The sequence below is a fragment of the Acetobacteraceae bacterium genome (assembly GCA_039613835.1).
In the GTDB taxonomy this organism is placed as follows: Bacteria; Pseudomonadota; Alphaproteobacteria; order Acetobacterales; family Acetobacteraceae; genus Sorlinia.
This window is the reverse complement of sequence record CP154827.1, coordinates 686,897-742,674: the sequence shown is the minus strand read 5'-3', so window position 1 is coordinate 742,674 and position 55,778 is coordinate 686,897. Positions and strand designations below refer to the sequence as shown.

General features: G+C 56.0%; 66 protein-coding genes, 1 tRNA gene and 9 pseudogenes (2 of these 76 running past the window's edge). 36 read left to right on the top strand and 40 right to left on the bottom strand.

What is annotated here, in order from left to right:
* From AAYR33_04205 to AAYR33_04185, 5 genes and pseudogenes are all read left to right on the top strand, one after another.
* Positions 1-295: the 3' portion of a fibronectin type III-like domain-contianing protein gene (locus AAYR33_04205; protein XAO72378.1), read on the top strand. The gene continues 179 nt to the left of window position 1, outside the view; 295 of the gene's 474 nt are visible here — the last part of the coding sequence; the start codon falls outside the window, past its left edge; it ends in the stop codon at positions 293-295.
* Positions 296-330: 35 nt separating this feature from the next.
* On the top strand, positions 331-798 hold the full coding sequence (locus tag AAYR33_04200) for a hypothetical protein (GenBank protein ID XAO72110.1): 468 nt from the start codon (positions 331-333) through the stop codon (positions 796-798).
* Positions 799-822: 24 nt separating this feature from the next.
* Positions 823-1,707, top strand: a pseudogene (locus tag AAYR33_04195) (carbohydrate porin).
* Between the two features lie 582 nt (positions 1,708-2,289).
* The gene (locus AAYR33_04190; protein XAO72109.1) at positions 2,290-2,883 is read left to right on the top strand and encodes a peroxidase family protein; all 594 of its coding nucleotides are present in this window, start codon (positions 2,290-2,292) and stop codon (positions 2,881-2,883) included.
* Between the two features lie 167 nt (positions 2,884-3,050).
* Positions 3,051-4,160 carry a peroxidase family protein gene (locus AAYR33_04185; protein XAO72377.1) on the top strand — a complete coding sequence of 370 codons (1,110 nt, stop codon included), beginning with the start codon at positions 3,051-3,053 and terminating at the stop codon, positions 4,158-4,160.
* Here the strand turns inward: AAYR33_04185 and AAYR33_04180 are convergent.
* The 7 genes and pseudogenes from AAYR33_04180 to hisB all read right to left on the bottom strand — a co-directional run bounded on the left by AAYR33_04180 (position 4,123) and on the right by hisB (position 7,901).
* A tRNA-Glu gene (locus AAYR33_04180) sits at positions 4,123-4,195 on the bottom strand. The two genes, AAYR33_04185 and AAYR33_04180, sit on opposite strands and share 38 nt — an antisense overlap.
* A gap of 45 nt (positions 4,196-4,240) precedes the next feature.
* Positions 4,241-4,615: an HIT domain-containing protein gene (locus AAYR33_04175; GenBank protein XAO72108.1), complete on the bottom strand. Its 375-nt coding sequence runs from the start codon at positions 4,613-4,615 to the stop codon at positions 4,241-4,243.
* Between the two features lie 35 nt (positions 4,616-4,650).
* Entirely contained in the window at positions 4,651-5,025 is a 375-nt protein-coding gene (locus AAYR33_04170; GenBank protein XAO72376.1) for a phosphoribosyl-ATP diphosphatase, read from the bottom strand.
* A gap of 128 nt (positions 5,026-5,153) precedes the next feature.
* A pseudogene (hisF, locus tag AAYR33_04165) lies at positions 5,154-5,934 on the bottom strand (imidazole glycerol phosphate synthase subunit HisF).
* Positions 5,927-6,508 (bottom strand): annotated as a pseudogene (locus AAYR33_04160) (HisA/HisF-related TIM barrel protein). The pseudogenes hisF and AAYR33_04160 overlap by 8 nt, the downstream one beginning before the upstream one ends.
* 50 nt (positions 6,509-6,558) lie before the next feature.
* A pseudogene (gene hisH, locus AAYR33_04155) lies at positions 6,559-7,221 on the bottom strand (imidazole glycerol phosphate synthase subunit HisH).
* 83 nt (positions 7,222-7,304) lie between these two features.
* Entirely contained in the window at positions 7,305-7,901 is a 597-nt protein-coding gene (gene hisB / locus AAYR33_04150; protein ID XAO72107.1) for an imidazoleglycerol-phosphate dehydratase HisB, read from the bottom strand.
* Positions 7,902-8,008: 107 nt separating this feature from the next.
* Between hisB and AAYR33_04145 the strand changes: the two genes are divergently transcribed.
* Both AAYR33_04145 and ubiM read left to right on the top strand, forming a co-directional pair.
* A complete protein-coding gene (locus tag AAYR33_04145; protein ID XAO72106.1) occupies positions 8,009-8,608 on the top strand; it encodes a nitroreductase in 600 nt (199 codons plus the stop codon).
* Positions 8,605-9,813, top strand: a complete 1,209-nt coding sequence (ubiM, locus tag AAYR33_04140; protein XAO72105.1) for a 5-demethoxyubiquinol-8 5-hydroxylase UbiM — start codon at positions 8,605-8,607, stop codon at positions 9,811-9,813. The genes AAYR33_04145 and ubiM overlap by 4 nt, the downstream gene beginning before the upstream one ends.
* 123 nt (positions 9,814-9,936) lie before the next feature.
* Here the strand turns inward: ubiM and AAYR33_04135 are convergent, their stop codons facing one another.
* Genes AAYR33_04135 through AAYR33_04120 form a run of 4 tightly spaced genes read right to left on the bottom strand, consistent with a single transcriptional unit; the run spans position 9,937 to position 11,698 of the window.
* A complete protein-coding gene (locus tag AAYR33_04135) occupies positions 9,937-10,356 on the bottom strand; it encodes a mechanosensitive ion channel domain-containing protein (GenBank protein ID XAO72104.1) in 420 nt (139 codons plus the stop codon).
* Between the two features lie 54 nt (positions 10,357-10,410).
* Complete coding sequence (locus tag AAYR33_04130; protein XAO72103.1) at positions 10,411-10,836, bottom strand: hypothetical protein; 426 nt, start codon at positions 10,834-10,836, stop codon at positions 10,411-10,413.
* The gene (locus tag AAYR33_04125; protein ID XAO72102.1) at positions 10,833-11,423 is read right to left on the bottom strand and encodes a hypothetical protein; all 591 of its coding nucleotides are present in this window, start codon (positions 11,421-11,423) and stop codon (positions 10,833-10,835) included. The genes AAYR33_04130 and AAYR33_04125 overlap by 4 nt, the downstream gene beginning before the upstream one ends.
* Positions 11,420-11,698 carry a hypothetical protein gene (locus tag AAYR33_04120; protein XAO72101.1) on the bottom strand — a complete coding sequence of 93 codons (279 nt, stop codon included), beginning with the start codon at positions 11,696-11,698 and terminating at the stop codon, positions 11,420-11,422. Before AAYR33_04120 ends, AAYR33_04125 begins: the two co-directional genes overlap by 4 nt.
* Before the next feature lie 108 nt (positions 11,699-11,806).
* Here AAYR33_04120 and AAYR33_04115 point away from each other — a divergent pair, with 108 nt between their 5' ends.
* Positions 11,807-12,055 (top strand): hypothetical protein, encoded by a 249-nt coding sequence (locus AAYR33_04115; GenBank protein XAO72100.1) that lies wholly within the window; start codon positions 11,807-11,809, stop codon positions 12,053-12,055.
* A 39-nt stretch (positions 12,056-12,094) separates the two neighbouring features.
* Here the strand turns inward: AAYR33_04115 and AAYR33_04110 are convergent, their stop codons facing one another.
* Positions 12,095-13,183 (bottom strand): quinone-dependent dihydroorotate dehydrogenase, encoded by a 1,089-nt coding sequence (locus tag AAYR33_04110; GenBank protein XAO72099.1) that lies wholly within the window; start codon positions 13,181-13,183, stop codon positions 12,095-12,097.
* Positions 13,184-13,257: 74 nt separating this feature from the next.
* On the opposite strand from AAYR33_04110, the gene AAYR33_04105 reads away from it, so the two are divergent.
* The 12 genes and pseudogenes from AAYR33_04105 to AAYR33_04050 all read left to right on the top strand — a co-directional run bounded on the left by AAYR33_04105 (position 13,258) and on the right by AAYR33_04050 (position 24,137).
* A complete protein-coding gene (locus AAYR33_04105) occupies positions 13,258-13,527 on the top strand; it encodes a hypothetical protein (protein ID XAO72098.1) in 270 nt (89 codons plus the stop codon).
* Between the two features lie 170 nt (positions 13,528-13,697).
* Positions 13,698-14,033 carry an SMR family transporter gene (locus AAYR33_04100; protein ID XAO72375.1) on the top strand — a complete coding sequence of 112 codons (336 nt, stop codon included), beginning with the start codon at positions 13,698-13,700 and terminating at the stop codon, positions 14,031-14,033.
* 42 nt (positions 14,034-14,075) lie between these two features.
* Entirely contained in the window at positions 14,076-14,480 is a 405-nt protein-coding gene (locus tag AAYR33_04095) for a hypothetical protein (GenBank protein XAO72097.1), read from the top strand.
* A 3-nt stretch (positions 14,481-14,483) separates the two neighbouring features.
* Entirely contained in the window at positions 14,484-15,077 is a 594-nt protein-coding gene (locus AAYR33_04090; GenBank protein XAO72096.1) for a CvpA family protein, read from the top strand.
* An 8-nt stretch (positions 15,078-15,085) separates the two neighbouring features.
* Complete coding sequence (purF, locus tag AAYR33_04085) at positions 15,086-16,504, top strand: amidophosphoribosyltransferase (protein XAO72374.1); 1,419 nt, start codon at positions 15,086-15,088, stop codon at positions 16,502-16,504.
* Between the two features lie 346 nt (positions 16,505-16,850).
* The gene (locus AAYR33_04080) at positions 16,851-17,435 is read left to right on the top strand and encodes a biotin/lipoyl-binding protein (protein ID XAO72095.1); all 585 of its coding nucleotides are present in this window, start codon (positions 16,851-16,853) and stop codon (positions 17,433-17,435) included.
* Positions 17,318-18,019, top strand: coding sequence for an efflux RND transporter periplasmic adaptor subunit (locus tag AAYR33_04075; protein XAO72373.1), 702 nt, complete (start codon positions 17,318-17,320; stop codon positions 18,017-18,019). The genes AAYR33_04080 and AAYR33_04075 overlap by 118 nt, the downstream gene beginning before the upstream one ends.
* A gap of 8 nt (positions 18,020-18,027) precedes the next feature.
* Positions 18,028-21,098 (top strand): annotated as a pseudogene (locus AAYR33_04070) (efflux RND transporter permease subunit).
* Positions 21,099-21,111: 13 nt separating this feature from the next.
* On the top strand, positions 21,112-21,300 hold the full coding sequence (locus tag AAYR33_04065) for a hypothetical protein (GenBank protein ID XAO72094.1): 189 nt from the start codon (positions 21,112-21,114) through the stop codon (positions 21,298-21,300).
* 31 nt (positions 21,301-21,331) lie between these two features.
* Entirely contained in the window at positions 21,332-22,591 is a 1,260-nt protein-coding gene (locus AAYR33_04060) for an efflux transporter outer membrane subunit (GenBank protein ID XAO72093.1), read from the top strand.
* A 25-nt stretch (positions 22,592-22,616) separates the two neighbouring features.
* On the top strand, positions 22,617-22,982 hold the full coding sequence (locus AAYR33_04055) for a hypothetical protein (GenBank protein ID XAO72092.1): 366 nt from the start codon (positions 22,617-22,619) through the stop codon (positions 22,980-22,982).
* A 99-nt stretch (positions 22,983-23,081) separates the two neighbouring features.
* Positions 23,082-24,137 (top strand): NAD(P)-dependent alcohol dehydrogenase, encoded by a 1,056-nt coding sequence (locus AAYR33_04050; protein ID XAO72091.1) that lies wholly within the window; start codon positions 23,082-23,084, stop codon positions 24,135-24,137.
* A gap of 3 nt (positions 24,138-24,140) precedes the next feature.
* Here the strand turns inward: AAYR33_04050 and AAYR33_04045 are convergent, their stop codons facing one another.
* Positions 24,141-24,983, bottom strand: a complete 843-nt coding sequence (locus AAYR33_04045) for a DeoR/GlpR family DNA-binding transcription regulator (protein ID XAO72090.1) — start codon at positions 24,981-24,983, stop codon at positions 24,141-24,143.
* A gap of 194 nt (positions 24,984-25,177) precedes the next feature.
* Between AAYR33_04045 and AAYR33_04040 the strand changes: the two genes are divergently transcribed.
* From AAYR33_04040 to AAYR33_04020, 5 genes are all read left to right on the top strand, one after another.
* Complete coding sequence (locus tag AAYR33_04040) at positions 25,178-25,975, top strand: triose-phosphate isomerase (GenBank protein XAO72089.1); 798 nt, start codon at positions 25,178-25,180, stop codon at positions 25,973-25,975.
* A 61-nt stretch (positions 25,976-26,036) separates the two neighbouring features.
* The gene (locus AAYR33_04035; GenBank protein XAO72088.1) at positions 26,037-26,498 is read left to right on the top strand and encodes an RpiB/LacA/LacB family sugar-phosphate isomerase; all 462 of its coding nucleotides are present in this window, start codon (positions 26,037-26,039) and stop codon (positions 26,496-26,498) included.
* Positions 26,499-26,652: 154 nt separating this feature from the next.
* On the top strand, positions 26,653-27,636 hold the full coding sequence (locus AAYR33_04030; protein ID XAO72087.1) for a dihydroxyacetone kinase subunit DhaK: 984 nt from the start codon (positions 26,653-26,655) through the stop codon (positions 27,634-27,636).
* Between the two features lie 126 nt (positions 27,637-27,762).
* A complete protein-coding gene (locus tag AAYR33_04025) occupies positions 27,763-28,053 on the top strand; it encodes a DAK2 domain-containing protein (protein XAO72086.1) in 291 nt (96 codons plus the stop codon).
* Between the two features lie 65 nt (positions 28,054-28,118).
* Positions 28,119-28,310: a DAK2 domain-containing protein gene (locus AAYR33_04020; protein ID XAO72372.1), complete on the top strand. Its 192-nt coding sequence runs from the start codon at positions 28,119-28,121 to the stop codon at positions 28,308-28,310.
* On the opposite strand, the gene AAYR33_04015 is transcribed toward AAYR33_04020, so the two are convergent.
* The 18 genes and pseudogenes from AAYR33_04015 to wrbA all read right to left on the bottom strand — a co-directional run bounded on the left by AAYR33_04015 (position 28,268) and on the right by wrbA (position 42,390).
* Positions 28,268-28,798, bottom strand: coding sequence for a DUF934 domain-containing protein (locus AAYR33_04015; GenBank protein XAO72085.1), 531 nt, complete (start codon positions 28,796-28,798; stop codon positions 28,268-28,270). The genes AAYR33_04020 and AAYR33_04015 overlap by 43 nt on opposite strands.
* A 40-nt stretch (positions 28,799-28,838) precedes the next feature.
* A pseudogene (locus AAYR33_04010) lies at positions 28,839-30,017 on the bottom strand (nitrite/sulfite reductase).
* Entirely contained in the window at positions 30,014-30,331 is a 318-nt protein-coding gene (locus tag AAYR33_04005) for a DUF2849 domain-containing protein (protein ID XAO72084.1), read from the bottom strand. The pseudogene AAYR33_04010 and the gene AAYR33_04005 overlap by 4 nt, the downstream one beginning before the upstream one ends.
* Positions 30,332-30,402: 71 nt before the next feature.
* A complete protein-coding gene (locus AAYR33_04000) occupies positions 30,403-31,206 on the bottom strand; it encodes an endonuclease/exonuclease/phosphatase family protein (GenBank protein XAO72083.1) in 804 nt (267 codons plus the stop codon).
* A gap of 79 nt (positions 31,207-31,285) precedes the next feature.
* Positions 31,286-31,960 carry a carbonic anhydrase gene (locus tag AAYR33_03995; GenBank protein XAO72082.1) on the bottom strand — a complete coding sequence of 225 codons (675 nt, stop codon included), beginning with the start codon at positions 31,958-31,960 and terminating at the stop codon, positions 31,286-31,288.
* Between the two features lie 132 nt (positions 31,961-32,092).
* Complete coding sequence (alaS, locus tag AAYR33_03990; GenBank protein XAO72081.1) at positions 32,093-34,747, bottom strand: alanine--tRNA ligase; 2,655 nt, start codon at positions 34,745-34,747, stop codon at positions 32,093-32,095.
* Between the two features lie 135 nt (positions 34,748-34,882).
* Entirely contained in the window at positions 34,883-35,350 is a 468-nt protein-coding gene (locus tag AAYR33_03985; protein XAO72080.1) for a GtrA family protein, read from the bottom strand.
* A 34-nt stretch (positions 35,351-35,384) separates the two neighbouring features.
* Positions 35,385-35,939, bottom strand: a complete 555-nt coding sequence (gene pnuC, locus AAYR33_03980) for a nicotinamide riboside transporter PnuC (GenBank protein XAO72079.1) — start codon at positions 35,937-35,939, stop codon at positions 35,385-35,387.
* On the bottom strand, positions 35,936-36,448 hold the full coding sequence (locus AAYR33_03975; GenBank protein ID XAO72078.1) for a phosphotransferase: 513 nt from the start codon (positions 36,446-36,448) through the stop codon (positions 35,936-35,938). The genes pnuC and AAYR33_03975 overlap by 4 nt, the downstream gene beginning before the upstream one ends.
* Positions 36,435-37,025 (bottom strand): phosphotransferase, encoded by a 591-nt coding sequence (locus tag AAYR33_03970; protein XAO72077.1) that lies wholly within the window; start codon positions 37,023-37,025, stop codon positions 36,435-36,437. Before AAYR33_03970 ends, AAYR33_03975 begins: the two co-directional genes overlap by 14 nt.
* A 64-nt stretch (positions 37,026-37,089) precedes the next feature.
* The gene (locus AAYR33_03965; protein XAO72076.1) at positions 37,090-38,202 is read right to left on the bottom strand and encodes a TonB-dependent receptor; all 1,113 of its coding nucleotides are present in this window, start codon (positions 38,200-38,202) and stop codon (positions 37,090-37,092) included.
* A gap of 573 nt (positions 38,203-38,775) precedes the next feature.
* Positions 38,776-39,237, bottom strand: a complete 462-nt coding sequence (locus tag AAYR33_03960; GenBank protein ID XAO72371.1) for a TonB-dependent receptor plug domain-containing protein — start codon at positions 39,235-39,237, stop codon at positions 38,776-38,778.
* The gene (locus AAYR33_03955; GenBank protein XAO72075.1) at positions 39,237-39,419 is read right to left on the bottom strand and encodes a hypothetical protein; all 183 of its coding nucleotides are present in this window, start codon (positions 39,417-39,419) and stop codon (positions 39,237-39,239) included. The genes AAYR33_03960 and AAYR33_03955 overlap by 1 nt, the downstream gene beginning before the upstream one ends.
* Before the next feature lie 149 nt (positions 39,420-39,568).
* Positions 39,569-39,985 carry an MFS transporter gene (locus AAYR33_03950; GenBank protein XAO72074.1) on the bottom strand — a complete coding sequence of 139 codons (417 nt, stop codon included), beginning with the start codon at positions 39,983-39,985 and terminating at the stop codon, positions 39,569-39,571.
* 42 nt (positions 39,986-40,027) lie between these two features.
* Positions 40,028-40,399, bottom strand: coding sequence for a hypothetical protein (locus AAYR33_03945; GenBank protein XAO72073.1), 372 nt, complete (start codon positions 40,397-40,399; stop codon positions 40,028-40,030).
* Positions 40,396-40,722 (bottom strand): hypothetical protein, encoded by a 327-nt coding sequence (locus tag AAYR33_03940; protein ID XAO72072.1) that lies wholly within the window; start codon positions 40,720-40,722, stop codon positions 40,396-40,398. Before AAYR33_03940 ends, AAYR33_03945 begins: the two co-directional genes overlap by 4 nt.
* Positions 40,723-40,878: 156 nt before the next feature.
* Positions 40,879-41,688 (bottom strand): NAD kinase, encoded by an 810-nt coding sequence (locus AAYR33_03935; GenBank protein XAO72071.1) that lies wholly within the window; start codon positions 41,686-41,688, stop codon positions 40,879-40,881.
* A gap of 104 nt (positions 41,689-41,792) precedes the next feature.
* A pseudogene (gene wrbA, locus AAYR33_03930) lies at positions 41,793-42,390 on the bottom strand (NAD(P)H:quinone oxidoreductase).
* A 528-nt stretch (positions 42,391-42,918) separates the two neighbouring features.
* Here wrbA and AAYR33_03925 point away from each other — a divergent pair.
* The 4 genes and pseudogenes from AAYR33_03925 to AAYR33_03910 all read left to right on the top strand — a co-directional run bounded on the left by AAYR33_03925 (position 42,919) and on the right by AAYR33_03910 (position 47,026).
* Positions 42,919-44,034 (top strand): annotated as a pseudogene (locus AAYR33_03925) (homoserine O-acetyltransferase).
* Positions 44,024-44,623 (top strand): methionine biosynthesis protein MetW, encoded by a 600-nt coding sequence (metW, locus tag AAYR33_03920; GenBank protein ID XAO72070.1) that lies wholly within the window; start codon positions 44,024-44,026, stop codon positions 44,621-44,623. Before AAYR33_03925 ends, metW begins: the two are co-directional and overlap by 11 nt.
* Before the next feature lie 291 nt (positions 44,624-44,914).
* Positions 44,915-46,102: pseudogene (locus AAYR33_03915) on the top strand (DEAD/DEAH box helicase).
* A 297-nt stretch (positions 46,103-46,399) separates the two neighbouring features.
* Positions 46,400-47,026, top strand: a complete 627-nt coding sequence (locus tag AAYR33_03910) for a glutathione binding-like protein (protein ID XAO72069.1) — start codon at positions 46,400-46,402, stop codon at positions 47,024-47,026.
* Between the two features lie 33 nt (positions 47,027-47,059).
* On the opposite strand, the gene AAYR33_03905 is transcribed toward AAYR33_03910, so the two are convergent.
* The 9 genes from AAYR33_03905 to AAYR33_03865 all read right to left on the bottom strand — a co-directional run bounded on the left by AAYR33_03905 (position 47,060) and on the right by AAYR33_03865 (position 51,798).
* Positions 47,060-47,401 (bottom strand): SDR family oxidoreductase, encoded by a 342-nt coding sequence (locus AAYR33_03905; GenBank protein XAO72068.1) that lies wholly within the window; start codon positions 47,399-47,401, stop codon positions 47,060-47,062.
* Entirely contained in the window at positions 47,346-47,759 is a 414-nt protein-coding gene (locus AAYR33_03900; GenBank protein ID XAO72067.1) for an SDR family NAD(P)-dependent oxidoreductase, read from the bottom strand. Before AAYR33_03900 ends, AAYR33_03905 begins: the two co-directional genes overlap by 56 nt.
* A gap of 148 nt (positions 47,760-47,907) precedes the next feature.
* Positions 47,908-49,536, bottom strand: a complete 1,629-nt coding sequence (locus tag AAYR33_03895; protein XAO72066.1) for an FGGY-family carbohydrate kinase — start codon at positions 49,534-49,536, stop codon at positions 47,908-47,910.
* Between the two features lie 156 nt (positions 49,537-49,692).
* The gene (locus AAYR33_03890; GenBank protein XAO72065.1) at positions 49,693-49,863 is read right to left on the bottom strand and encodes a hypothetical protein; all 171 of its coding nucleotides are present in this window, start codon (positions 49,861-49,863) and stop codon (positions 49,693-49,695) included.
* A gap of 124 nt (positions 49,864-49,987) precedes the next feature.
* Positions 49,988-50,197, bottom strand: coding sequence for a hypothetical protein (locus AAYR33_03885; GenBank protein XAO72064.1), 210 nt, complete (start codon positions 50,195-50,197; stop codon positions 49,988-49,990).
* Positions 50,149-50,490 (bottom strand): TonB-dependent receptor, encoded by a 342-nt coding sequence (locus tag AAYR33_03880; protein ID XAO72063.1) that lies wholly within the window; start codon positions 50,488-50,490, stop codon positions 50,149-50,151. The genes AAYR33_03885 and AAYR33_03880 overlap by 49 nt, the downstream gene beginning before the upstream one ends.
* Complete coding sequence (locus AAYR33_03875; GenBank protein ID XAO72062.1) at positions 50,477-51,229, bottom strand: TonB-dependent receptor; 753 nt, start codon at positions 51,227-51,229, stop codon at positions 50,477-50,479. Before AAYR33_03875 ends, AAYR33_03880 begins: the two co-directional genes overlap by 14 nt.
* A gap of 13 nt (positions 51,230-51,242) precedes the next feature.
* On the bottom strand, positions 51,243-51,554 hold the full coding sequence (locus AAYR33_03870) for a hypothetical protein (protein XAO72061.1): 312 nt from the start codon (positions 51,552-51,554) through the stop codon (positions 51,243-51,245).
* Entirely contained in the window at positions 51,493-51,798 is a 306-nt protein-coding gene (locus AAYR33_03865) for a hypothetical protein (GenBank protein XAO72060.1), read from the bottom strand. Before AAYR33_03865 ends, AAYR33_03870 begins: the two co-directional genes overlap by 62 nt.
* Before the next feature lie 21 nt (positions 51,799-51,819).
* Between AAYR33_03865 and AAYR33_03860 the strand changes: the two genes are divergently transcribed.
* The 7 genes from AAYR33_03860 to purH all read left to right on the top strand — a co-directional run.
* Positions 51,820-52,236, top strand: a complete 417-nt coding sequence (locus AAYR33_03860; protein XAO72059.1) for a hypothetical protein — start codon at positions 51,820-51,822, stop codon at positions 52,234-52,236.
* A 6-nt stretch (positions 52,237-52,242) separates the two neighbouring features.
* Positions 52,243-52,851 (top strand): hypothetical protein, encoded by a 609-nt coding sequence (locus AAYR33_03855; GenBank protein ID XAO72058.1) that lies wholly within the window; start codon positions 52,243-52,245, stop codon positions 52,849-52,851.
* A gap of 9 nt (positions 52,852-52,860) precedes the next feature.
* Positions 52,861-53,061: a hypothetical protein gene (locus AAYR33_03850; protein XAO72057.1), complete on the top strand. Its 201-nt coding sequence runs from the start codon at positions 52,861-52,863 to the stop codon at positions 53,059-53,061.
* A gap of 104 nt (positions 53,062-53,165) precedes the next feature.
* Positions 53,166-53,951 (top strand): HlyD family secretion protein, encoded by a 786-nt coding sequence (locus AAYR33_03845; protein XAO72056.1) that lies wholly within the window; start codon positions 53,166-53,168, stop codon positions 53,949-53,951.
* A gap of 103 nt (positions 53,952-54,054) precedes the next feature.
* Positions 54,055-55,068, top strand: a complete 1,014-nt coding sequence (locus AAYR33_03840) for an efflux transporter outer membrane subunit (GenBank protein ID XAO72055.1) — start codon at positions 54,055-54,057, stop codon at positions 55,066-55,068.
* Positions 55,059-55,421: a TolC family protein gene (locus tag AAYR33_03835; protein ID XAO72054.1), complete on the top strand. Its 363-nt coding sequence runs from the start codon at positions 55,059-55,061 to the stop codon at positions 55,419-55,421. The genes AAYR33_03840 and AAYR33_03835 overlap by 10 nt, the downstream gene beginning before the upstream one ends.
* A gap of 95 nt (positions 55,422-55,516) precedes the next feature.
* Positions 55,517-55,778, top strand: the 5' portion of a protein-coding gene (gene purH, locus AAYR33_03830; protein ID XAO72053.1) for a bifunctional phosphoribosylaminoimidazolecarboxamide formyltransferase/IMP cyclohydrolase. Its footprint extends 1,319 nt past the window's final position; 262 of the gene's 1,581 nt are visible here — the first part of the coding sequence; its start codon is at positions 55,517-55,519; its stop codon lies beyond the right edge, outside the window.

The window sequence follows — 55,778 nt, the reverse complement described above, 5'->3', positions numbered from 1 at the left end:
AATTGACCCGTCAGAAAATGGCCTCGTTGCTCATACCAAGGTGACGAATACGGGCAAGCGCGCGGGTGCCGATGTCGTGCAGATCTACGTCAATCTGCCCGATGGATCTCCCGAGGGTCTTGCCGGATATTTGCGGGTTCAACTCGCGCCCGGTGAGTCGAAGGATATCGCCATCCCGCTTTCCTCCTACGCACCCAATGTTTCGACACCGCGTCGAAACATTGGGTGCGTAAGGCTGGTGCGTATCGCTTCCGCGTTGCCACAAATAGTTTTGACAATGCGGGCCCGTCTCTGACGTCTGAGCTTGCGCAGAAATAAAGAAACAGAAAAATGAAAACAGAAATCGCGCAGCGCCCGGAAGCTGCGTCGGTGAGAGTGGCGATGCTTGCATCGCTCCTCATCGCCTGTGTCCCTGTGCCCGCACGGGCACAGCTGACGAACCTTAACGGCGTTTCCAACGCCACCATTGAAAGCCGGAAAACGTTACCGGGGCCGGAATGTCAACGTTACGACCCGATGATCACACAAGGATCTGAGTCACCCATTATCACGACCTGTGACACGCTGGCGCCTGGCCAGTTCGGGCTGAGGAAATTCCTTGGAGATCGCGGATTTTTATTTGAAGGATTTTACACGGCTTCCATGATTTATGACGTGTTGGGACATCAGCATCGGCCCCAGCTCTATAATGGTCAGCGGTCGAATTTCAGCAGTAATCTCTGGCTGAATATGACGTATGATCTTGAGCGGGTCGGCCTCAATCCCGGCTCCCAACTGACTGTCTCCATGAATAGTTGACAAAGTACTTATACGGGCGCCGGCATCCGCGCCACCTCACTCAGCCAGGCGACCGTTCTGCAGAAGTTTTTTGATGGGCACGTGTCGGTACTTTACGGTTACTACGCGATGCTCGGCCAATTTTACGGGATGTTTTTAGGCACGAGCACCGCATCCTCGGCTTTGGGGCCGTTAAGCATCATCCCCAATCAGGTCGGGCTGTCAATGTATACACCCACCCCGGGAGTGGATGTCAGAATCTACCTGCCCGACCGTCGTTTCTATAACCATATCGGCGTGGCGCGAAGCCAGAGTGCCCTTGGCTTCCTGGCGGACTCCCGTGCCAACCCGTCCGGTGTCAAATTTCAGGTCGATGGCACACGTGCCATCGTCGTGGATGAAATTGGTTTCAGGGTTCATCCGCAAAGTCATATCAAAATGACGTGGTTCCGGGCCGATGGGATCTATAATGCGACGCCCTACCGGGATTTCCGCACGAACCAATTTAGCTCCAGCAATAATGCCTGGTATGTCGTTCTTGACCGGTAATTGCTGCAGCCGGACCCAAAAAATCCTTATCTCGGGTGGCACGTCGAGCTCAAGACCGACCATGCGGATCGCCGGAGGAACATCTTCACGGATGATTACGCCGCCACGATTTACGCAATCGGACCGTTGAAGAGCTGCCCACGCGATATGTTATCGATCGGCTTCACGTATAATAAAATTGGTCCCGCTGCGATGCACAGTTTGCAGGCCGGAAATGGCCGCGCGTTTGACCATAGCACGACAACATCCGTGGCCTATGCAGCCCATGCCATGCGGGGAGTATATTTCACCACAACCGCCTCTTATACGACAAAGCCCTTTATTGCCGAGGCGAAACCCGACGCCTTCTCGCTTCAAGGTAACCTGACATTGTCTTTCTGACCTTCTCCCGCGTCGAGAGACATATTTGACGATGGGTGGTTTTACTCGAAACTATCAATCATGCCGTCCGACAGGTAAATTATTTATCGTCCTGACGGTGAAAGCTTTTGCTTCAATGCGCACCGTCAGGACATTTGCGCCCCTCCGCCAGACATTTCCGGCATCGCCACTTGCCTCAAATCTGAACCTCTTAAACGTGCCAATACGCGACCTTCCCGCAAGTCTTCTGATGGACTGCGCGCGGTTAATCTTAGATCCATTCTGGAAGAGTGATTCGGGCATTCCAGTATGTCAGCGTAAGAGATTCACTGAAAATAAAATTGGTTGAATGCTGCACAGCTGACGGGGTGCGTGTTTAAAAGTCGTCGTCACGCATCTTTCCATCTATGCCAGTGTTACGGTCAGTGTCGAACCTGTCACCGCCGCTTCCACCTGCGGCGGCGTTAAGAGTAAATTCCGATAACTGATATAATATTTTCCAGTTTCCTCACGTCGTATTTGATCAGCTAATGACCATTAACGTCGCAAGGCCTTCCAATCCCGTCCCGGCTTATTAGGAAGCCAATCTAGGTGGAGAGTTTTATGAGAATTTCCCGTTTATGCGCAGTTCTGCTCCTTTCAGGAACCGCGCTTATTTCATCGAACAACGTTGCCCGCGCTGATGGCATTGACAGGCCCAATGAATTTTACTGGCCGACCCGCCTCGATCTTAATCCGCTTCGCTTCCATAACCCGGATAACGTGCCTTACGGGGCGGGTTACAGCAAAGAATATGCCAAAAAATTTGCAACGCTTGACCTCAAGGAAGTGCGCGCTGACATCATGAAGGTCATGATGACGTCACAAGATTGGTGGCCAGTTGATTTCGGCAATTACGGGCCGTTTTTCATCCGTATGGCGTGGCATAATGCCGGCACTTATCGCAGTCTTGACGGGCGCGGTGGTGAGGAGGGCAGTCAGCAACGTTTCGTACAGCTGAATTTCTGGCCGGATAATGCCAGCCTGGACAAAGCGCGGCGCCTTCTCTGGCCGATCAAGCAGAAATATGGCGAGAGGCTCTCATGGGGTGACCTCATTGTTCCGATGGGTAACGTTGCGCTCAATTCCATGGGTTTCAAAACCATGGGCTTTGTCGGCGGCCGCCCGGATGACTGGCAGTCTGAGCTCGTTTATTAGGGGCCCAGCACGACATTTTTCCCGACCAAGGGGGCCCAATCAGGGCAAGCTTGATGCCCACGGCAATGCCACGCTTGAGAAGCCTCTGGCAGCGACCGTGAAGGGCCTGATTTACGTCAACCCGGTAAGGCCCCGGTGGCGTGCCGGATCCGGTCAAATCTGCCAAAATGACGCGTCTGGCTTTTGGCCGGATGGGCATGGATGATGAGGAAACGGTTGCCCTGATTGCAGGGGGTCATACTTTCGGTAAATCCCACGGCACCGTGCCCTCAAAATGCATCGGCCCGGCACCTGACGATGCCCCCGTTGAGCAGCAGGGTCTTGGCTGGAAAAATAATTGCGTCAAAGGGGCCCCGACGCCGAATGACGCCATGACGAGCGGCATTGAAGGCTCCTGGACCGGCGACCCGCTGAAATTCACGAATAATTACGTCAATAACCTGCTAAAATATGACTGGGTCAAGACGAAGAGCCCGGCCGGGGCCTATCAATGGATGCCCAAGACCGGTGGCAGGGTCGTGCCTGACGCAACGGACCCGCGTGACCCCAGCAAGCGCCATCCGCTGATAATGTTCACGACCGATATCGCGATGAAAGTGGATCCGATCTATCGCCGCATTATTGAGCGCTGGTCGAAGCACCCGAATGAGTTTGCTGACGCGTTCTCACGTGCGTGGTTCAAGCTCGTCGTCCGCGATATGGGGCCGACATCACGTTATGTGGGGAGTGAAGTCCCGAAAGAGACGTTTGTCTGGCAGGATCCACTCCCGAAGGCCGACTACAAAATGATTGATACGGCGGACATTGCCAGCCTCAAATCCGCCATCGCCAATACGGGACTGTCCGACCGTGAGCTGATCAAGACAGCCTGGACCTCAGCCGCGTCACATCGCATAACGGACCATCATGGCGGTGCGAACGGCGCACGCATCAATCTGATGCCGGAAAATAACTGGGCGGTAAATGACCCCGATGAGCTCCAGAAAGTGCTGCCGAAGCTCGTTGAGGTGCGGGACCACTTTAATGGCAATGACAGTAGCGGCCGGAAGGTCTCCCTGGCGGATATCATCATTCTGGGTGGTAATGTCGGGCTGGAACGCGCGGCCAAAGCGGCAGGTGTCACGATTGATGTGCTGTTTGCGCCGGGCCGCGTCGACGCCACACAGGCGCAGACGGACATTAAGAATATGAGCTTCCTGGAGCCAAAGGCGGATGCTTTCCGGGAAATTCTGAAAATGACGACCCATACGGGATTCGAACCCGTGTTGCCGCCGTGAGAGGGCGGTGTCCTAGGCCTCTAGACGAATAGGTCAAGGCAAATACATTTTAGCAGAAACCAGCATGATGGCAAGGGAAATTAATGATGCTGCGAAATTATCGGGCCGAGCGCTTCCCCACCGAGAATATGCATATGGAAATGTGGCACTTCCTGCCCCGCATTTTTGCCGCAATTGGACACGAGGCGGTAACCGCCACAGGTCAAACCCGCCTGACGCGCCGAATCGCCAATGGCCTGGAAGAAACTCACGATTTCCTCCTGACCGGCATGGGCGCTGAAATCGTCAAAGGACCGATAACGCCCTTTCGGGATGGCGAGGAGGTGCACGCGCGCCTGAGGGAACTTGTCCCGGAAAACAAGCACGTGGTCATTTTCAAAAATCACATCGGCATCGAGCTCATGGCGCAGGATTCGGGCGAAGATGTTATCATCGTCATGAGTGTTTTCAGTCATTTCAGGTCCTCGCACTTATTGGCTTCAGCTTTTGGTCAGGCAGGTTTTTCCACACGGGATGTTTTCTCAGCGATGCTGCTCATGGCTTCACGGCGCTGAAGCTCCCGCCAGATTTCCTGCGGGGCAATTCCGGCATCGACCCAAAGCACGATCAGATGATAGAGCACATCGGCACTCTCACTCACCAGCTCATTCGCGCTGCCTGCCACCGCTTCAATAAGGCACTCAACCGCCTCTTCCCCGAATTTCTGCGCGATTTTTTTGCGCCCGCGCAACAATAACCTGGCGGAATGGCTCAGGGATGGGTCGGTCCCGCGACGTGAAAGCACGGTCTCATGCAATCGATCGAGCACGGCAGCTGTGATATCATCGCCCGCGCGATCCCGTTGGCCTTTCTCTATTTCCAGCAAAACAGAGGCGACTTTCTTCTTGCCCGAAGCTTTCTTGGTGCGGGATTTCTTCACGCCTGACGCTGTGCGCGTCGATTTGCCTGATGAAAGGGCCACAATTGCTCTCCTTGAAACCGTCAATCGTCTTGTTAAGCGCCCGGGTGGGATGCAGGATCCATTCTGACAGGCAATCCCGCCTGATGTAAGGCGTGTTTCACATCGGTGATTGTCAGATCACCGAAATGAAAGACACTTGCCGCCAGCATCGCGCCCGCCCCGGCCTGCGCCGCCTCAACAAAATGCCGGGCCGATCTGACCCCGCCTGAAGCAATGACCGGCACCTCGACCTGACGGGAAACAGCATGGAGCAGGTCAATATCGAAACCCTCCCGCGTGCCGTCGCGGTCCATGCTGGTCAATAAGATCTCGCCAGCCCTACGCCGCGCGGCTTCCGCCGCCCAGGCGACGGCATCAATGCCCGTGCCTTTCCGCCCGCCATGGGTAAAGACCTCCCATCTGCCAGGCGCGGACGCGCGCGCATCAATGGCACAGACAATACATTGCGCGCCGAAGCGTGACGCCCCCTCGCTGATGAGTTCAGGCCGTTTGATGGCGGCCGAATTGACAGCGCATTTATCAGCCCCGGTGAGGAGAAGCCGGCGCATATCCTCACTTGTGCGCACGCCGCCCCCCCCACCGTGAAGGGCAGGAACACACGTGACGCCACGCGGCTGACGAGGTCCAGCAATGTGTCACGCTGGTCCGACGTGGCGGTGATGTCAAGAAAGATCAATTCATCCGCCCCGGCCGCGTCATAAATGGCCGCCTGCTCCACCGGGCCCCCGCATCGCGGAGGGAGACGAAATTGACGCCCTTCACAACGCGACCATCGGCGACGTCGAGACAGGAGATGACACGCAGTTTAAGCATGGGCTCCGCCTAATATCTGGCGTGCTTCGTCAATCGTGAAGCAATTCTCATAAAGCGCGCGCCCGATGATCGCCCCTTCAATATTCGGGGCCGTCAAGCACGCATCCTGCATTTTAAGGGCGATATCTGTCACGGAAAGGTCACTTTCGTCCGCCCAGCCTTCTGTTGCGACGCGACCCCGCCGAGCGTCAATCCCCGCAATGATCCGCCCCGGAAATTGCTGACATGCCTCCCGCACAAGCTCTGGGTTTTTGACGGCGATGGAACCAAGTATGACGCGGGAAATCCCTAATTCCAGCCATGCCGCAATCGATTCAAGGGTTCGGATACCGCCGCCAAGCTGAACCTTCATATCCACAGCGCCAAGAATGCGCCTGATCGCCTCTGAATTGCGGGAGACCCCTTCAAAAGCGCCATCCAGATCCACGACATGCAGGTAATGGCACCCGGCCTTCTGGAAAGAGGCGACCTGCAAAGCCGGGTCATCCACATAAGCGGTTGCCGAGTCCATTTCCCCCTGACGCAGGTGCACGCACCGCTCGTTTTTGAGATCGATCGCCGGGTATATTGTGAGAGATTGCCTGGGCATAAAAACCTGATTTGTGATGAGTTGCGGAAAAATGCCTATCTGGCCGCCATGTTCGTCGGTGACCATGTCAGAAAATTGACCAGAAATTGAATCCCGACATGCTGGCTCTTCTCGACATGGAACTACGTGCCGCAACGATTGCCGCGCGCGACGATGGCGGGGACCTTCCCGCCATAAGTCGTGCTGGCGATGACGTCCGCCGGGTTATAATCCTGCAAGGCATAGGAGTGCACGAAATAACCATGCTCCCCCGGCGCGATATTTCTGAGCAGGGGATGGGCGTCCGGTTCAAATTCGAGATCGTTCCAGCCCATATGGGGCAGGCGAAGGCCCGCCTTGCGCGCCTCCGACATGATGTCGACCGTGCCGCGTATTCACCCGAACCCAGTCGTCTCACCATGTTCCAGACCACGCGCGGCCATAAGCTGCATGCCGACACAGATACCGAGATAAAGCGTCCCCGCCTCTGTCGCGGCATGGAGTGCGGTGAGGAGCGGCCCTTGCACCGCTTTGGCGCAATGATTGAAAGCACCCTGCCCGGGTAGGACCAGACGGTTCGCTGTCATGATGTCGTCAGGATCACCACTGATGATCACGTCAATTTCCAAACCCGCTTTTTGCGCTGCGTAAGCGACGGATTTGGATGCAGAAGCCAAATCGCCACCATTATGGTCAACCACGACTATTTTCTGTTTCATACCATTCTCAAATCTTCGCGCATCGAACATAAAACCCCCTTGAATTTCAGCAAGGTAAATCGATGCAGCGGCGACGAACTCCTCTAGAGACTGCCCTTGGTGGAGGGAACGGCCTCGCCCGCCCGGGGGTCATGGGCGCAAGCCATGCGCAATGCCCGCGCGAAGGCCTTGAAGCCACTCTCCGCGACATGATGATCATTTTTACCGCATCTTTTATTGATGTGCAGCGTCAAGGCCGCACTCATGGCGAAGCCTCGGTAAAATTCCTCCAGGAGGTCCGTATCGAGCTCACCAATCCTGTCACGGCTGAAGGACATGTTAAAGGCGAGAAATGGCCGCCCTGAGAGGTCAATCACCACCTCTGACAAGGCTTCATCCAGAGGGACAAGGGCATGACCAAAACGGGCGACACCTTTTTTATCGCCCAATGCATCCGAAAATGCCTTACCCAAAGCGATACCGACATCCTCAACCGTGTGATGTCCGTCGATCTGAAGGTCTCCATGGCACCGAACGCTCAGATCAAAGGCCGCATGTTTGACGAGCGTGACGAGCATATGATCGAAGAAACCGATACCTGTATCGATGTCACCGACCCCTTGACCGTCAATATTGATGGAGACGTGGATATCCGTCTCACGCGTCTTGCGCTTCACCGTTTTTTGTCGAGCATTTTCCATGATCCGTGTTTAGCCGATTACCCACCCCCATGCAAAGTCCTTCCAACACTCGCGTAAAAATGAGTTCGTGTTAGACTGCCACCGGCTTCGTCAGGCGGGAGGGTGTGATGCCGGATAAAAACAAGGCGATAGAGGTCCTGCTGAGTCGGGCCTCGACGGATCGGCTCATCGCGCCGGCGCCGAAAGGGTCTGTGCTCATGCAGATCCTCTCAACGTCCCTGCGCGCGCCGGACCATGGGCGGATGCGCCCCTGGTGTTTCATCACGGTGACGGGCAACCACCGCGCGGCATTTGCCGAACTGCTCATGGCGGCGATGCGCTGGACGGACCTGGAAGTGAAGCCCTCCAAGCTTGAGAAAAAGCGGGTACGCTACGCGGAGGTCCCGATGACGATCATTCTGGGTATGGATCTGCACCCGAATGCCAAAATCCCGGTTGAAGAACAGGTCATGGCCGTGACGGCGGGGGCGATGAACGTGCTTAATGCTTTGCATTCTGAGGGTTTCGGCGGAATGTGGGTTTCCGGCGCTTTCCAGAATGATGAGACATTCCGCGAGAAGCTCGGCTTCATCCGTAATCAGAAAATCGCAGGTTTTCTGCAGGTCGGCACGGTTGAGGGGCGCACAGCGGAAACAAAAAGGCCGGATACGGACCTGTATCACGCGCGCTGGAAGGGTGATCCTGTCGCATTCGGAGCGGATAAGTGAATACGGAATTCGAAATCATCATCATCGGTGGGGGCGCGGCCGGCCTGTCCTGTGCATTATCGATGGATCGTCTCGGTTTCCACGTCGCGGTGATTGAGCAGGCGCCGGAAACCGCGTTGAAAAATCCCCGCTTTGACGGGCGGGAGCTCGCTTTGACGCACCACACCATCGCCTGGCTTAAAGATTACAATGTGTGGTCGCATTTCGCGCCTTCCCAGGTCACACCTCTACAACGTGCAGATATTTTATCCGGGCATGATGCCGCACGCGCGGCGCGGAAACTTCTTTCATTTCAGTCCATGGACACACCGCCGGAAGAGCGGGCACCGTTAGGCTATCTTGTCGCCCATCACGTCATCCGCAAAGCCCTTTATGAAGAGGTCAGGAAGCGCGAAAACATCACCGTCATTTGCGGGAAAGACGCTTTGCGCAGCGGCGCGCACGCTGAAGAAGCCTATATGGACCTCAATGACGGGCGGTGCTTCCATGCGCGCCTGATTGTAGCGGCCGATGGGCGCTTCTCCCGCGCGCGGGCGCAAAGGGGGATCGGGGCCGTCACCCATGATTTTCGGCGGCATATTCTTGTTTGCCGCCTCAGCCACACCCGCCCCCATCATGATATCGCCACGCAATGGTTTGATGAGGGGCAGACACTGGCCTTTCTGCCCGTTGGGGAGAAGAGCGCAGATGGGCGTGACTTCTCATCCCTGGTTCTGACACTCAAGCCGGATGATATCAGCCGCCTGGCCCATATGGCGGCGCCTGATTTCGTTGACGATATTGCGCAGCGTTTACAGGGCCAATTGGGCGCGATTGATCTCGTCAGTGCGCGCTGCACTTATCCTCTCAAAGCTGTCTATGCCCATCGTTTCCGGGCGGTGCGTTTCGCCCTGATTGGCGATGCGGCGGTGGGGATGCACCCGATCACGGCGCATGGTTTCAATTTCGGACTGAAGGGGCAGGAAACCCTTGCCCGGATAATCGCGGATGGCGCGGGCGATCCGGGGGAGCCGCGCCTGTTGCGCCAGTTTGAAATGGCCCATCGTCGGGATACAATGCCGCTTTTCGCGGCCACGAATGCGATCGCAACGCTTTATACGCGCGATGCCCCCTTGAGCCTGAGATTACGAGAGGCGACATTGCAATCCGTGCAGAACAGCAACCCGCTCAAACGTTTCGTGGCCCGTGTGCTCTCTAACCATTAAGGCCGCCCCGCGGGCAGGACGGCCCTCAAAGGTTTGATCAGTTGTCCGTAGCGCCACCGAACTGCGCAGGCGGCTGACCGAAGGGAATGCCCTCTCTCCTCAAATTGCCGTAAGCGTCCAGCATCAGGGCATTGTGACATTACCGGCATCACGGACAGAAAGCAGCTTGGCTGAAAGGGCCAAGGTGATCTCTGTAGCACGCACGCTGATTTCCTTGACATCGCCTTTAATGCCGCCAATTTCAACGAGGTCACCCACGCGAATAGGCCTCTCAGCCAAAAGAATAACGCCGGAGACAAAATTCTGCACAATGGATTGCAGGCCGAAACCAATACCGACGGAAAGCGCGCTGACCACCCAGTTCAGGTTCTGCACAGCGACGCCCGCCTCCGTCAGAACCAGAAGCAGGACGGCAATCCACAACACATAGGTCATGACATTGGTGATGGAGGAGCGTGTCCCGACATCCAGCCGCGTCAGCGGGAATAATTTTCCCTCCAGCCATCTTTTAAGATAATTAATGACGTAATAGGCAATGGCCACCGAGGCGATACAGACCAGAAGCGTATTGAGCGACAGGCTGAAACCGTGGAAGGACTAGCCAACGAAAAGCCCCCGCAATTGGGCGCCGATTGAACCAAGGTCAAAATGCCCACCGGAAAGGGCGATCGACAGAAGCGCATTCAGGACAAAATTAAGGACCACACCAAATTGCTCGACGCGGCGACTGCCAACACCAAGGGCGGAGAGCCGTCGGGTGAGAGGCGCGTTGGCACCAAAGATCCAGGCAATCAGCTCTTTCACGGTTAGGCCGAGCAGCAACACGATGACGCAACCCAACCCGAAGGAAACAAGGTTGGAGACCATGAAGAAAGCAAAGACCATATAGCCGAGCAGCACGGCCACCAATGCGACGATTGATGCGATCACAGCGATCCCGCGCAGGGACGGCATGAAGAAGAGGCTTTGCTCCGCCCGCATCCCGTCCATCCGGCGGAAAAGCCCGGCAAGGTACAATGTCACGGAGATGGCAAAATGCCTTCAAGCAGATGCCGTGTGTAGAATGGTAAGGCGTTTTCCTCAGCGACGGCAAAAAGAAAGCTCTGAATAATGAGGAAGGCGGTAATGGTGAAGACGTGACGACGGTAAGTATGGAGTTCCCGCGTTTCACCGGATGCTGTCGGCACCAGATGACTCAGCGAGAACGGCACAGCGCCAATCAGGAAAGCGGCAAGCGGGATAGACCCGGTAAGGCTTTCCGCAATGCGCCGGCCAGCGCCACGAAAAAGTCCGACCGATAGGAGCTGCCATAATACGGTCGCCACAATCGCGCTGATCAATCCGGAAAGCATGACAGACAGGAAAATCGGCCTTCCCGCCGCCTTTGGCGGAGCGCCGACCCGGTTGATCAGCCTGTCTTCAAACCGGGGGAAGTGCCTGTAACTATAGCGTGAGGCCATCGCTTCCGCCGCGCCGGTGAGGACAAGCCCGACCAGCCACAGCCATGATTTGTGCAGTGCGTCAGCATATTGCCCATTATACCGGGGGGCGAAGGCGCTGCGAATCTGGCTGAATTCCCCCGCCAGACCCGTCCAGTAATCCGGCGTCACCGAGGATGGGTTTTTTGCGTCAATAAAGCTGACTGCTTGTGGGGTAGCTGACGCTGGATATTCGCGCTGAGCTGCTTCCTCTGAAGCTCAAGCAATTTCGATTGAATGGCGGCGGAGCGGATGTCGGCGAGGATGGATTTCAGGTTTTTCCGCTGGGCGGTGATATCGGTGCTTTCCCCCTCACTTGCCGTATTGCCGATGGTTTCAAGGAAACTCTCATAAATGGTCTGGAATGATTTGATCTGCGCTGAGAGGGATGCGGCGTTGGACGCCAATGATGTCGCGCGATCACCGAGGGAGACGCATGGCTTTCGCTACCAAGGGCGGCTGACTCATCTGAGAAGGCCTTCTCCAGTCGCTTTGCTTCGGACTGCAGGGAGTCGATGCGGTCATTGATCGCTTTGGCGGATGTGCTCCATCCGAAACCGGAAGGCATGGCCATCACGGTTGGCGTTTTATCGATCGGGTCAGCAACGCTCCGTTGCGGGAGGGCGACCGTCATGACGATCAGCGTCGCACCGCAAAGGCGTTTTGCCGTCCTGATCAAAGTCGAATTTTCTGAAAAACGGTGCGAGGCCACTGATAGTCCTTATTCCGGTGGCTGTCGCTTCAACGACAAAATTTTCCGATAGTTTGAATGACGAGCAAAGTTGCGGACATGTCGGCTGCCATCAGAAGTCGCGATTGGCGATGACATCCTTGATGGTCTCAAAATTGCGGCGTGACATTTCGTGCAGAAGCTCACGTTTGATCCTACTGACAATGGCTGGTCCGCGCAGCACGAAGGCGGAATATAACTGCACCAGATCCGCCCCCGCGCGCAGACGCTCCAGCACATCGAACCCGGTCTCAATCCCGCCGGATGAAATGAGCGTCATACGCCCGCGATTCAGACGGGCAACGTCTCGCAGCGTTGTGATAGCGAGCTGGGATAATGGCCGACCGGAGAGGCCCCCCGCTTCCTGCTGATGGGGGGAGGCTAGGCCGTGCGGCCGACTCACCGTCGTGTTACTGACGATCAGCCCGGCAACCCCGTTATCCACACAGGCTTCAACAATATCGTCCAGCGCGTCCCGCGCGAGATCCGGGGCGATCTTGACGAGGAGAGGGGGATGAAGCGGTGTTTCTTTCCTGACAGCCTGCAAAATCCCGGCGATCGACCGGGCGCCTTGCAGATTGCGCAAGCCGGGCGTGTTGGGGGAAGAAAGATTGATCGTCAGATAATCCGCTAAAAGACTGAAGGCGGCGGCTGACTGCGCATAATCCCGCTCCGGCTTTGCGCCTTCCTTATTGATGCCGAGATTGACGCCGATCCGCGCATGGCCTGACTGCTTGGCCTCCATCTCCCGAATGTGACGAAGCCGCCGCAGAAACGCGTCCGCGCCACCACTATTGAAACCGAGGCGATTGATGATTGCGCCATCTTCCGGCAGGCGGAACAGGCGCGGCTGGGGGTTTCCGGGTTGCGGTCTTGGCGTTACCGTCCCACATTCAACGAAGCCGAACCCCATACGCGACAAAGCGCGGGCAGCACGGCAATCCTTGTCAAACCCCGCCGCCAGGCCGATTGGATTCGACAAATTCATGTTAAGGCATTGTGTCGCAAGGCGCGGAGAGTCCGATTTCACGGCAGGATAAAGCCCGAGTGAGAGAAGTCGGATCGCAACGTGATGCGCTGTCTCAGGAGCGAGCGCATGTAAAAAACGTGTCGCTACTCTGGAAACGCAGGAGGAGAATATGCTGTATCCCGTGACGGTCAAATTACAGGGTGGATATCTTTTTAGATGCGAAGACGAGGCGATTTTAAGGCATTGGCCGAACTTTGTAAATCAGGATGGCTGACGCCATGGAATGGAACGAGCCCTATCTCGAATCATGTTGCCGGTGTGCTTTGCACCGTCTGAAACTCGCCGGACCGGCCGGGCGGCCGCTTGTTTTGCGGGACACGCCTTGTCTAAAGCGTTTATGTGCGGAGGGACTTGCCTCGGTTGATCTTGACGGGCGTGTCCGTATGACGGCGCAGGGCGCGGCGCGTCATGATGTCGAAATCAGCGGGATGCGTCGCCGTCGCGGCGTTCAGAATCGCCGACGCAATGTCGGATGACGGTATAGTGACTCCCCCGACCGCTCCGAACATCGTGTCGGGATGCGGCCGCGCGTGATTGAAGCTTTCAGTGCAATGTGCAAATAAACGGCAATTTTTTCACCCTTTTTAATTTTACGGAAGCGAAACGCGTTTTCGACACAGGTGAAAATCATCTTCAGGAGCAGAGAATGTCTCTCGTGCATCTATATATGGCTGTCTCGATTGTGGCGGAGGTGATCGCCACGACGATGCTTAAAGCGTCGGACGGCTTTACGCGTCTACTGCCGGGCGCGGCGGCGGTCATTGGTTATGGCTTCGCCTTTTACTTCATGTCCCTGACATTGCGCAGTGTGCCAACAGGTGTCGTCTATGCCATCTGGTCCGGGGCGGGGATTGTGCTTGTTTCCATTATCAGCCTTATCATTTACAAGCAGGTACTTGATCTGCCGGCGATCATCGGGATCGTTCTCATCCTTGTCGGCGTTCTTATCATCAACCTGTGCTCTCAAAACGTGGCGCATTGACGGGACAGGTTGATGATGCGTCGGTGAGTGGGGTGAGTGTTAATGGCGGCAGCGCGGGGTAATGAGCACATTATTGACACCATGATGCGCACGCGCCGGCAACGCGGCCGTCCGGCAGGGCGCACCGGTGCGGATCGACGCAAGATTGGTCAGGCGCACGCCCCGACTGTTGACCCGCTTTCCCGCGCTGTGACAGATTCGGCCGTCAAATGCGTCGAGGCCTATATGATGAGTGAGCGGGAGGAAATCGTTCAATCCAGCGTCGCCTATCTCCTCGCACTTTGTGACATCTGGTCGCAGCGGAAAATTGACGCCAGGGATGTCTGGCGCGAGGTGGATGGGCGGCTTCAGGTCTCTGCGCTTCTCAACCGCCTGAATCGCCAGCGTGCGTCCTCCGTGCGCGTCAAGCGCAAATTATGGCGTCCCTCTTCAACGAAACTGCCCTAACATATGTCCGCCCTTGATATTGCCAGCCTCATCGTCATCATCCTCTCCGTTATCTGGGCGGTGCATCGCGGTTTCGCGGAGGAACTTTCCGCTGTGATCGCCTGGGGCGGGGCGATTATACTCTGTTATTTCCTGTATCATTTCCTCGCGGAACGCCTTGAACCCTGGATGAATGATGAGAAATCGAGTTGCACCGTGGCGATCATCGTCAGCTTCATCGTGCTTCTTGTCATCATGCGGATGGTCACGCGCTCTTTCGGGCAATTTCTGAAAAAAAATCTCTTCGGCAATCTTGATCGCATTCTCGGTATTGCTTTCGGCGCGCTGCGTGGTTATCTAGTGCTCGTTATCGTGTTCATCGGATTGAGATATTCGTATCCCAACCAAGCTCAGGAGCTTTTGACCAGTGACAGCCATGCCGCTGCGCCTTTGTGGGCCGGCCTTAACTGTTACGACTCAATCCGGGACAGAGTGCAAAATCCACCCTCTTTATCAAAAAAACCAAACTTGATGCAGGGTCGGCGTTGGCTGAACCCGATACAGGCATTGAGGATGACCTCGAAACAAGTGATGGCCCACAGGAGCCCTGATTTATGAGTCCCGACATGCAGGCTGAGCCGAGCAGCCGCCCTTATGAAGAGTGCGGTGTAGTGGGGATCTGGGGCGCGCCAGGCGTTGCGGGGCTCGCGGCCCTGGGGCTTCATGCGCTGCAACATCGCGGTCAGGAAGCCGCTGGCATTGTCAGTCATGATGAGTCCCGTTTTTACCAGCGTAAGGGGCTGGGGCTGGTCGGGGATGTTTTCGGTGATCTGCGGGATATGGCGCAATTACCGGGTGACTGCGCCATCGGGCATAATCGTTACGCCACCACGGGCGCGACTTTGCTGCGTAATGTCCAACCCCTCTTCGCTGATTTCGAATTTGGCGGGCTCGCTGTCGCGCATAATGGCAATCTGACAAATGCCCAGACGCTGCGCCAGGCCTTGGTGAAGCGCGGATGTATTTTTCAATCGACGACCGACACCGAAGTTTTCGTTCATCTGATCGCGATTTCCCTCTATTCGACGGTGAAGGAGCGGCTGATTGACGCGGCAAAGCAGGTTAAAGGCGCTTATTCCGTCGTCTGTCTTGATCAGGAGACGCTGATCGGGTTGCGGGATCCGCTCGGTGTGCGCCCGCTCGTTCTGGGCAAACTGGCTGAGGGCGGCTGGATGCTCGCGAGCGAGACATGCGCGTTGGAAATTGTCGATGCCGAATTTGTCCGGGATGTCGAGCCCGGGGAACTCGTCGTCATTGATAAGAGTGGCGTCACGTCATGCCGCCCTTTCAAAAATACAGCATCCCGCTTCTGCGTTTTTGAATATATCTATTTTTCACGCCCTGACTCCCAGGTCGAGGGGCGTTCTGTCTATCAGGCGCGCAAGCAGATCGGTGTGGAACTCGCGAAGGAAAGCCCCGTCCCCGCAGATGTCATCGTGCCCGTCCCGGATTCCGGCGTGCCGTCAGCCATGGGTTACGCGGCGGAAAGCAAGCTTCCGTTTGAGATGGGCATCATCCGCAACCATTATGTCGGCCGCACTTTCATTGAGCCAACTGATCAGATCCGCCATCTGGGCGTGCGGATGAAACATTCGGCCAATCATTCCGTGCTGGCAGGTAAACGCGTCGTGCTTGTCGATGATTCGATCGTCCGGGGGACGACATCGCGTAAAATCGTGGATATGGTGCGCGCCGCCGGTGCGACAGAGGTCCATATGCGGATCAGTTCCCCCCCCACGAAGCATCCCTGTTTTTACGGTATCGACACGCCGGAGGGGAGCAAACTCCTAGCTGCGACCCATTCAGTTGAGGAGATGGCGAAGGTGATCGGCGTTGACAGCCTCGCCTTCATTTCCTTTGACGGGCTTTACCGCGCTCTGAATCACGTCAATAGATCAGAGGCGCCGCATCGTTACTGCGATGCCTGTTTTACCGGTGATTACCCGGTTGAGCTGGTTGATCGGGAAGGGCGTCTGATTGCATAACGGTGCCGGGACGCTTTAAGGGAAATCCGACGAAATATTTGTGCGTTTTGCGCGCAACTAACGCTTATTGAAGCTTGTTTTAATTAAATCACTTCTTCAGTAGACGCAACTTCTGTGTGGCGTTGCACCGGTATACTCAGATTATAATCCTATCAAACGCCGTTGTACGATCACTGTGGCGGCATAAGTTGACCTTAAAACACAAAGTGAATAGCTTACGTGAACTTTGCTTTAAGGTTTATTCCCATTCGCGCAGCCCGGCTTCGCGAGGCACCTCATCACGCTATAAACGATTCGGATACTCTTTATGCAGAACCCACCCGATGTCTTGCCAAACCGGGCTTTTATGACAGTTCAAAACGTGACGAAAAACGCCTTGCTCTGCAGTGTGGCCTTCCTGACGGCCCTGACACTGGTCGGATGCAAAAGCAAATCAGGTTCCGGCAATCCGCCGCCGCAGCTCGTGAAATTTGTCAAGGTCCATACGGAGGCCGTGCCGGTTAACACCTCGCTCCCCGGTCGGGTCAGCGCGTTTGAGCAGGCTCAGATCCGTCCGCAGGTGAGTGGTGTTGTTCTCAAACGTTATTTTGAGCAGGGCACGGATGTTAAAAAGGATCAACTCCTTTATCTGATCAATCCCGCGCCTTATAAAGCGGCCTATGAAACAGCCAAGGCGCAGCTTCTTCATGCCCGCGCGGCGGCCATCGGCATCAGGGCGCAGTATGAGCGTTACAAGCCATTGGTCAAAGCCCACGCTGTCAGCCAGCAGGATTTCGATAATACGCGGTCCAGGCCCTTCAGGCGAAAGCGGCCATCGCCTCAGCCCAGGCCACGCTTGACAGTGCCGCCGTTAATCTGGACTGGACGGAAGTCCGCTCCCCGATTGAAGGGCGTATCGGGCCCATGTTGTATACGCCGGGCACACTGGTGACGGCAGGGCAGGTTGATTCCATTGCGCTGGTCACGCGTCTTGACCCGATTTACGTCGACGTTAATCTCGCAGCTGCCGACATGTTGCGTCTCCGTCGGGAGATTGCGGATGGCACGCTTAAAAAAGTGGATGAGGGCGATGCCTCCGTTGAGTTGATGCTGGAGGATGGCAGTAAATATGACCTTCCCGGTGTGCTGCGACTCTCGGAGGTGACAGTTGACCCGGATACGGGCACACTCGTTTTGCGGGCGCAATTCCCTAATCCGGACAAATTGCTCATGCCCGGTATGTATGTGCATGCGCGGGTCAAGGAGGGGGTCGATCCGACACCCGTCGTGGTGCCGCAGGAGGCTGTGATGCCCAACTCTCGCGGGGATCCATACGTCTTCGTGATTGATGACAAGAACCAACTCGATACAAAAATGGTGGAACTTGGCCGGGCGATCCATGGCAAATGGGTTGTGCGGAAAGGTTTGAAAGATAGTGAACGCGTCGTTGTCTCAGGCCTGGTCAAGGTTAAAAGCGGTCAGAAAGTGACGCCTGAGGAACAAACGACTCCCGCTCCGAAGACGCAGGAAAAATAAGAGTATCCATGTCACGCTTCTTTATCGACCGCCCCGTTTTCGCCTGGGTCATCGGACTCATTATCATACTCATCGGGATCGTCGCCATCCCGAACATGCCGGTTGCGCAACCTGAAGTCGCGATTTCGGTCGACTATCCGGGGGGCTTCGGCTGAGACCGTCAATAATACGACGGTGCGGCCGATCCTCCAGAAGATGTATGGACTTGACCACCTTGAATATATTTCCGCGACGCCTTTCGGCAGCGGACATATGGAAATCGACCTGACGTTTGAGCAGGGGACGAACCCCGACGCTGCGCAGGTGCAGGTGCAGAATAAATTGCAGCTGTTCCAGCCGCGTCTGCCGACAGAAGTCGTCACACAGGGTATTTCGGTCAATAAATCCGCGAAAAGCTTTTTCCTCATCCATGCTTTCATCTCTGAAGATGGAAGCATGTCGGGGCAGGATATTGCGGATTACATCGCCTCCAACATGCCTGACCCTGTCTCCCGCGTGACGGGTGTGGGTGACAAGACGCTTCTTGGCTCTGAATACGCGATGCGCATCTGGATGGACCCGAACAAGCCTCTTTCGCTACCAGCTCAACGTCACGGATGTGCAGAATGCGATTGCACAGCAGAACATCCAGATTTCCTCCGGCGAGCTCGGCGGCGTGTCCGCCTCATCGGAAGCCGGTTTCGACGCCTCGATCATCGGGCCGGAGCGCTTCAGCGACCCTGAGCAATTCCGCAATATCGTGCTGAAAGTCCAGCTTGACGGGTCACAGGTGCTCCTCAAGGAGGTCGCGCGTGTGGAATTGGGGGCGCAGAATTATAATATCTCGTCATATTATAATAACCGCCCCGCCGTCGGTATCTGCCTCAAACTTGCGCCGGGCTCCAACCAGATTAAAACGGAAGCTGCCGTCCGCGACAAGATTTCAGAACTTGAGAAGTTTTTCCCCAAAGGTCTGAAGACGGTTTACGCGTTCGATACGCTTCCCTTCATCATCTTATCGATCCATGAAGTGCTTGAAACGCTGGTCATCGCCATCATCCTTGTTTTTGTGGTGATGCTGATCTTCCTCCAGAATTTCCGTGCCACGTTGATCCCGACAAAACACCGAACGTGCCCAGCAGTAGACGGGCACGTTCGGTGTTTTGTCGTGGCTCGGATACAGCATTAATACGCTGACGATACTGGCGATAGTGCTGGCTGTCGGGCTGCTGGTGGATGATGCGATCGTCGTTATGGAAAATGTCGAACGTGTCATGGATGAGGAGGGACTTTCCCCGAAGGAAGCCCAAAGCCTCCATGGATGAGATCCAGGGCGCACTCGTGGGGATTGTGCTGGTTCTGACGGCGGTGTTTTTGCCCATGGCGGCCTTTGGCGGGTCGACGGGCGTGATCTATCGCCAGTTCTACTTCACAATCGTCGCCGCCATGTGGCTATCGGTCCTCGTCACGCTCATCATGACGCCTGCGCTTTGCGCAACCATGCTGCGGCTGTCCCACACGGTCAAAAACCGCTTCGCCAAATGGTTCAACCTCCATTTTGACCGGATGACGAAGGCTTATCTCCGCGGTGTAAAATGGATGATCAACAGTGTCACCGTGGCGCTGATCGGGTTTGTCATTTTGACAGGCTGCGTGGTGTTTCTCTTCCTCCGCGTGCCGACAGGCTTTTTGCCGGAGGAGGATCAGGGCGTTCTTTTCGGCCAGTTGACGATGCGCTCCGGTGCCACCAAAGCGCAGACAGGTGAGGTTAATCGCCGGACCTCCGATTACATCATGAAGAATTACGGCGATATTGTGCAGTCCGTCTTCAGTGTGGACGGGTTTAACTTCGCCGGGCAAGGGCAAAGCGCGAGGGCGTTCTTCGTCCGTTTCAAGCCTTGGAATATCCGCACAAAATGCAACCAGTCAGCGATGAATGTCGCGCAGGAGATCACCATGCATTTCTGAGGTGATCCGGCAGCGCAGATCTTCGCCATCAATCCGCCTCCGGTCACGGAGACGGGGAATGCTTCCGGCTTTGACGTTGAATTGGTTGATAATGGCCATCTTGGCCGCAATGCGCTGGAAGCTGTGCGCTCGATGGAAATGGCGGACCAGCCGCAATTCCATCTTGATGTTGACCGCGACCGGACCAATGCGCAGGGCATCACGAATAGTGAGATCAACAGCGCCCTCAGCGGTGCTTTTGGCTCCATTTATGTCAACCAGTTTCTGCGTGCAGGCCGCGTGAAGCAGATTTACATCCAGGGTGAGCCCTGGGCGCGTATGACCGTCTGAGGACGTCAATAAATGGTATATCCGCAATGCCAGCAACACGATGTTGCCCTTTAATTCCTTCGCACAGGGCAGATGGATTTACGGTCCGCAGAAAGTCTCCAACTATAATGGTGTCGATGCGCTTGAAGTGCAGGGTGCTCCCCGTCGAGGTGTGAGCTCAGGCGCAGCCATGAACGAGATCGCACGGATTGCTAAAAACCTTCTCGCAGGTATCGGATATGAATGGACGAATCTTTTTTATGAAGAGGCGAAATCCGGGGGATCCACAGGACCGCTCTATGCCTTGGCCGGAATTGTCATCCTGCTCTGCCTGGCGGTCCTCTATGAAAGTTGGGCCATCCCGCTTTCCGTCGTGCTCGTTCTGCCGCTCGGCGTGCTGGGTGCCATTGTCCTGACATTGATGCGTAATCTCAGTAATGACGTTTATTTTCAGGTTGGACTTCTCACGACGGTGGAGCTTTCGGTTAAAAACGCCATTCTTATCGTGGAATTTGCCAAAGCATTTTTTGAGGAAGGCGACTCTCTGGAGGAAGCCGTCATCAAAGCGGGCCGGGAGCGTTTGCGCCCGATCCTGATGACCTCCATCGCCTTTGTTTTCGGGGTGCTGCCGCTTGCCTTCGCCTCGGGCGCGGGTGCCTCCTCGCGTCAGGCCATCGGCACCTGCGTGGTTGGCGGCATGTTATCGGCGACGGCGCTGACAATATTTTTCGTGCCGGTCTTCTTCGTCATCATTCTTTGCCTTTTCCGCGTGAAGCGCCTGAAGGAAAAATCGATATTTATGCCAAAAAGACGCAGCGATTGAAGGGAGTCAAATCATGAGGCTGCGTGATTGGGCGCGATCCCTGATGATTTCCGGGATGGTTGCGCTTTTGGCAGGATGCAAGCTGGCGCCCCATTACAAGCGCCCGGACCAACCCGTGCAAAATCAATATCCGGACGATGCGCAGAGTCGTGTCGATGGCGCGTCGTCCGCCAATATGGGGTGGACGCATTTTTTTTCGTGACGCGCGTCTTAAGGCAATCATCTCGCTGGCTTTGCGTAATAACTGTGATTTGCAGGAAAAGGCCGCGGCGATCATCTCCGCACAGGGTAGCTATCAGGTCCAACATGCGGTGCTTTTCCCGCCCATTACCGTGACGGGTCAGGCTAACTACAATGCGCCTTCTGACCTTGCCGGTTTCTCCTTTGCGCCGACCACCGGCACAAACGCTTCTCTGTTGCGCTATTACGGCGCCGGGATCGGTTTCTCGGCTTATGAGGTCGATTTGTTCGGACGTATCCGTAACCTGTCGAAATTCCAGGCTGAGTCCGTTCTCGCCGCGGCGGAAAATACGCGATCTGTCCGGATCACGCTGATCTCCCAGATTGCCAACACCTATCTTCAATGGCTGAGCGACCGCGCTTTGCTGCACATCGCGCAGGATACGCTGTCATCGCAGCAGCAAACGCTCGAACTAACGAAAAATCTCTTCACCTATGGCCAGACGGAGGAACTGACACTCAGTCAGATCCAAACGCAGGTCGAGAGTGCCGCCAGTGATGTCGCGCGATTCACGCGTCAGATGGCGGTGGATGAACATGCCCTGCAAATGCTTGGGGTCGGCACACCATTGCCGGACACACCCCCCTCGCCTTCAGATATCGGCCAGCAGACATTGATGGCCGATATCCCGGCCGGCCTCCCCTCCGAATTGATTGCCAATCGCCCGGATGTGCGTGCGCTTGAGCATCAGCTTATCGGCGCGAATACCAGTATCGGCGCAGCGCGCGCGGTATTTTTCCCCAAAGTGACGCTGACATCTCAGGAGGGGATCAGCAGCTTGCAATTCCGCAATCTCTTTACCCCGAATACGCAGACATGGGGCGCCAACCCGTCCATTACTTTGCTGATTTTCACCTGGGGGCAGAATGCTGGAAACCTGAAGATGGCGAAGGCAGAGCAAAGACGGCAGGTCGCTCTTTATGAAAAAGGCGTGCAGAAAGCCTTTCAAGAAGTTTCAGGCACATTGACCGGGCGGGAAACCTACCTGCGGCAGGATCAGCATCTGACCCGCCTTATTGCGGCTTCCCGGAAAGCCTACGATCTTGCAATGATGCGCTACAAATCCGGGATCGATCCGTATCTGACGACCCTGACTCAGCAACGGACGCTCTATCTGGCGCAGCAAAACCTCATCATGGCCCAACTTGCGCGATATCAGAATATCGTCACCTTATATCGCGCGCTCGGCGGCGGCTGGAGCGAGAAAGACGTGCAGCTACCTTCATCTGCTCACGCGCAAAAAGGTGTCTGACATGCTTGTAAAGTCACGTTGCAGGATGCGCAGGATAGACTTTCCTGCGCTGATCTGCGTTACGTCCGTTCTTTTCGCCGCGCCACCTTTACGGGCGCAGGAGGCCCCGCCGGAAGATGAGGCACCTAAAGTGCCAAGCCTGCATCAACAGGCCCGCGAGTCGAAATTACCGCGCGCCCATGCGGATTTCAGCCTTTTTCATTTCATTCCAAACGGTGACGAGGTTATTCAGAGAGCTGACACAAAGCAGCTTCTTTTCCGCCGACTGGATGGAACGCCCGATGGCTATGCACAGCAGCGCGGAACTGCTATCTTTTATTATGACCGTTTCGGGAATCTGACTCAGGTGCAACGTATTGGTGTTCGCGTCGGCAAGACGCCTAAAGAATAGCGACGACAGATACTGTCAAAAAATGCGGCATTGTTTTACGGCGACAGCCTGAGATGCCGCTTTGCGCTTGGTCATTCCATATTTTGTGAAGGATGGATCATGCTCGAATGCAGAGGTTATGCGGCCCAGAGTGCCGATGAAGCTCTCAAGCCGTTTTCGTTCAAACGCCGAGATGTCGGCCCTAAAGATGTGCGGATTGCCATCGCATATTGCGGCGTTTGCCACTCTGACCTCCATATGGCGCGGAATGAATGGCGAAGCACCATCTATCCCTGCGTCCCCGGCCATGAAATTGTTGGTGAAGTTGTCGAAGTCGGGAGCGCGGTAACACGCTTCAAAAAGGGCGATCTCGCCGGTGTGGGCTGCCTGGTGGATTCCTGCGGGCATTGTCAAAGCTGTCAGGAAGGGCTGGAGCAATATTGCGAGACCGGTTCCACAATGACGTACGGCAGTGACGATCCGGAAATGGGGACGCCAACATTTGGTGGTTACTCAGATGCGATTGTCGTGACTGAGAAATTCGCGCTCAACATCCCGAAAAATCTTGATCTCGCCGCTGTTGCCCCGCTGCTTTGCGCCGGCATCACCACTTGGTCCCCCCTCCGCCACTGGAAGGCCGGGCCAGGCACGCGGGTCGGGGTGATTGGCCTTGGTGGTCTCGGCCACATGGCGTTAAAGCTGGGGCGGGCGCTCGGCGCGGAAATGACGCTTTTCACCACGTCGCAAGGCAAGGTGGAAGACGCCAAGCGGCTTGGCGCACATCACGTGGTAATGTCAAAAGATAAAGAGGAGATGGCACAATGCGCCGGCAAACTCGACCTCATTATCGATACGGTTGCGGTCAAACACCCTGTTGAGCCTTACCTCGAAACATTGAAACGGGAAGGCGTCTTTGTCTTCGTCGGTCTGCCGGAGAATCCATTGGGTTTCATGCCCATGGATCTCGCTTCCAAACGGCGTTCCATGTCGGGGTCATTCATTGGCGGTATCCCTGAAACACAGGAGATGCTCGATTTCTGCGGTAAGCACAACATCACGTCGGATATCGAAATGATTGCGATCAAAGATATTGAGACCGCCTATGAGCGTATGCAGAAATCAGATGTGAAATATCGCTTCGTCATTGACCTCAAGACGCTTGAAAAAGCGGCGTAAGGGTCACTTCACATTAAGCCCTGTGACGGTCAGCAGACCGTCACAATGGCCCCCGAGCTCCCGGATTTCTGCCAGGCGCTCGGGGTCGATCTGCTTATCCGTCAGGATCGCGTCAAATTCCTGCAATTGGGCAAGACGATGAAGCCCGCCCGCCTGGAACTTCGTGCTGTCCGCCAGCAAAACGGAGCGATCCGCAATATCCATCATCGTCCTTTTGACTTTGACGACGTCCTGATCATTCTGATAGACCGTTCCGTCCGCAATGATGGATGTCGACACAAAAAATGTGTTGGCTCGCAGCGCCCGCGTCGCCTGTTCACAGACCAGGCCGAAAAATGCATTGCGCGCGCCATTATATTCATCACCAAGACAGATCGGCTTGATCCCGAGGAAGGGGGCCATAGCCTGCATTACGCCCAGCGCATTCGTGATGATCATCAAGAGGGCTAAGGACGGCAGAAGCGGCAACATTTCGGCGACCGTGGTTGAGTCATCGAGCATGATGACGTCGCCCGGCTTCACCATGGAAACAGCTTCTCGAATGATTTCTCTCTTGAGATCAGCGGCGCGATGCTGCCGGTAGGCGATGTTTTTCTCGGTCCTGGCGCGGTTTTTAAGGGAAACGCCGCCGTGATTTTTATCGATCAATCCCTTGTCAGCCAGATTATGCGCATCGCGATGGATCGTCATGCGGCTGACGCCGAAGTTATCCGCGAGGCTCTCGATGCTCATACTACCGTGTTCAAAAAGCAAATCGAGAATGCGCTGCTGGCGGGACTTTAAGTTACGACGCTTGAGACTTGTCGTCTGCGTATCGAAGAGGAGCGTTCCGTTATTATCACTCATTTAGTATGTCCTATCCCTTCTATGACAAACGCTCAAATCAACGGACACTCAAATCTTGCAACCCTGCCGCGCCGAATCAATGCTATCTCCGCGTGCAATCCTGCCCTGAGACACTACTAAAAATCCTTGGATGGGTTGATCACATTATATCGGCCAGATTTTGAGCCGGTGGTGTGACGTGGTAAAACGACGCCATGCATGAAATGGAGAAGATTATGCGCAGCAAACCGCTTTGGGTCGGCACGAGTTGGAAGATGAATAAGGCACCCGGGGAGGCACGTCAGGCTGCGGAGGCATTGGCAAAAATCGCATTACCATCTCATATCAGCTCATTCGTCATCCCTCCTTTTACATCGATTGCGGATGTTTCCGGCATTTTAGACAAGTCACCTTTCCAGGTCGGTGCACAGAATATGCATTGGGAGGATGAAGGCGCCTGGACGGGCGAAATCTCCGCCCCCATGATCAAGGAAAGCGGCGCGACCCTCGTTGAGGTTGGACACTCTGAGCGGCGCACGCATTTCAATGAGACAGATGCCACCGTCAATCTTAAAGTCGCCGCAGCGATGCGCCACGGTCTGACCCCTCTCATCTGCATCGGTGACACGGCGGAAGACCATCATTTCGGCGTGACCCATAAGACATTGGCGCGTCAGGCCAGGATCGCCCTGCATGGATTGACATCGGAGCAGGTTAAAAGGGTGCTTTTCGCCTATGAGCCGGTCTGGGCCATCGGGGCCAAAGGGCGCGCGGCCGAGCCCGATTTTGTGCAGGATGCCCATGCACGTCTGCGCCATCATCTGACGGGCATTTACGGTTCCGAGACAGCGCGCGCGATCAATATTCTTTACGGGGGCAGTGTGTCCCTGCAAAATGCCGCGCACTATGTCGGGCAGGAAGATATTAACGGCATCTTTATCGGCCGCGCCGCATGGGCACCGAAAGATTTCGCCGCCATCATCGATTCATGCGCGGCCTCATCGACCCGATAATGACGGAATTGGACGCGCCGGAAAGTTGATGTCCGGTGCGACGTAAGAAAGGACAGAGACTGTGAAAATTGCGATCGCGGGTGACAGTGCAGGTGAGGCGCTGGCCCACCAACTGGCGACCCACCTTCAGAAAAAGGGCTTTGAAGCGACCGACCTTTCCAAACCGGAGAATGGCGCGGCGGAGCTTTATGCAAGCCTGAGTGAACGCGTTGCTCTCGGGGTGAAAGAGGGTCGGTTTGAGCGCGCCATTCTCTGTTGTGGTACGGGGATTGGGGTCTGCATTTCCGCCAATAAGATCCCTGGCATTCGTGCCGCCCTCACCCATGACACTTATTCAGCCCAGCGTGCGGCGCTCTCGAATAATGCGCAGATCATCACCATGGGCGCACGCGTTGTCGGGTTGGAGTTGGCAAAGTCCATCGCGGAAGCCTGGCTGAATGAAACATTCGACCCCGCAAGCGCCTCGGCAAAAAATGTCGCTGGCATCGATGCGCTGGATAAAAAATACGCAGCACCGAAATAAGCCCGGTGCCTGACGTGTTATTAAGAAAGCGGTCCTTCGGGGCCGTTTTTTTTGATCAGATTTAAGCAGCGGCTGATAACGAACGCCTGTTAGCCAACCCGGATGGAAATGATATTTTAAGGCCGCGTCGGTCAGAGGAAGGGATATTGGTCGCATGACAAAAATCTGCGGTGCGGAAGCATCACGGTTTGCCAAAACGGCTCTACAGGGTTTTGCCCTTGCCCATGCGTCCATGGTGCGCCTCCTCCCGGATGGGGTCATGCGCCGGGAGGCACTTGCTGACCCGAAAGTCGTGTTGGTCGTTGGGGGCGGGTCAGGCCATTATCCCGCGTTTCTCGGTTATGTCGGGAGGGGCTTCGCGGATGCGGTCGTCGCTGGAGATGTTTTTGCCTCTCCGTCAACTCAGGCCATCATCCGCACGGCACGCGCAGCCCATCAAGAGCGCGGCATCATATTGGGTTACGGAAATTACGTGGGTGACGTCCTGAATTTCAGCATTGCGGCGGAGGGGCTGAATGCAGAGGGTATTCCGACGCGCCTCATGGCGGTCAGTGACGACATTGCCAGCGCACCGTCTGAGCGCCATCTTGAGCGTCGAGGCATAGCTGGTGACCTCGCGATCCTAAAAATTGTGGGTGCTGCGGCGAAAGAGAGGCTTGACCTCGACACGGTCATGGCAATCGGGGGAAAAGCCAATCGCCGGACGCAGAGTTTAGGCGTGGCCTTTGCGGGATGTACGCTTCCGGGTGAAGCTGCACCGCTTTTCGCCGTGAAGGCAGGCCAAATGGCGATTGGACTCGGCGTGCATGGTGAGCAAGGGTTGGAAGAGACGCCGATCCGTGATGCGCAGGCACTGGCGGAACGTCTCTGCACAGCGCTCCTTGCGGAAAAGCCTTCGGACGGGTCGCAATCTGTTGCTGTCATCCTCAATGGACTGGGTGCCACGAAATATGAAGAGCTTTTCGTCCTATGGACCCATATTACCGACATTCTAACGCGGCATGGGCTGAATATCGTCGCGCCATGCGTTGGGGAATTCATCACCAGTCTCGACATGGCGGGATGTTCCTTAACGCTCACCTGGCTTGATGCCGCCTTGGAGCCGTTCTGGCGCGCCCCGTCACCAGCCCGGCCCTGACGCGTGAAAACATCGTGGGGGCGGGGCTTCAGACAATTGGCGCCGGAACCTGCCGAAACGGCCCCCGCCGCGACGGAAGAAGGCAAGCGGGGCGCGGGCGCTGCGTCGCGCGGGTCATGACGGCCATTGCCGCAGGCTCTGGCGGCGGCGGAGGCCGAGCTGGGGCGTATTGATGCGCAGACGGGCGATGGGGATCATGGGCAGGGTATGGCGCGCACCGTCCTGGCTGTTGCAGCTGATGCCTGGGCTGATCGGGCGGGTGGCACGTCAGGGGCGCTTTGGGGTGCCGGTCTGCACGCCTTCAGCACAAAGTTGAGTGATGAGAAGCAAGCAACAGCCCGTGAGATGGCGCGGGATGTCATGGAAGCACGGGATGTTATCATGCGCCTCGGTCGGTGGGGCGAAGCCGGGCGATAAAACCCTGGTTGATGCGCTTGACCCGTTGGTGACGTCTCTCGCGGTTAAGACACAAGGCGACCCCACTGCCCATATGGGAGAGGGGCGCGGCAGCCGCGCGGCGGGAAGCTGAAGCGACACGCCTTCTTCAGGCGCGGCGTGGTCGATCTCGCACCCATGGAGAGAGGAGTATCGGCCATCCAGATGCTGGCGCATTGTCGCTTACGCTTGTTGCTCAGGTCGTCGTACGATCACTGAAGCAGATAGCGGAAGTTTGATTGACAGACTGCTCATGCGGCGCGCAGGCGGACATCTGCCACCTGCGCGCCGCATAATGCAATCTCATCTCAGCCCTAGGGGACTCTAAGGGGAAAAGGCGATTCTGATAATTTTGTGGAAAATGCGTCTTGTGAGCGGCCCACGCTGCGCAGGCCGCATCGTCCTCAAGCAAAACCGTATTGAAACCGCAGCGCCGCATAAAATCGATCTGGTCCGGAAGGGGGTGGCCTTCCGCCAATATCTCCCCAGCAAACTTTAACTTCTCTCGTAAAGCGCGTGCTTGGGTGAAGGCGCGTCCATCCTGAAAGTTTGGGAAAACGAGGATAACGCTTTGTAAATGCGGTAAAAAAGGCGTCAAGGTCGTAATATCGTCATCAACGTTCAAGCGGATGGAGGTCGTCGCCCTCGTCGCCTCAGGCAGCGCAACGGCAGAGCTTTCGGGGGGCGTGGGTGTTGAAGCGCAGCTTTTAAGGTCAAACCGTTTCATACGCAGCTTCCTTGCCGACCAGAGGCGAAAAAAGATTCTTCCGCGCAACATGTCCGAAAACGAGATTTTGCAAATGGGAAACGCGGATTTCCCCAAAGCTTATCTCATCCGCCAATGCGGCGATACGCGCCATCTGATCATTCGTGAGGTCACCCGGGATTTCTCCGGGCGATTTGACGGAAATCGTCACCACGGCGTAGGCATCGTTTTTATGGCGGGTGACGTTGCTCGCCATCCATAAATCGAAACTCTCATCCCGTTGACGGTGAGCCGAAATTTCAGCCTCCGCCGCATCCGTCTCTGTCAGGGTCGGGACAGCGAACCGTGCTTTGATCTTCTCCACAATTTTAGGCCGGAGCGCATAACGGCGGTCATCCATCGTCTGGATTTCTTCCGCCACCTGACGACGAAATTCTTCAATACCAAGATGTTGCAGCAAGATCTTCAGGCGCGCTTTGTAGATATTATCGCACCGACCATGGGCGTTATAAACGCGCAGAACGGCCTCCACCGTTTTAAGGAGGTCCCATTCTGCCACATCATCGAACAATTCCTTCCCCACCAGGGGCGTGCGGCCGAGGTCTCCGCCGACGAAGATGCGGAAGACCGGCCCTTTCTCGGATTGTCGGGCCAGAATACCAATATCATGGAAACGCGCCGCGACCCCATCCTCGACGCTGCCAGTGATCGCGATTTTGAATTTGCGGGGCAGGAAGGAAAATTCAGGATGCAGGGTTGACCATTGACGCAGGATTTCCGCATGAACGCGTGGGTCAAAAAGCTCATCATGCGCCGCGCCTGCAAAATGATCGCTGGTGACGTTACGGATGCAATTGCCACTTGTCTGAATGGCGTGCATGTCCACCTACGCCAGTTGCCGCAAGATCTCGGGCGTCTGCTCAAGCGAAATCCAGTTAAACTGAATGTTCTGCCGCGTCGTGAGGTGACCGTAACCGCGGTCATAATGTTTGGCGATATGCGCGAATTGCCGCATCTGGCGGCTATCCAGAACCCCATAGGGGATGGCGACACGCAGCATATAAGCGTGAAGCTGAAGATAAAGCCCATTCATGAGGCGCAGGGGCTTGAATTCGTCCTCCGTCAAATTGCCGGACAGGCGGCGTTCAACCTGCTCGGCGAATTCATCGACGCGCGCCTTCAGAAATTCACGATCAATGTCTTCATACTGGTAATGGCCGATTGGACTTTTGGGACTCATGGCGTTGATTTGACTGCAAATTGTGGGTGAGTGGTCGGGCCGAATGCCCGGATCCTCTCGCGCATGCTGATGGGTGAGGGCGGGTGCCCCGGTGTAACGAGCACTTCATAGACATCGATAATGCCGTCCCCCGCCGCAGGTTTGGAAGCATCATCCAGATAGGTTTGAAACTCGACTGAATCAAGCTGCCGGGCGTCATAAATTGAGTCTGACCAACTGCCAGCAGCCGTCAGCCATACGATACGCCCATCCTTCAACCGGTTGTCCGTGATGACAACCTTATTATCGTCCGCGATACGGATCGAGCGTTTCATTCTATGCGCCTCAAATCGATTTTTAACAACGCGCCCAGTATTTCAGGCCTTTAACTTTGTTGCAAGACAGATCATCTCGCCGCATTCCGCGCTGGTGACGTGCCCTGCACTTCGTTGAGGTCGATGTCAACGGAAACGGGACAGTGGTCAGAAGTTACACCTGAATCGAATTTCTGCGCGGATGTCATCACGTGCAGGGAATGACTGCTGAATTCCGTGCGTCCCGATGCGTCGAGAATAATGTGATCGATGAAATACTCTCCACCGTGACAAGGGCTCGCCAGTCCTTCTGTCGCAAGCGTTAGCTTCGCATCGCGCGATAATAATTTAAAAGCAGGATCTTGATAGGTGAAGCGCCGATTGAAATCGCCAATCAAAACAAATGGAACGCCCTCACTTTGCCGGACCGCCACCCAATCCGCGATGATCGATAATTGCCGATAAAGAAGCGGGCAGGCATGGCGGCGTTGGTTGAGGGGTTGCTCCCAGCACCCGGTTTTGAGATGTAGGGCCAAAATACGAAGATGCTGCTTCCCGATGGTCATGGTGAGATCAAGACCCTCCCGCAAGGGATGGTGGCCTTTCGGACCGACATTGAGGGCCATGAGGGCCGGGTTAAGCGCGACGTCGTAACCCTGCCGCACCGCTACAACCACACGTTGCGCAATGGGGGTGGGCGTCATGAAAAACTGATAGGCCCCATCCCTGAAAAGGCCCGTTAAGACGTTTGCGCCATTGACTTCCTGTAAAGCGATGATGTCCGGGGCGAGTTTTTCGAGGGTGATGGCGATGTGGCGGTAATCCTCAGGGCCGCGATCCGGCCGGTCAAAAGGAAGAGAGGGGTCGCTGAGCAGGCGGTGCGAGAGCCACTCCATATTTCAAGTGGCCAGTTTGATGCGCGCCGCCCGCGCGGGTGTCATAATGGCCAGAGCCAGAAAGACCGCCGCGATGCAGTTATTTTTTGGCTTTAAGGTCGTCCAATAACTCTTTGACCGGACGCGTTTTTCTCGTTTGTTCATCAAGTATGATGACCTGACCCGATCCGATATCGTAAAACCAACCCTGTAATGTCGCCCCCCCCAGTGACAGCGCCCGCACAACGGCGGGATGCGTCCTGAGATGGGCAAGTTGCAGCAGGACATTCTGCTCGGCAAGCTCCCTCACAGTGGCGGGGCCGGCATCCTGCGCCTTGAGGCCTGTCACCGCGGCGCGCGCAGCTTCGGCATTTTGCAGCCAGCGACGGATTGTCGGCATCTCATCAAATTTGGGGGAGCTGAGGTCACATAGTGCGGTCATCGCGCCGCAATTAGAGTGCCCGCAGACGACAATATGCTTTACTTTCAGGGCTATGACGGCATATTCAACCGCTGAAGAGACGCCCCCCATCATCTCCCCATGGGGTGGCACAATATTGCCGACATTGCGCACAATAAAGAGATCCCCCGGCAGGGTCTGGGTAATGAGATTGGGGTTAATTCGGCTGTCTGAGCAGGTGATGAACAGCGTCGAGGGGGATTGCGCCTCCGCGAGGGTCTCAAATAACGCCTTATGCTCCTTATAGACGGTCTCGTCGAAAAGCTGAACGCCCTCGAGGAGGCGGATAAGGCTGTTTTTGATTTCTGGCTTCATTCAGGCGCTCTTTGCTCTCGCGCGATGGCTTCATGGCCCGCGCAGTTGTAAGATTTTTTTCAAACAACGATGCAGGCCACTCGTTCCTTTGTCTACCGCAAACCGCCACGGAAAAACTTTGTCACGAAGCGGTCATATCTGCGCAAGGATTTCCCGCATTTTCGCAAAAACCCTGTCCTTCTCAGGGTTCGGCCCTCCCGCCTGGGCGAGAGTTTTACTGCCACCGCCACCTTTACCCCCCATAACGTCACCCGCTGCCCAGACGAGGCTGACCGCATCGACTTTATCCGTCAGATCCGGCGTGACGCCGATCACGACGCTGCCTTTCCCGTCCGCGTTAGACAAAGCGGCGATCACGGTGTTCTGCTGTTTTTTGACAGCGTTTTCAGCCGCGTTGCGCAATTCTCGCGCGGGGAGGTTTTCAATGTAGCGCGGGATGAAGGTGATATCGCCAATCTTCTCCTGATCAGCCGCCGTGGTGGCGGAGGCCATTTTGACCTGAAGGTCCGCCAGTTTCCTCTCAAGCAATTTCCGCTCATCCATCAAACTCTGGACGCGCGCTTTGGCATCTGCGACAGGGACACGGAGGAGAGCGGCAATATCCTTGAGACTTTGCTCGGTCTGCCGCGCGAGTTCCTCCGCCTTGCGGCCGCACATAGCTTCAATCCGACGCACCCCGGCAGCCACACCGGACTCGCTGAGAATGCGGAAAACGCCGATTTCACCCGTATTATGGACATGGGTGCCGCCACAAAGCTCAATGGAGTAGGCGTTCCGATCCGTCTCGGCCGCGCCCATGGAAACGACGCGCACCTTCTCGCCATATTTCTCACCGAAAAGCGCCATCGCGCCCTCATTCTGCGCACTTTCCGGCGTCATTTCCCGCGTCAGGACGGGGTGGCTGGCCCGGATCATCGCATTCACATCCTGCTCAACCGCCTGTAATTCCGCAGCGGACATGGCTTGCGGGTGAGAAAAATCGAAGCGCAGGCGATCCGGGTCATTGAGGCTGCCTTTCTGCGTCACATGGGCGCCTAATTTGCGGCGCAGTGCCTCATGCAGCAAATGCGTTGCCGAATGGTGCGCCCGCGTGTCTCGACGCCTGTCCCCATTGATTTCCGCCGTCACGGAAGTACCGACCCGGACTGGCCCTTGCCTGACCGTGCCGTAATGCACGATCAGATCATGATTGCGCCGTTGGGTCTCCGTGATCTCAATATCGATTCCTGAGGCGGATAAATGCCCGTGATCACCCGCCTGCCCGCCACTTTCACCATAGAAAACCGTGCGATCAAGGATCACCGCAATCTCGTCACCGGGCGCGGCTTCCAACACGATATCGCCGCCTTTAACGATCATCTGGATGGTCGCTTCGGTTTTCTCGGAATCATATCCGGCAAAATCCGTCGCACCGAACTTCTCCACCGCATCAAACCAGATGGAGTCCGTCGCCTTATCGCCTGACCCTGTCCAGGCCGCGCGGGCGCGGGCGCGTTGAGATTGCATGGCCGTCTCAAACCCTGTCACATCGACATCGACATGGCGCTCCCGCAAGGCATCCTGCGTCAGATCGAGCGGAAATCCGTATGTATCGTAAAGTTTGAAAGCCACGTCCCCCGGCAGCACTGCGCCAGTGCCGAGCTTGTCGAGTTCCTGATCCAGCAACGCGATACCACGATCGAGGAGAGCGATGAAGCGTTCCTCCTCGCCGCGCATTGTCTCCGTAATCAGGGCTTCGTAATTGCGCAGCTCCGGGTAGGCTGCCCCCATTTCGGAAACGAGTTTCGGGACAAGGCGGTAGAACATCGGTTCCGTCGCGCCCAGGCGTTTCAGGTGACGCATGGCACGGCGCATGATGCGGCGCAGCACATAGCCGCGCCCGTCACGCGCCGGCAGCACACCATCGGAAATCAAAAAAGCGGAGGAGCGCAGATGGTCGGCGACAACGCGCTGGCTGGGCAGCATCGTCCCGGCCGTGTCCGTATGGGTCAGCGCGGCTGTCGCTTCGACCAGCCCATAAAGGAGGTCAGTCTCCCAAACATTCTGCTTACCCTGCATGACGGCGGCGAAGCGCTCCAGTCCCATACCCGTATCGATGGAGGGGCGGGGTAATGAACTGCGCGTGCCATCTTCACCCTCGAAAAACTGCATGAAAACGAGGTTCCAGATTTCGACGAAACGGTCGCCATCCTCTTCCGGACTGCAGGGCGGACCACCCCAGACATCGGGGCCGTGATCATAAAAAATTTCTGAGCACGGGCCGCATGGCCCCGTATCCCCCATGCGCCAGAAATTATCATTTGTCCCGATGCGGATGATCCTGTCATCACTCAGCCCGGCGATGCGCCGCCAGAGTGACGCCGCCTCCTCATCCTTCGCATAAATAGTTGCGAGAAGCTTTTCCTTCGGGAGGGCGAAGCCTTTGGTGAGGAGCGTCCAGACGAATTCAATGGCTTCAGCCTTGAAATAATCGCCGAAAGAGAAATTCCCCATCATCTCGAAAAACGTCAGATGGCGCGCCGTGTACCCGACATTATCCAGGTCATTATGCTTTCCGCCCGCGCGCACGACTTTCTGTGCCGTCGCCGCGCGCCGATAGGGCCGGGTCTCCTGCCCGAGAAACACGTTCTTGAAGGGCACCATCCCCGCATTGGTGAACATCAGACTCGGGTCATTCTGCGGGATCAGCGATGCGGAGGGAATGACTTCATGCCCGCAGGATTTGAAGTAATTCAAAAAGGTGGCGCGGAGCTCGGCAGTCGTGTTGTTCAGGGCTTTGATCGTCATGGTCTCTCGGGACGCTGTCAAACAAAAAGTGTGAGGCACCTCCCTATTACAAATATCCTGTAAAGAAAATGGATAAGGGAGAAAATCCTGCTGACGTGCGTCAGGGCGAGCAGGTCTCAGTAACAAAATGGACGACTAGACGCCCTTACCTGATTTGGCGCGATCTGCACGAAATACAAGCCGATCCGAAAGATTGAAATTGGCGGCGAGTCCGATAATCGCGCCGACCGCCACCGGGATGACTGGATTTCTTTCACATAAGGGGAAGCTGAAACTCAATATAAGTGCCGCACCGCGATTGAGGATAAATCCGAGACTATTGGCGCTGAGGAAGCGCATCCATTGCGCAATGACGTGTCCACCATGAGAGATATGGCCGTAAGTCCAGATGCGATTGACGAACCAATTAATGGAGCAAGCAACAAAAAACCCAGCCAGCAGCGCACATGTCAGTCCGATAAAGGGTCGTAAAAGATAGACAGTGCCGGTATCCCACAGAAATCCGAAAGACCCGACGACAGCGAAGCGCAGAAATCGGGCATAATCTCTCCCGGTTTCGGGGCTGAGAGGCACGGGATCGGGCTCAAGGCGGGCGTCAGTCATCGTTTTTCCAGAATAGCGAAGCGTCGGCGTGGTGTCATGTCGCGACGTCACGATCAAAGCCCCATTTAAACCAGCCATAAATGGCAAGCAGCATGAAGCCACCATAGAGTGCTGCCGTGGCATCCAAGCCCCGGGAGAGGAAGGGCACGACATAGGCGCCGTTTGTGACAATCCAAACAAGCCATGCCTGCCGGAGACGTTGCACCATCCAGTAAGTTGCCAGAACGCTGGAAGCTGTCAGCATCGTGTCCGCATAAGGTGCAGGATCATTTGACCAACGTGACAGCGCCAGGCCGAGCAAAAGGCCCGCAAAAAGCGTGCCGCAACATTGCGTCATGAACCATCGTCGCGCCGGCGTCAGACCGGATGCGGCAGACGGCTTTCTCCGCCACATCATCCATCCATAGAGGGACAGGCTGACGAAAAGAAGCTGAAGCGCTGCATCCGCATAGAGATGCTGATCACCGAATATATAAAAATAGCAGCCAGCCGCCATGATGTTGATGGGCCAGCAAAGCATGACACGTTGCGTTTCCAGAAACACACCACTTGCACTCAACATAACGCCTGCGGATTCAATGGGGCTCATGAGGTGACACCCGGTTTTTCATCCTGCGCGATATATCGCAGAAGCGCTTGACCTGGCGGTGTCTGGAACCAGTTCACATGGCCGATGAAATATTTCTCAAACGCCACCTGCGCACTATGTTCATCATGGAGAAGTGACGCGAAATATCGATATTCACTGAAGGCGAAGTGGACGTGGCAAAGGGGCAGCACAGCGACCAGCGCCTGGCGTGACGTTGCGGAAAGCGGCCGTTGCGTCCCGTAACCGCGCAGGAAGGCCCCAAGCGCATCGTAACGCACCTGCCATTGACTCATGTTGGGGGCCAACCAGCTGACCATACTGCGTTCAATCGCAACGGCGAGGTCGAAAAGGGTGGAGGTACGATCCGCCATGCCGAAATCAAAGACGGCGACCGGCACGGCATCCTCTCCCTTACCCCGCCACATCAGATTGGGGCCATGCCAATCCCCATGGCCCCAACATGGCTTATGATGCGGAAGGAGGGGTTTTAACGCGTCATGGAAGGTCAAAAAACGTGGCCCGCGCCTGCTTATAGGCCGGGTGATGGAGAAGCCCGTTTTCTGTCGGTGTCAGATGAGCGACAGCCGCATCGAGGGACGATGCGAAATCGTCACGGCGCAGCAAGTCCATGTTCGAGACCAATTGGGGGTCGACACGCGGCGGGGCAGTGTCATCCTCCATCACATCATGGAACTGCGCGAGGAGACGCCCGGCCGCATGGGCCTGAGCGGGGTTGAACCACCCGTCCCAGGACTGGACATCACGGTAAAGATCAATGTCGGGCGATGCCGTCGTGAGTTCATAAACCCAATTGCCGCATCGCGTGACCGTTTCCCCCTGGGCATTTTTGAGGAAGGGCTGAACGGGTAGGGCGCGGCCCGCAAGATATTGAGCAAAGCGATGCTCCTCCCGCAGATTGGCTTCGTTTTTAACCCGGTGATCATGACGTTTGACAAAAAATCGACCGGATGCGCCGCTAAAAATACAGGCGGAGGAAAAAGGGCGCGGCGAATGGTGGCTGATCTCCGTCGCATCTTTGAGAAACGGGTAATGGGGAATGAGCAGCCTTCTCTCCGCCTCCGTCATGGCGGGCCAGATACGGGGGCCATCGGGCCATCAACACCGAACTGACGGTTTGCGTGTTCTTCAGTTAAAACCCCGCACCTGTCGTGAGGAGCACAGCGAAGCCGCTGCCAATGTAAAATAGCGGGTCACTCCCGGCGATAACGGTGCCGCGACGGCCGATTGTGTTTCTCCCGGCAAGAGTCACGCTTGAGACGCCTGAGAGAGCGTGGTTATTGCCGATATTCGTGAAGTTTACGCGGATATTCGGTGATTTCAGCCGGAATTTATCGTTAAATCGATAGCCCAGCGCGAGATTGCCTGTAATATAGCCTGGCATCGCGACGTCATTCATGAAGCTCGCATATTGCCGCCCGGTATAATGGGCCGTCGCCATCCCGAAAACATGCCCATCATCGTAAGAGAAGCCGACAGATGCCTGGAAGGCGGGGCTGCGCACCGCGATTTTACCCCGGGTCGGCAGGAGGTCATTATTGACGGCGATGTCATTACCAATCGTCGCATGAAGATACTCGGCTGAGATATAGGGACTCCAATGATGATAAGGCCGCATCGAAAATTCAGCATCGACGCCGCGCGATGTCTGCCCACCCGCATTCACCGTCGTCTGCACCGGCGCGCCGAAGCGAAAGATCTCGGTCGTTATCTGCCGATTTGTGAAGTTGTAATTGAAGAAAGTCACACTGCCCAGAAGCTTTTTGCCGAAATATCGATAGCCTAATTCCTCTGAAATCGAATATTCAGGACTCAGTTTCTGAGCCCCACCCGTCACGACCGCCCCCGAGGTGACATCGTAATAATCGTAAAATGCCGTGCTTGAAGGCGTGCGAAAATTAGTGGTGACGTTTGCGAAAACCTGATGTTCCGGGCGGAAATGATATTTTATCGACATGCGGGGGAGCGGCACCTGATAGCTCCCACCCGTGCGATATTGCGAACCGGGGAGGTTATTTGTCCCCCTGATCGCGTAGATCACATCCTTGAACCCGGCCTCCAGCACCATTTTATCCCTGAAGAGTGACAATCGGTCACTGACGTAAAGCGCATCAACCTGCCCGATTGTGTGGAAGGCGCTGCCATAGAGGGCCTGCCCGTCAGGCAGAGAAACAAGGCCGCTTTTTCGTCTGGCCCAGAGATCCGGCGCGTGGCCATCCGGCGCGACGGGCGTGAAGGATTGCACCTCGCGATCATCGGAATAATCATACGAATAACCGAAAGACTGAAATGGGCGTTAAAGCCGGCGCGGTAACTTTCCTGCACGCCGTTGGTCCGGACGACCGCGTCGCCATTGAGATTGCGCAGATTGCCATTGACGGGCGTGACGTCATTATAGACGCCTGACATCGGAAGGGTAGCGCCGCTCGCGACTGACCCGTAAGCGGCCTGCGCGTAGGGCGTCACTCCAAAGGTCAGATGATCGGAAAGGGTGAAGTGACTAGGTAAACCCGCGTAGAAAGTCTGTTCCGGCGCTTCCCACAAGCGGTAATAATTCTGTGCCTGCGCGATGTGACCAGCATCATACCAGGCTTTGAGACTATTGCCGCCGCCGATCCCGTCAGTGTGCCAGCCATCAAGCGTCACTTGCGGATAATAGCTGGAGGTCGCGCGATTCCATGAGCCGATAAGGGAAATATCCGAGTGTTTACGAATGGATTTGACGAATTTGAGACCAACATGCTGGTGGCGATCCTCCCTCGGGCCGCGCCAGTTATGCGCCGTAGTGTGGGAGTAGGAAATAAATCCCCTCACACCGCTATGACCGATCTCCCCACTTTCCAGTCTCAGAAACTAGCGGCTGTTGGTATAGGAGCCATATGAGACATTGACGGTGCCACCGAGGGGGTTTCGCAGGTTGAAGATAGGTCAGCGCCATCAGCCCACCCGCAGCATTGAGGACGGGGTCAGAAATCGCTGCTGCACCCTGCGTCACGGCGATGGCGCGATAATTCTCCGCATCTGCGAATTGCGCGGGGTAGGTGCCATAATAGGCAATGTCGTTAAGTGGCGGTCCCTCAAGCGTAAAGCCGAGTGCGTCGCTATTCAGGTCCCTGACCGTCACATTTGTGTAGGGAGACAGGCCAAAAGGGTCAGACGCCGCGACATTGGCCCCGGGCAGATTATTGACAAGCTGATAGGCGGAGGAAATTGGCGCCTGCGTGTCAATAAAAGGTTTTGAGACGATGCTGGTCGCCTGCGCCGCATAAACGGGGCGCATCAACCCCCCCCACCACCAAAATCCGCTTTGTCAGTCAGCGCCGACGCTTTGACTTCGATGGTTTCCGCTTCCAGGCGGGCGGCGGCGTTTTCAGCACAATGTGCGTGCAGGGGCAGGCCATAAAGGATGAAAATGGCAGCCCGATGCAGAAATCGGCGCGTCACAAAATAGTCTCGGCGCATGACGCAGCAACAGCCCCTTCTGCCAAATGAGTGCCGCAGAAGTGCCCTCCCCGTAGTCCTTCGCTGATAAAAGCGTTTTTGTGGCAGGTAAAGATGATTCAACGCGCGACGCGTTTACGGTGTGAGATGATGCGGGGACGCCACGCTTTTTAGGCCGCCAGATTTGATCCCGATTTCTCGCGCATCATCAGGCCGATGACGATAAAAGCACCGATCATGGCGCAGAAAGCAGCCAGCATGAAAACAGTGCCGTAACCAAAACCATCAACCAGCGAACCTGCAATGGGCGCGGTGACAGCGTAGGCGACATCCTGGAAAGCCGCGAACCCGCCGAGTGCGAGGGCGCGATGATCGAGTGAGACGACACGCACCACATCACGCCCCAAAGCGGGATAGACCATCGAACAACCACCCCCTGCCAGCGCCGCACCAAAAAGCGCCATGACGGGCGTCGCGGCGACGGAAATACAGGCAAGCCCGGCAGCTTCGAAAAAAAGCGATCCTAAAGCGATGGGCAGGCCGCCGAAACGGTCCGGCGTGGAACCGAGGAGAAGGCGGTTTGCCACAAAAGCCAGCCCGAAAAATGTCAGGCCAAGCCGGCTATGATCCTAATGGCGATGATGAAAGGCAAGGGCGATATAGGCCCCTAGCACGGCGAACCCGACACCTTGCAACGCGACACCCGCGCCATGCCATTTAATGGCGGAAAGGATGGAGAAAAACGAGCGTCGCTCACCTTGTGAGGGTGGCACATGGCGCAGGCCGCGTGTCAGGATGAAGTCGAGGCCGGGCAGGGCCATGCAGAAAAGCATGAGGATCAGGAAATTCAAATGGTGAAAGATCCATAAGCCGCTCGGCCCGCCCACCGCATAGGCGGCATACATGGCCATCCCGGTGAGGGACAAGACGCGCCCTGACTTCTCATGCCCTTCCAGCCCGATGCCCCAGATATGGACACCAACTATACGTGTAACTTTCACCTACGCCGATCATGAGCCGCCCCAAAATCAGCAGGCAGAAGCGAAAGGTCAATGAAAGCGCCGGGATAGCTGACGGGGCACAGAGGAAGCACCCGATGGCATAGAGCAGCAAGCCGCGATGCATGGAACGGTCGCCGCCATGATGGTCGCAGAATCGTCCGGCGCGGCAGCGGGTCAGAAGAATGAGCATCCGAACTGACCCCCGCAAGGAACGTGCTGTAACCTGGCCAGCTTGTCACATAAGGCGGGATCACGGTTAGAGGCATGGCGACAGCGAGGTAGGTGAGGAAGATGGCGATTGCGAGCCGGACCATGCCTGTCATGACGACATCCTCGAAGCCCCCAAGAACCGAATGAATAAGCGCGTGCGGTCGGCCTCATCAAAATCCAACATGCGCTTACCTGGATGTAAAACCACGCCGCTGCGGTGCAAGCAAGATGAAATGCGCTGTGTCAGATGGCGGGATCGGTGATGCGCATCATTCCGCGAATTGCTCGGCGATAATGCGCTCTGAGAGATCATTTTCCGGATCGAAAAGCAATGTGGCGCCGATGTCCCGCTCTTCCTGCACGAGAACCTCACGGACATCGCGGATCTCTGTAAAATCGGCGACGGCGGCGGCGGGGCGTTTCTCATGCTCAAGCAGTGAAAAGCGGATGCGTGCCGAGGAGGGCAGGAGAGCGCCCCGCCAGCGCCGTGGGCGAAAGGCGGAGATGGGTGTCAGAGGCAGCAGCGTCGCGTTAAGCGGGACGATGGGGCCATGGGCGGAAAGATTATAGGCGGTCGAGCCTGCAGGCGTCGCGAGAAGAATGCCATCACAGACGAGTTCGGGTATACGTTCCACTTCATCAATTTCAATACGAAGTTTGACGGCCTGCCTTGTTTCGCGGAAGAGAAACACGTCGTTAAAGGCGATGGCCTCGTGGATCTGACCTTCCACATCCGTCGCCTGCATTTTAAGCGGGCGCATCATGTTGGGCAGCGACTGAAACAGGCGCTCCGGCAGGTCACCCTCATTGAGTGGGTTCAGAAGGAAGCCGACAGACCCGCAATTAATGCCGTAAGTCGGCAGATGATAGGGCAAGGCCTTATGCAATGTTTCTAGCAGAAACCCGTCTCCTCCAAGACAGACGACGACCTCAGCTTCTTCAAGTGCGACATTGCCATATTGTGCGACGAGCTTCTCGTAAGAGGCTTGCGCCAGAGGCACGCGCGCGGCGCGGAAACAGATTTTGGTGGGAACGGAGGTGAAAACCGGCTGAGAGGCCAGGTCAATACTCATTGTCATTGTCGATACGCCGTCATGCCTGAAACCCTCTTACGCCGCGCGCCTGACCAGGTACCGTCAGGAAAGCAGTATCTCGGGTCATCCGTCAACAACGCGTGCTGAGCTTAGGCGAGTTTTCCGGCAAGCTTGGCAACATGCTCACCCAGGAAGCGCGCACCTTCGCGCTCCGTCTCATGCACGGGGCGTGAGCCATCGGAGCCGGCAAGGGTTGACGCACCGTAAGGCGTGCCGCCCAATACTTCATCCAGCCCGACGAGACCGGGGAAGCTATAGGGAAGGCTGGAGATGACCATACCATGATGCATCAGATTTGTAATCATGGAGAAGAGTGTTGTCTCCTGCCCGCCATGCCGCGAGGCTGACGAGGTAAAAGCCGCGCCCACTTTGCCGATCAGCGCGCCTTTGGCCCATAAGCCGCCCGTCTGATTCCAGAATTGCGCCATCTGGGACGGCATGCGACCAAAGCGCGTCGGCGCACCCACGATGATGGCGTCATAGGCGGCCCAGGTCATCCGGTGAAGCGACGGGTGCGCTCTGATCAAGCTTGAAGCCGTTTGTCTTGGCGGTTTCCTCCGGAACAAGTTCAGGGACACGCTTAATATCAGCTGTGGCGCCGGTGCGCTTTACACCTTCGGCGATGGCCTGGGCCATCTGCTCAACATGTCCATAGGTCGAGTAATAAAGAACGATTACTTTTATCACAAGATGTTTCCTTTGTCGGTTTAATAGGTGACGAGATAAATTTGTCAGGATTTTTAAAGCCAATTTATTTGTCCCTCAATGGCATTTGACTGCATGATTTCGCGACATGAGACCTTGAACAACATTAGAGGCCGTCGAAAACTGAGGTCGAAATTGCAAGCTTTTTTCACTTCAGCGCAGATCGCAGGTGAAATACTGCGCAGAATTTGTCCAAAAGCGATATCACGGGGCCTCGTAGGGGAGTGAAATAGGTGCGAAGGCCGACGCTTTAAAGGGGTATTCTAAATATATGTTTATGACCCATGCAAAAATCTGCGTCTGAGCAGCTGATTGCCTCTTGTCGATGAGAATGGCATATCAGGCGAACGCCGCGTTCCGGAAGACGAAGCAAACCGCGTGACACCAGCTTGTGGGGTCTAAGGTGCGACCTGCATGACATTATGGATGAGACCATATGATCATATCGCCTGAAAAAAGGCAGAATCCGGCCAGACGAGCGAAACCACGCGCTTTGATGACGGGCTCACGCTGGAATGCGGTGAAACCATTGCCCCGCTGAATGTCGCTTACTGCACTTATGGTCAGCTATTACCCGCGAAAGACAATGCCATCCTCATCTGCCACGCCCTGACAGGCGACCAGTATGTGGCGGGGCGCAATCCGGTCACCGGCAAGGATGGATGGTGGTCCCGCCTTGTCGGGCCGGGGAAACCGGTCGATACGGATCAATATTTCGTCATCTGCGCCAACGTGCTTGGCGGCTGCATGGGCTCCACCGGGCCGAAAAGCCTCAAAGCGGATGGAGAGCGTTGGGGCACGTCCTTTCCGCCGATCACGGTCAGGGACATGGTCAGGGCGCAGGCCAGGCTGATCACGCATTTGGGGATCGATCGGCTTTTTGCGGTCATCGGTGGCTCCATGGGGGATGCAGGTCATTGAATGGGTCGTGACCTATCCAGATCGCGTTTTCTCCGCCCTGCCCATCGCGACCTCGCCCTATCATTCCGCGCAGAATATTGCCTTTAATGAGGTGAGTCGCCAGACCATCTCCGCTGATCCCGATTGGCATGACGGGCGCTACTGTGGGCGCGTGATGCCGTCCCGGCGCGTGGTCTAGCCGTGGCGCGTATGACGGCGCACATCACTTATGTTTCAGAAAAAGCTCTGACGCGAAAATTCGGCCGCCGAACGCGCCGCAATCCGGAGGCTTCTCAGGAAGGGGGCCAGCTTCCAGCCTCGTTTTTCGGTGAGATCTTTGAGGTTGAGAGTTATCTGCGCCATCAGGGGTCAAGCTTCGCGCAACGTTTTGATGCAAACTCTTATCTGACGATCACGCGTGCGCTCGATTATTTCGACCTCGCCGCGGACCATGATGGCGACCTGTCCAGGGCCTTCAAGAATTGCACCACACGATTCTGTGTCGTGTCCTTTAGTTCGGACTGGTTATTTCCCACGTCGCAATTCCGCACGCTTGCCCGCGCGCTGAACCAGGCCGGCGTGAACGTCTCGTTCGTCGAAATTGAGTCAGATCGCGGCCACGATGCGTTCCTCCTTGATGAGCCGGATTTCGAACGGACAATTCGCGGCTTCCTGGAAGGGGCCCGACTCCATTACGTCGCCGCCGGAGAGTCACATGCGGGTTGACCAGAAATTTATCGCCGACATGATTGTGTCGGGCGATCGCGTCCTCGATATTGGCAGCGGGGATGGCACGCTGATTGACCATCTCTTCCGAACCCGCCAGTGCGATGCGCGTGGCATTGAGATCAGTATGGAAGATGTGACGCGCGCCGTCGCCCATGGACTTCCCGTCATGCATGGCGATGCGGATCACGATCTCGCGGATTATCCTGACCTCACATTCGATTATGTGGTGCTTCAACGCACTTTGCAGGCTGTCGGGCGTCCCCGGGAAGTGCTGAAACAGATGCTGCGCATCGGCCATTACGCGATCGTATCATTCCCAAATTTTGCGCAATGGCGCTTGAGATTGCAGTTTCTTTCCACCGGGCGGATGCCGATGACGCGGGTCTGGAACACGCCTTGGTATGAAACGCCCAACGTCCATCCTTGCACGATCAAGGATTTCCTCGAATTATGCCGGTGTGACGGATATCGCGTCGTTACGTGGCTGGGTGTCAACGATACGGGCGCCTCCGCACCCTGGCGCCGCTCAACCCGTCTGGCCAATATATTTGCGGATCAGGCTGTCTTTATGTTGCAGCGCGCCTGAAACACCTATCTCCAAAACAATCTGGTCCCCATTTCGCTGTCCGGCGAACACGACAGTCATAAATGGTAACGCTTTGAAACAGCGCTGTCGAACGATCTGTCCTATGCATGACTCATGTCTGAAATTCAGAGTGCGGAATCTGTCAAGCTCACCCGGGGCGCATTTTATTTAAAAATTTGATTCATATCATTATTTTTATTTTGATTAATTTCCGTGGCAGATGTGTCCTCTGCCGATTCCGGTATCGATTCTCCTCCCCATTCCGCTCACACGTCCCGAAGGGGCATTTCGATGATTACCTTTGCAGATCTCGAACTTGCGCTACCGATACAACGCGCCTTGCAGGATATGGGATACGTCACCCCGACCCCAATTCAGAAGCGAGCAATCCCCTATCTGCTGGAAGGGCGTGACCTTCTGGGCCTTGCGCAGACGAGCACAGGCAAGACGGCCGCCTTCGCGTTACCGATTTTGGACCACATCAGCCGCCACCCCAAGGCGACGACACCCCGCTGCCCCCGCGCGCTGATCCTGGCGCCAACGCGGGAGCTCGCTTCCCAGATCAACGATAATATCCGTTCGTACGCCAAGCATATGAGGCTGAGCCACGCCGTGATTTTCGGCGGCGTTGGTCAGGGCCGACAGGTGGAAGCGATGCGATCGGGCGTCGATATTCTGACGGTGGCACCAGGGCGACTGCTTGATCTAATCGGGCAGAGATATATCGACCTCTCTCAACTTGAAGTCCTTGTCCTGGATGAGGCGGACCGTATGCTTGATATGGGCTTCGTCCATGACATTAAGCGCATCATGGCGCTTTTACCCCCCAAACGTCAGACATTGCTATTTTCAGCGACGATGCCCAATGCCATCTCGGACCTTGCGCAATCTTTGCTGAATAATCCGGCGACCGTCACTGTGACGCCGCCTTCCAGCACGGTTGAACGAATTCAACAGATTGTCCTCTTCGTCGATTCGGAAAACAAGAAGCCGCTCACTTTGTAGCTCGTGGCGAGTGAGAAGGTGAAATCGGCGATTATTTTCACCTTGATGAAACATGAAGCGAATAAGGTCGCTGAATTCCTCACCAAAAACGGCGTCGCGGCGGAAGCAATACATGGCAATAAGTCGCAAGGTGCGCGGGAGCGGGCTATGTCCGGCTTCCGGTCCGGTCGGGTCAAGGTGCTCGTCGCGACAGATATCGCCTCTCGCGGCATTGACGTCGATGATGTGAGTCACGTCATTAATTACAACTTACCCAATGTTGCGGAGAGCTATGTGCACCGCATCGGGCGCACGGTCCGTGCCGGTCGTGATGGTTGCGCTATTGCCCTGTGCGATGCGGAACAATGCGCCTGGCTTCATGACATTGAAAAGCTGATCGGCAAATCCCTGACGATTATCGACCAGCACCGCTTCCACTCCGAGACGGCCAGATTGTCCAGCATGAAACCGCCCGTTCTGGGCGGGGGCGGTCGGCATGGTGGTCGCCGCGCGGCAATCAAAACGGGCGCGGCCCCGCGCGTGGGCACGCAGCGTCTCATGCAGCACGACCGGGAGGGCGGCGCTGTCCCACCGTGCGCCAGGTGGTTATGGATGTCCGGGCTCCTTTAAAGACTGATAAGGCGGCACTTTTCTCCGCCTGAGATATTGCGGCTTCTTCTCCCGCCGATCCAGTGAAATTGCCTTCTTTAAAAATGGCACTGGAATCGGCTTGGGGTTACCGTTCTGCGTGACGCTGTGTAAAAGCGTTACGCAGCAGACGGGAGTTGACGCATGATTGATCTCTATTTCTGGCCCACACCGAACGGTTTCAAGATTTTGATGTTTCTGGAGGAGGTGGGTCTTCCCTATCGCATCATCCCCGTCAATATCTCAACGGGCGCGCAATTTGACCCGGCTTTTCTGAAGATTTCGCCGAACAACAAGATGCCCGCGATCATTGACCACGCGCCCGCTGATGGGGGCGCGGCGATCAGTGTGTTTGAGTCCGGTGCCATTCTCCTCTATCTCGCGGAAAAAACGGGGCAGTTTCTGTCAAGCACCGCGCGGGTCAGGCTGGAGACGATGGAATGGCTTTTCTGGCAAATGGCAAGTTTCGGGCCGATGCTGGGGCAGAACCACCATTTCTCCCTCTATGCGCCGGAAAAAATTCCTTACGCCATCAAGCGCTATCAGGACGAGACGGCGCGACTCTACGGCGTGCTCGATAAGCGCCTCGCATCAAACGGGGGGTGGCTTGCTGGTGCGGATTACTCCATCGCGGATATGGCTGCTTTTCCGTGGACGAAAACCTGGAAGGCGCAATCCATCGATCTTGGTCAATTTCCTCATGTGGCGAAATGGCGCGATGCGATTATCGCCCGCCCGGCAACTCAGCGCGCTTATACGCATGATAAGTGACGTCATCGCGCTCTGAGGCGGGTGGGGTTGGTGTCACCAGGCAGTAAAGCCACCATCAACATTGACGACCGCGCCCGTCATGAGGCTAGCCGCGTCGGACGCGAGGAGGCCGGCAACGCTCCCGATTTCCTCCGGCTGTCCGACACGCCCCATCGGTGTATCCGTGATCCATGAATTATAAAGTTCGGGTTTTCCCATACCGAAACGTGTCAGCTCGGTTTCGATATAGGTTGGCGCGATGACGTTGGCGCGGATGTTATACTGGGCCCATTCTGCGGCGATCGACTTGATATAATGATGCACCCTGGCCTTGGACGCATTATAGGCGCATTGACTCTGCGGGCGATTGACGATCCTGCCCTGACATGGAGCCAATCGCGATAATGACGCCAGATTTTTGCGCGATAATGACTTTACCCACAGTCTGGCAGGTGCGATACATGCCGTTGAGGTTAATGTCGATCTGCCTGAGCCATTGATCCTCCGTCATGTCTTCAGCATGGGCTTCGGAAATGCATATCCCGGCGCTGGCCACGAGGATATCAATGCGACCCTCAATTGACATGATGTCTTTGACGCAGGCGCGCACGGAATTAGAGGATGTGACGTCAAGCTTGACGCAGCGTGCATCGAATGATTTTTGTCGAAGCCCCTCAGCAGCTTTGCGGCCAAGATCAAGATTAATGTCGCCGAGAATGACATGGGCCCCATTTCGGCCAGAGCCGTCGCACAAGAGAGGCCGATTTCTGCGCGCCGCCGGTGATCAGCGCCACTTTGCCATCGAGACGATATTTTTCAGCGTACATGACTTCTCCTTCTCATCCGATGCGCAGGCGTCCTGACCTTATGTCGGACCTCCCGACAAATGCGGTTGCATGACGTCAGAACGGCGCCATAAGGCTGCGGAAATTTTCCTGCCCGGCATACATCCGCTTGAAGATCGCATATTTCGCGTCGTGAAACGCTTTTGATCGGGCCTCAGGGTAAATCACGGCGCCACGCTGACTCATGGCCGCCATGGCTTCCGGGAAGCTCTTAAAACGACCCGCCGCCATGGCACCTAATATAGCTGAGCCCAGCAGGACGGAATCCATTTCTTTCGGCAGGATGATGCGGCAATTTGTGGCATTGGCATGTTCCCGCAGGAAAATCGGATTTTTCGTGCCGCCCCCTGTCGCGATAATCGTGTCAATCGCATAGCCTCTTGCATTGAGCGCCTCGATAATATCCCGCGTGCCGTAGGCCAGCCCTTGGATCGTCGCGAGATAGAGCGCGGCCAGGTCACGCAGTTCAGCGGATAGTGAAAGGCCCAGCACCACGCCGCGACTCTCCGGATTGGCATGGGGTGCGCGGTTGCCGTTATAATCGGGCAGGACATGTAGCCGCCGCGTCAGGCGCATCTCACCCTCACGCGCTTCAATCTCCTGGACGCAGCCATTCAGTGCTTCGTAGATACTGATCTTCTCCTGCGCTGCCTTTTCCTTGAGGGCAGGGAAGGCGGCGTGGGTCTTGATGTTGAAGTCGATCAAGGCCTCGGCCGCCGATTGGCCAGCCTCCGTCAACCACATTCCGGGAATCATGGCCTGATAATAAGGCCCCCAGATGCCGTCAATAAAGCGCGCTTCGGGGGAGACAGCCATGTGGCAATTGGATGTCCCCACGATCAGCGCGACACGCTTATTGATCACATCGTCAAAATCGAGCTTTTCATCCGCGATGCCCAGCAGGCCGATCCCGCCTGCATGGCCATCGATGATCGACACCCCGACTTTTGTGCCTTCTTCAAGCCCGAGTTCAGAAGCAGCCTGCGCCGTGAGACCGTCCCCAACATATTGTCCGATCGGCAATATCGTTTGCCCGATACGGCCGAAATTTTCCTCAACGAGGTCGGCGAGGCCGATTTTCTCAAAATAAGATGCGCTCCAACGCGTCTCATGCGCAAGATAGGTCCATTTGCAGGTGGCAGAACAGGAAGAACGCGCCTCAGAGCCCGTCGCCCGCCATGTCAGGAAATCTGGCAGGTCGAAGAAATATTCCGCCTTGCGATAGACATGGGGGAGGTGCCGTTTGATCCAGAGAAGCTTCGGCGTTTCCATCTCGGGCGATATGACACCACCAACATAACGGAGGACATCATCCCCCTTCGCGTTGATTTCCGCCGTTTTCGCCAGGGCGCGATGATCTGCCCAAAGGATGACATCCTGCCCCGCTGCGCCCTGCGGATCGATGGAAAGACTTTCGCCGTTTTTGTCACGCACAACCGTTGAGCATGTTGCATCGAACCCGATACCGCATACCTGTAACGTTGAGTCCGTGATTTTACCCATGGCCTCACGGATAGACTGACAAACGGCCTGCCAGATATTTTCGGATGATTGTTGGATGAAGTCAGGTTGCGAGCGCCATGTCTGTGTTTCGACAACAGCGGAAGCCAGTTTCACGCCGGATAGGTCAAATATACCTGCGCGGGCACTTCCCGTCCCCACATCGATACCGATAACAACGTCCATGACATGCCTTATTTACAATTTGTAAGGAGCATGATGCGAAGGAAACGCAAAATTCGCAATATCCAGAACGCATTTTTGTGCAAGATCACAGATCAAATGAAAAGGGGTCGCCGAAGCAGCCCCTTCTTACCCATCTGATCACTATAAAGAGATGCGTCAGAACTCCAGGCCGATCTGGCCAAACACATTGCGACCCAGCATGAGGTAACCGTATTGGTAGGCATTCGTGTTTGTCCCAGCACTGACGACGAAGGGCGGTTTCTTGTCGAACAGATTATTTACGCCCGCGGTGAAATTCCACTGATTCAGATGGTATGAGGGCGTCAAATCATGCGAGAAAATCCCCGGAGTGGAGTGCCCCCGTCTGCGCGGTGAGGTCCTTCGTTTGGTCGTTCCAGACCATGCCACCCACATATTGCATCATATAAGTGAGGCTGAAATCCTTATGGCGTCATGTCAGCGTCGCGTAATCACGCACGCGCGGCTGTCCAGTGTCATTATTGTAGAGAAGTCGACCTGTATAATTGTTCCACTGACCGCCATTATTCCATTGCCGCTCATAGCTCACGAGGCCCTGAAAGTTATTGCTGAGCAGCAGGTGATCATAGCGCGTCAGACGGATGGCGTAATCAAGATCAAAATCAATACCACCCGTGCGCAAACGCCATTATTGCCCCAAAGCGCCTGCACAGCCTGGATCTGTCCCGTGCCAGCATTCCACTGCACGTCAGCACAGTAACCGGCAGAGTTCTGCGCGTAGCAATGATCAAGAATATACTGAGTCCCTAATTGAGAGATCATGTTCTTGACGGTGTAATGCCAATATTCGACGGAGACCATCAGATTGGGGATCTGGCGCGGTGTCAGGACTGTGCCGAAAGTGTAGGTGCGGCCAACCTCCGGTTGCACCTGGGGGTTACCACCCTGAAGCGTCTGAACCTTAGAATTCCCCACTTGCTGGAAATTCGGCGGAAGACCAGCGCGCGCAGGTAGCCGCGACATTACCGGAAGCAGCACCATAGGAGCCAATCTGGGTGCAGGGGTCAAAAGCCTGCTTATAGCTCACGGCCTGCCCACTATAAAGATTCCAGACTGAAGGCTGGCGGAAGGACGTGCCCAGCGTGCCACTGAAACGAATGTCGCGTGACGGCGACCAGTTGATCCCGACTTTCCAGTTCTTCGTCGAACCGAACGTGTTATAAGAGGAAATTCTTCCCTGACCGTCAATGGTCAAGTCTTTGGCGTAAGCAGCATCTTTCAGGAGCTGTGATTTGCCTCCCAGATAACCTTCACTGACATTGAACCCGCCCTGCGTCGCCGATTGAACGTTCGTCGCGGCCTGACCACTGGTGATGTACTGGTCTGGACGATAGGAGAGGGACTCGTCTCGATGCTCCATCCCGAAGGCAATGCCGAGACTGCCACCATTTTTCCAGGGCATTTTGACGACGTCATTCTTATGCACACGGAAGTTGAGGTCGTGGAAGGTGTAGCTCGTATTCGTGACGGTCGTGAGATTGGAGTAACGTGCTGATCCCGCGAAAAGCGGTCCGAAAATATTTGAGAACGAGCACCCTGCCGACGCCATGCAGACGGAGGGGTCATAGATCAATGACGTATTCGGATCGCCCGGATTGGCAACCCGCAAACCCCATACATTCAGCAGGCTGGCGTAATTGCCCGCATTGATCATTTGGGCACGCTCATCATTTTTGCCCCCAGGTTTCCGAGACGTCATACATCCATTTATCGAAGACTTCGCCATTGGCACCCCATTGAGCCGTTACCGTGTCAGTGGCGTACACGTTACGACGCAGCCCCCATTCAGCAATCCGCTTATAGGCGGTGACGCTGGCACCAAATGGATTGCCCGGATAGTTCGCCGGCAGGGTAACATTTGACGCATAGGGACTTGGCGGGATTGACCCTTGAACAAGCTCTGGCGCGAGGAAGTAATTACTCGTGCGATGGCTGTAAAAGACGTTGGAATAAAGGGTGAAAATGCTTATTGAAGTCATAATGCGCATCACCTGAGAGAGACGCGTTCTGGAAACTACTTGTCAATGAAGACAGACGGTTGAAATTATATTTATCCTTCGCCGTGTAAGACTGGAAGCTCTGATCGCCATTTGTCGTTGTGTAAGTACTGCCATCTGCCGTTTGGAACTGCCCATTCGGCGTCAGGGAAGACCCGAATCTCGGTGTGCCGGAGACAGGGTTGTTCATCTGCGGATTTCTGGCCCAGTCACGATTGCGCGCCATGACGCCCGTCTGGGTCAGATATTGTCCGAAAAGGGTGATATTTCCCTTGCCGTGATCGAAACTCCAGCCTTTGAAAGCGGAAAGACGACCGACTGGCGCGGCACCGGCTTGTTGATTGCCGGAATGGGCGCGTTCTCCACGATGCTGGAGCAGGGTGACCGCCTCGACTGGTTCAACCACCCTGGCATCTGGTTTCTGAGCATTATCAGCCTTATCTGCATCCCGCTCTTCGTCATAAATGAGTGGTTTCATCCCGTGCCGCTCATGCGGTTTCAGCTTCTTCGCGCGCGGAATTTTCTTTACGGCAACATCATGCTGTTTGCCTTCATCCTGACAAACGCCTCATCCAGCGCCATTCCGTCTTCCTTTCTGACATCGGTTGCGGGTTACAGGCCGGAGCAAATTTATCCCCTGACGCTTCTCATCGCGATGATGTAATTTGCGATGCTCCCTATCCTCGCCATGGTCTTGAACCTCCGCCGTGTCGATTCCCGTGTTGTGACGATATGCGGGCTCGTGCTGATTCTCGGCGCCTGTGCCGGAAGTAGCTTCGTCACCTCCAGCTGGAACCGGGATAATTTCTATCTCTGGCAATTCATGCAGGGCCTCGCCGCGCCCATGATCGTGCTGCCGCTTCTGATGATGTCGACAAATTCGCTCAAGCCGTCGGACGGCCCGTTTGCCTCGCCGCTGGTCAACGCGCCGCGGGCCATTGTGGAATCGATGGGGATTTGGCTGGCGCAGCTCACTTATCGCTGGCGCGGCCATCTCCATTCAGATCGTCTAACGGATCAGCTCGGCGTCGAGAGGTTCAGGCTTTTTCAGGGACAGAATCCTGTGCCGCAACGCCCGCGACCTCTTTTGCCGGATGGCACCCCGCGCTCACCGGACGCGCTGATCACTTTTAAGGCGCAATTGGCGAAACAGACGGCTGTTCTGACGATATCCGATTTTTATATGGTTATGGGTGGCATCGTGGTCGCGATGATCATGTGGGTGCTCATCGTGCCGCAACGCACCTATCCGCCGCGCATTATTTTTGGAGAGAAGTAAGCAGGTTTCATGACTGATGAAGATCAAAAACCGATCCCTTATTTGCCATTTGTCATGGCAGGCACGATTGTTTTCGTATTTCTGCTGATCGTCATCTGGATTGTTTTCTTTCCGAGTGGTCGTGTCTGGACGAATGATGCCTATGTGACGGCGCATTACACGACAGTCGCCCCCGGAATCGGGGCAGGTCCAGGAGGTGCGCGTCGATGATAACCAGATGGTCAAGCGCTGACAGGTGCTCGTGCAGCTTGACCCTCGGGATTATGAGACGGCACTTGCCGAGGCGCAGGCGAGGCTGGCGCAGGACAAGGCGCTTGTCCTTGAACACGGAAGCCACGGTGGACCGCCACCCTGCCATCGTGATTGAGCGTCAGGTCGATGTGAGTCGCCTTAAAGCCCAGTTGCAATTTACCAGATTGAATGCGTGCCGTTTCAAAAACCTGGCGGCGACAGGCGCAGGCTCGCGTGAGCAAGGGCAGGCAACGGCAGCGCAGCTCCAGCAATTACGCGCGCAGATTGAGGGCGCGGAAGCCGCTGTCAAGGCAGAGGAGGAACAAACACGCGTCTTAAAAGCCCGGCACGAGGCCGCGCTGAAAACGTTGCAACAGGATGCGGCGCATGTTCATCAGGCAGAGCTCAACCTTTCTTACACGAAAATCATCGCGCCTTTTGACGGGGTGGTGGGTGAAAAAACCGTTCAGAACGGAAATTACGTCGGGCCGGGCACGGCTTTGATGGCGTTGGTCCCGATGAATGATCTCTGGGTGCGCGCCAATTATCGGGAAATCGCCCTCCTGCACGTCCAACCAGGCCAAAAGGCACGTATCCACGTTGATGCCTATAATATCGATCTTGATGGTGTCGTTGACAGCGTCCCACCAGCTTCAGGCGCCGCTTTTGCGCCGCTTGCGCCAGAGAATGCGACAGGCAATTTCACGAAAATCGTTCAGCGCCTGCCGGTCAAAATTGTCATATCGCCCGATCAACCTCTCGCAAATCTGCTGCGGATGGGGTTTTCTGTCGAAACGACGATTTACACCGGTAATGCTCATATTGTGGGGCGACAGGCCAAAACATCTGAAGCGATTACGGATAAATGAGCGCCACCCGCCCCTATCTTTTCAGCGCGCGCCTGAAACTGGTTGCAGGTTTCTTCTGTCTCACATCATGCGCGGTCGGGCCTGACTTCAAATCGCCAGAAATGTGCATGCGCCGGCGCGGTTCGGGCAACAGAAAGCGGCGGATCAGATGTATGCTGCCGCGGTCGATACGCGTTGGTGGCGGGCTTTCCGTGACCCGGAATTGAACAGCCTCGTCTCACGACTCGCTCGGCAGAACCTTGACCTCAAACAGGGGCTTGCCCGTATCGATCAGGCTGGCGCCCGCGTGCGCATTGCAAGGTCTCAAGGATTGCCTAATCTGGATTGGACCGGCTCCTATAGTTACGTGCATCAGAGCAAATCCGGCTTTGTGTCACTCGTGACGCGGCGACCTGACGCGCCGTCTGATTATAATTTCTTCCAGAATACGCTCGGTGCCTCCTGGGATCTCGATTTGTTTGGTCGTGTGCGCCGCATGACGGAGGCGCAGCGCGCCAGTCAGCTTGCTGCAACGGGGCGGCGCCACGCCCTGGCGCCGAGTGTCGTTGCAAGATTATCGGATACTTACATGCAGTTACGCGGCGTGCAGGATGTTCTGCGCGTCACACGCGCCACGCGCGACATTGCGATTTCCAATCTCAAACTGGTTGAGGACCGTTATCGGGAGGGCGCCAACACCACCGCTGACCTGGCACGGGCGCGGGGTGAAGTTACGGCCATTGAAGCGATGATCCCGCCCCTGCAGAACAGTGAAACCCAGCTCATCAATGCAATAGGGCTTCTGCTTGCCGAACCGCCGGAAGCCCTGGCAGTGGAATTGCGTCAACCCGTGACCCAAGCTGCGTCATCCCCCTCCGTGCCGACCGGCCTGCCATCATCCCTGGCGCGTTGCCGACCGGATATCAGGGAGGCCGAGGCCCAGCTCCATGCCGCGACGGCCGAAATCGGCGCAGCGAAGGCGTCATTTTATCCGGATATCATCCTTAATGGCCAGGTCGGCACCCAGACTTTAAGCGCGCAACAATTTTTCTCCCTTCCGGCGCGACAATTCACAACCGGGGCTTCTCTGGTCCTGCCGATTTTTGAAGGGGGCGCCTGTCCGGGAATTTGCGCCTGACAAAAGCCGCGCAAAAACAGGCGGCGCTGCAATATCGGGAGACCGTGCTGACAGCGTGGAATGAGGTTGATAATACCCTCTCCGCCTATCAGCAATTCAAAACCCGCAACGCCGCCGTGGCTGATACATTGCGGGAAGCCCGCAAGACGCTTTTCGCGACGCGACAGCAATATCGCGAGGGTGCGACGGATTATCTCGACGTCAATAGCGCCCTGCGCGACGTCCTTGCCGGAGAGGCCGCTTTCGCTGAAAGCAGGACGGAAATCAACGTCGCGCTCTACAAGGCCCTTGGCGCCGGATGGGACTATGCTGACGGCGCTAATGGCCACACTGTCACACCGATGTCGGAGTAATATTTCAGCGCGGATTTTCCCCGTCTCATTGCGCAAAAGCTTTATGCGGACTATGTCCTCATTTTTCTGAACTTTCATTAATCGCGGATCGGTTCATGCCCTCATCATCGCCCCTCAGCATTCGACGCGCCCTTATTTCTGTTTCTGACAAGACGGGACTTCTTAAACTCGCCCAGGCGCTGACGCGGGCGAATGTGGAAATCCTCTCAACAGGCGGGTCCGCAGATGCCCTGCGCAAGGCCGGTATCGCGGTAAAAGATGTTTCCGAGCATACAGGCTTCCCCGAAATTCTGGATGGCCGCGTCAAGACGCTTCTGCCCCAGATACATGGCGGCATTCTCGGTCGGCGCGATGATG

What these genes read in the sequence shown, in the direction of transcription:
- AAYR33_04200 (XAO72110.1), top strand. Translation starts at nt 331, where the DNA reads ATGAAAACAGAAATCGCGCAGCGCCCGGAAGCTGCGTCGGTGAGAGTG.
- AAYR33_04190 (XAO72109.1), top strand. Translation starts at nt 2,290, where the DNA reads ATGAGAATTTCCCGTTTATGCGCAGTTCTGCTCCTTTCAGGAACCGCG.
- AAYR33_04185 (XAO72377.1), top strand. Translation starts at nt 3,051, where the DNA reads ATGACGCGTCTGGCTTTTGGCCGGATGGGCATGGATGATGAGGAAACG.
- AAYR33_04175 (XAO72108.1), bottom strand. Translation starts at nt 4,615, where the DNA reads ATGACTGAAAACACTCATGACGATGATAACATCTTCGCCCGAATCCTG.
- hisB (XAO72107.1), bottom strand. Translation starts at nt 7,901, where the DNA reads ATGGAAAATGCTCGACAAAAAACGGTGAAGCGCAAGACGCGTGAGACG.
- AAYR33_04145 (XAO72106.1), top strand. Translation starts at nt 8,009, where the DNA reads ATGCCGGATAAAAACAAGGCGATAGAGGTCCTGCTGAGTCGGGCCTCG.
- AAYR33_04115 (XAO72100.1), top strand. Translation starts at nt 11,807, where the DNA reads ATGCGGTCATTGATCGCTTTGGCGGATGTGCTCCATCCGAAACCGGAA.
- AAYR33_04105 (XAO72098.1), top strand. Translation starts at nt 13,258, where the DNA reads ATGGCTGACGCCATGGAATGGAACGAGCCCTATCTCGAATCATGTTGC.
- AAYR33_04100 (XAO72375.1), top strand. Translation starts at nt 13,698, where the DNA reads ATGTCTCTCGTGCATCTATATATGGCTGTCTCGATTGTGGCGGAGGTG.
- AAYR33_04095 (XAO72097.1), top strand. Translation starts at nt 14,076, where the DNA reads ATGGCGGCAGCGCGGGGTAATGAGCACATTATTGACACCATGATGCGC.
- AAYR33_04090 (XAO72096.1), top strand. Translation starts at nt 14,484, where the DNA reads ATGTCCGCCCTTGATATTGCCAGCCTCATCGTCATCATCCTCTCCGTT.
- purF (XAO72374.1), top strand. Translation starts at nt 15,086, where the DNA reads ATGCAGGCTGAGCCGAGCAGCCGCCCTTATGAAGAGTGCGGTGTAGTG.
- AAYR33_04080 (XAO72095.1), top strand. Translation starts at nt 16,851, where the DNA reads ATGACAGTTCAAAACGTGACGAAAAACGCCTTGCTCTGCAGTGTGGCC.
- AAYR33_04065 (XAO72094.1), top strand. Translation starts at nt 21,112, where the DNA reads ATGAGGCTGCGTGATTGGGCGCGATCCCTGATGATTTCCGGGATGGTT.
- AAYR33_04055 (XAO72092.1), top strand. Translation starts at nt 22,617, where the DNA reads ATGCGCAGGATAGACTTTCCTGCGCTGATCTGCGTTACGTCCGTTCTT.
- AAYR33_04050 (XAO72091.1), top strand. Translation starts at nt 23,082, where the DNA reads ATGCTCGAATGCAGAGGTTATGCGGCCCAGAGTGCCGATGAAGCTCTC.
- AAYR33_04045 (XAO72090.1), bottom strand. Translation starts at nt 24,983, where the DNA reads ATGAGTGATAATAACGGAACGCTCCTCTTCGATACGCAGACGACAAGT.
- AAYR33_04040 (XAO72089.1), top strand. Translation starts at nt 25,178, where the DNA reads ATGCATGAAATGGAGAAGATTATGCGCAGCAAACCGCTTTGGGTCGGC.
- AAYR33_04030 (XAO72087.1), top strand. Translation starts at nt 26,653, where the DNA reads ATGACAAAAATCTGCGGTGCGGAAGCATCACGGTTTGCCAAAACGGCT.
- AAYR33_04015 (XAO72085.1), bottom strand. Translation starts at nt 28,798, where the DNA reads ATGAAACGGTTTGACCTTAAAAGCTGCGCTTCAACACCCACGCCCCCC.
- AAYR33_04005 (XAO72084.1), bottom strand. Translation starts at nt 30,331, where the DNA reads ATGAAACGCTCGATCCGTATCGCGGACGATAATAAGGTTGTCATCACG.
- AAYR33_04000 (XAO72083.1), bottom strand. Translation starts at nt 31,206, where the DNA reads ATGGAGTGGCTCTCGCACCGCCTGCTCAGCGACCCCTCTCTTCCTTTT.
- AAYR33_03995 (XAO72082.1), bottom strand. Translation starts at nt 31,960, where the DNA reads ATGAAGCCAGAAATCAAAAACAGCCTTATCCGCCTCCTCGAGGGCGTT.
- alaS (XAO72081.1), bottom strand. Translation starts at nt 34,747, where the DNA reads ATGACGATCAAAGCCCTGAACAACACGACTGCCGAGCTCCGCGCCACC.
- AAYR33_03985 (XAO72080.1), bottom strand. Translation starts at nt 35,350, where the DNA reads ATGACTGACGCCCGCCTTGAGCCCGATCCCGTGCCTCTCAGCCCCGAA.
- pnuC (XAO72079.1), bottom strand. Translation starts at nt 35,939, where the DNA reads ATGAGCCCCATTGAATCCGCAGGCGTTATGTTGAGTGCAAGTGGTGTG.
- AAYR33_03970 (XAO72077.1), bottom strand. Translation starts at nt 37,025, where the DNA reads ATGACGGAGGCGGAGAGAAGGCTGCTCATTCCCCATTACCCGTTTCTC.
- AAYR33_03960 (XAO72371.1), bottom strand. Translation starts at nt 39,237, where the DNA reads ATGCGCCCCGTTTATGCGGCGCAGGCGACCAGCATCGTCTCAAAACCT.
- AAYR33_03955 (XAO72075.1), bottom strand. Translation starts at nt 39,419, where the DNA reads ATGCGCCGAGACTATTTTGTGACGCGCCGATTTCTGCATCGGGCTGCC.
- AAYR33_03940 (XAO72072.1), bottom strand. Translation starts at nt 40,722, where the DNA reads ATGACAGGCATGGTCCGGCTCGCAATCGCCATCTTCCTCACCTACCTC.
- AAYR33_03935 (XAO72071.1), bottom strand. Translation starts at nt 41,688, where the DNA reads ATGACAATGAGTATTGACCTGGCCTCTCAGCCGGTTTTCACCTCCGTT.
- metW (XAO72070.1), top strand. Translation starts at nt 44,024, where the DNA reads ATGCGGGTTGACCAGAAATTTATCGCCGACATGATTGTGTCGGGCGAT.
- AAYR33_03910 (XAO72069.1), top strand. Translation starts at nt 46,400, where the DNA reads ATGATTGATCTCTATTTCTGGCCCACACCGAACGGTTTCAAGATTTTG.
- AAYR33_03895 (XAO72066.1), bottom strand. Translation starts at nt 49,536, where the DNA reads ATGGACGTTGTTATCGGTATCGATGTGGGGACGGGAAGTGCCCGCGCA.
- AAYR33_03875 (XAO72062.1), bottom strand. Translation starts at nt 51,229, where the DNA reads ATGATCAATGCGGGCAATTACGCCAGCCTGCTGAATGTATGGGGTTTG.
- AAYR33_03870 (XAO72061.1), bottom strand. Translation starts at nt 51,554, where the DNA reads ATGACTTCAATAAGCATTTTCACCCTTTATTCCAACGTCTTTTACAGC.
- AAYR33_03865 (XAO72060.1), bottom strand. Translation starts at nt 51,798, where the DNA reads ATGGCGCGCAATCGTGACTGGGCCAGAAATCCGCAGATGAACAACCCT.
- AAYR33_03855 (XAO72058.1), top strand. Translation starts at nt 52,243, where the DNA reads ATGCTCCCTATCCTCGCCATGGTCTTGAACCTCCGCCGTGTCGATTCC.
- AAYR33_03850 (XAO72057.1), top strand. Translation starts at nt 52,861, where the DNA reads ATGACTGATGAAGATCAAAAACCGATCCCTTATTTGCCATTTGTCATG.